42 protein-coding genes and 5 pseudogenes are annotated in these 42,230 nt (G+C 42.9%); 24 read left to right on the top strand and 23 right to left on the bottom strand.

What is annotated here, in order from left to right; translation table 11 throughout:
• The 5 genes from IM496_RS06265 to IM496_RS06245 all read left to right on the top strand — a co-directional run.
• On the top strand, positions 1-863 hold an 863-nt coding region (locus tag IM496_RS06265), incomplete at its 5' end, for a tetratricopeptide repeat protein (RefSeq protein WP_287661562.1).
• Positions 864-1,167: 304 nt separating this feature from the next.
• Entirely contained in the window at positions 1,168-1,407 is a 240-nt protein-coding gene (locus IM496_RS06260; RefSeq protein ID WP_002735146.1) for a hypothetical protein, read from the top strand.
• Between the two features lie 35 nt (positions 1,408-1,442).
• Positions 1,443-1,868 carry a type II toxin-antitoxin system VapC family toxin gene (locus IM496_RS06255; RefSeq protein WP_287661561.1) on the top strand — a complete coding sequence of 142 codons (426 nt, stop codon included), beginning with the start codon at positions 1,443-1,445 and terminating at the stop codon, positions 1,866-1,868.
• A gap of 2 nt (positions 1,869-1,870) precedes the next feature.
• Complete coding sequence (locus tag IM496_RS06250; RefSeq protein WP_002797173.1) at positions 1,871-2,086, top strand: tetratricopeptide repeat protein; 216 nt, start codon at positions 1,871-1,873, stop codon at positions 2,084-2,086.
• 272 nt (positions 2,087-2,358) lie between these two features.
• Positions 2,359-2,622 (top strand): type II toxin-antitoxin system Phd/YefM family antitoxin, encoded by a 264-nt coding sequence (locus tag IM496_RS06245; protein ID WP_002756068.1) that lies wholly within the window; start codon positions 2,359-2,361, stop codon positions 2,620-2,622.
• 274 nt (positions 2,623-2,896) lie between these two features.
• On the opposite strand, the gene IM496_RS06240 is transcribed toward IM496_RS06245, so the two are convergent.
• The 4 genes from IM496_RS06240 to IM496_RS06225 form a co-directional block, all read right to left on the bottom strand.
• On the bottom strand, positions 2,897-3,121 hold the full coding sequence (locus IM496_RS06240; protein ID WP_287661560.1) for a type II toxin-antitoxin system HicA family toxin: 225 nt from the start codon (positions 3,119-3,121) through the stop codon (positions 2,897-2,899).
• Positions 3,121-3,333 carry a type II toxin-antitoxin system HicB family antitoxin gene (locus tag IM496_RS06235; RefSeq protein WP_271954314.1) on the bottom strand — a complete coding sequence of 71 codons (213 nt, stop codon included), beginning with the start codon at positions 3,331-3,333 and terminating at the stop codon, positions 3,121-3,123. The genes IM496_RS06240 and IM496_RS06235 overlap by 1 nt, the downstream gene beginning before the upstream one ends.
• 337 nt (positions 3,334-3,670) lie before the next feature.
• On the bottom strand, positions 3,671-4,864 hold the full coding sequence (locus tag IM496_RS06230) for a Coenzyme F420 hydrogenase/dehydrogenase, beta subunit C-terminal domain (protein WP_287661558.1): 1,194 nt from the start codon (positions 4,862-4,864) through the stop codon (positions 3,671-3,673).
• Between the two features lie 115 nt (positions 4,865-4,979).
• Positions 4,980-5,897 carry a histone deacetylase family protein gene (locus tag IM496_RS06225; RefSeq protein WP_287661556.1) on the bottom strand — a complete coding sequence of 306 codons (918 nt, stop codon included), beginning with the start codon at positions 5,895-5,897 and terminating at the stop codon, positions 4,980-4,982.
• A 160-nt stretch (positions 5,898-6,057) separates the two neighbouring features.
• Here IM496_RS06225 and IM496_RS06220 point away from each other — a divergent pair, with 160 nt between their 5' ends.
• A complete protein-coding gene (locus IM496_RS06220; protein WP_287661555.1) occupies positions 6,058-6,927 on the top strand; it encodes an alpha/beta fold hydrolase in 870 nt (289 codons plus the stop codon).
• A 314-nt stretch (positions 6,928-7,241) separates the two neighbouring features.
• On the opposite strand, the gene IM496_RS06215 is transcribed toward IM496_RS06220, so the two are convergent.
• From IM496_RS06215 to ndhC, 3 genes are read right to left on the bottom strand one after another with little or no spacing between them, the layout of a single operon-like run.
• Positions 7,242-7,745: an NAD(P)H-quinone oxidoreductase subunit J gene (locus tag IM496_RS06215; RefSeq protein ID WP_002778330.1), complete on the bottom strand. Its 504-nt coding sequence runs from the start codon at positions 7,743-7,745 to the stop codon at positions 7,242-7,244.
• Positions 7,746-8,489 (bottom strand): photosynthetic/respiratory NAD(P)H-quinone oxidoreductase subunit K, encoded by a 744-nt coding sequence (ndhK, locus tag IM496_RS06210; RefSeq protein ID WP_287661554.1) that lies wholly within the window; start codon positions 8,487-8,489, stop codon positions 7,746-7,748.
• A 47-nt stretch (positions 8,490-8,536) separates the two neighbouring features.
• Positions 8,537-8,899 carry a photosynthetic/respiratory NAD(P)H-quinone oxidoreductase subunit C gene (gene ndhC / locus IM496_RS06205; RefSeq protein ID WP_002739390.1) on the bottom strand — a complete coding sequence of 121 codons (363 nt, stop codon included), beginning with the start codon at positions 8,897-8,899 and terminating at the stop codon, positions 8,537-8,539.
• 1,158 nt (positions 8,900-10,057) lie between these two features.
• On the opposite strand from ndhC, the gene IM496_RS06200 reads away from it, so the two are divergent.
• The 4 genes from IM496_RS06200 (at position 10,058) to IM496_RS06185 (ending at position 12,923) form a co-directional block, all read left to right on the top strand.
• Complete coding sequence (locus IM496_RS06200; protein WP_194014871.1) at positions 10,058-10,369, top strand: ferredoxin; 312 nt, start codon at positions 10,058-10,060, stop codon at positions 10,367-10,369.
• Between the two features lie 211 nt (positions 10,370-10,580).
• The gene (locus IM496_RS06195; RefSeq protein WP_104397748.1) at positions 10,581-11,282 is read left to right on the top strand and encodes an MBL fold metallo-hydrolase; all 702 of its coding nucleotides are present in this window, start codon (positions 10,581-10,583) and stop codon (positions 11,280-11,282) included.
• A gap of 22 nt (positions 11,283-11,304) precedes the next feature.
• Positions 11,305-11,850 (top strand): rhodanese-like domain-containing protein, encoded by a 546-nt coding sequence (locus tag IM496_RS06190; protein ID WP_194014873.1) that lies wholly within the window; start codon positions 11,305-11,307, stop codon positions 11,848-11,850.
• A gap of 194 nt (positions 11,851-12,044) precedes the next feature.
• On the top strand, positions 12,045-12,923 hold the full coding sequence (locus IM496_RS06185; RefSeq protein WP_194014875.1) for a sulfite exporter TauE/SafE family protein: 879 nt from the start codon (positions 12,045-12,047) through the stop codon (positions 12,921-12,923).
• Positions 12,924-13,076: 153 nt separating this feature from the next.
• Here IM496_RS06185 and hemC read toward each other — a convergent pair whose 3' ends face one another.
• Positions 13,077-14,036 carry a hydroxymethylbilane synthase gene (gene hemC, locus IM496_RS06180; protein WP_108937967.1) on the bottom strand — a complete coding sequence of 320 codons (960 nt, stop codon included), beginning with the start codon at positions 14,034-14,036 and terminating at the stop codon, positions 13,077-13,079.
• Positions 14,037-14,251: 215 nt separating this feature from the next.
• Here hemC and IM496_RS06175 point away from each other — a divergent pair.
• The 5 genes and pseudogenes from IM496_RS06175 (at position 14,252) to glyQ (ending at position 18,607) form a co-directional block, all read left to right on the top strand.
• Positions 14,252-14,528: pseudogene (locus tag IM496_RS06175) on the top strand (hypothetical protein).
• 33 nt (positions 14,529-14,561) lie between these two features.
• Positions 14,562-16,157 (top strand): SUMF1/EgtB/PvdO family nonheme iron enzyme, encoded by a 1,596-nt coding sequence (locus IM496_RS06170; RefSeq protein WP_287661553.1) that lies wholly within the window; start codon positions 14,562-14,564, stop codon positions 16,155-16,157.
• A gap of 232 nt (positions 16,158-16,389) precedes the next feature.
• Positions 16,390-16,485, top strand: a pseudogene (locus tag IM496_RS06165) (type II toxin-antitoxin system VapC family toxin); the annotation flags it as partial.
• 165 nt (positions 16,486-16,650) lie between these two features.
• Entirely contained in the window at positions 16,651-17,574 is a 924-nt protein-coding gene (locus tag IM496_RS06160) for a serine/threonine protein kinase (protein WP_287661552.1), read from the top strand.
• A 157-nt stretch (positions 17,575-17,731) separates the two neighbouring features.
• Positions 17,732-18,607: a glycine--tRNA ligase subunit alpha gene (glyQ, locus tag IM496_RS06155; protein WP_287661550.1), complete on the top strand. Its 876-nt coding sequence runs from the start codon at positions 17,732-17,734 to the stop codon at positions 18,605-18,607.
• Between the two features lie 219 nt (positions 18,608-18,826).
• On the opposite strand, the gene rpsJ is transcribed toward glyQ, so the two are convergent.
• The 5 genes from rpsJ to rpsL all read right to left on the bottom strand — a co-directional run bounded on the left by rpsJ (position 18,827) and on the right by rpsL (position 23,836).
• Positions 18,827-19,144 carry a 30S ribosomal protein S10 gene (rpsJ, locus tag IM496_RS06150; RefSeq protein ID WP_002800099.1) on the bottom strand — a complete coding sequence of 106 codons (318 nt, stop codon included), beginning with the start codon at positions 19,142-19,144 and terminating at the stop codon, positions 18,827-18,829.
• 90 nt (positions 19,145-19,234) lie between these two features.
• Complete coding sequence (tuf, locus tag IM496_RS06145; protein ID WP_194015059.1) at positions 19,235-20,464, bottom strand: elongation factor Tu; 1,230 nt, start codon at positions 20,462-20,464, stop codon at positions 19,235-19,237.
• Positions 20,465-20,617: 153 nt separating this feature from the next.
• A complete protein-coding gene (gene fusA / locus IM496_RS06140; protein ID WP_130756795.1) occupies positions 20,618-22,693 on the bottom strand; it encodes an elongation factor G in 2,076 nt (691 codons plus the stop codon).
• A gap of 132 nt (positions 22,694-22,825) precedes the next feature.
• Positions 22,826-23,296: a 30S ribosomal protein S7 gene (rpsG, locus tag IM496_RS06135; RefSeq protein WP_002758831.1), complete on the bottom strand. Its 471-nt coding sequence runs from the start codon at positions 23,294-23,296 to the stop codon at positions 22,826-22,828.
• Positions 23,297-23,452: 156 nt separating this feature from the next.
• Complete coding sequence (gene rpsL, locus IM496_RS06130; RefSeq protein ID WP_104398123.1) at positions 23,453-23,836, bottom strand: 30S ribosomal protein S12; 384 nt, start codon at positions 23,834-23,836, stop codon at positions 23,453-23,455.
• Between the two features lie 422 nt (positions 23,837-24,258).
• Here rpsL and IM496_RS06125 point away from each other — a divergent pair, with 422 nt between their 5' ends.
• The 3 genes from IM496_RS06125 to IM496_RS06115 all read left to right on the top strand — a co-directional run bounded on the left by IM496_RS06125 (position 24,259) and on the right by IM496_RS06115 (position 27,029).
• A complete protein-coding gene (locus IM496_RS06125) occupies positions 24,259-24,594 on the top strand; it encodes a type II toxin-antitoxin system RelE/ParE family toxin (protein WP_002800095.1) in 336 nt (111 codons plus the stop codon).
• Positions 24,587-25,744, top strand: coding sequence for a HigA family addiction module antitoxin (locus IM496_RS06120; RefSeq protein ID WP_287661548.1), 1,158 nt, complete (start codon positions 24,587-24,589; stop codon positions 25,742-25,744). Before IM496_RS06125 ends, IM496_RS06120 begins: the two co-directional genes overlap by 8 nt.
• A gap of 88 nt (positions 25,745-25,832) precedes the next feature.
• The gene (locus tag IM496_RS06115; protein WP_104398125.1) at positions 25,833-27,029 is read left to right on the top strand and encodes a DNA double-strand break repair nuclease NurA; all 1,197 of its coding nucleotides are present in this window, start codon (positions 25,833-25,835) and stop codon (positions 27,027-27,029) included.
• Positions 27,030-27,397: 368 nt separating this feature from the next.
• Here IM496_RS06115 and IM496_RS06110 read toward each other — a convergent pair whose 3' ends face one another.
• The 3 genes and pseudogenes from IM496_RS06110 to IM496_RS22625 form a co-directional block, all read right to left on the bottom strand.
• Complete coding sequence (locus IM496_RS06110) at positions 27,398-31,033, bottom strand: DUF7149 domain-containing protein (RefSeq protein WP_287661547.1); 3,636 nt, start codon at positions 31,031-31,033, stop codon at positions 27,398-27,400.
• Positions 31,034-31,343: 310 nt separating this feature from the next.
• A pseudogene (locus tag IM496_RS22630) lies at positions 31,344-31,442 on the bottom strand (type II restriction endonuclease); the annotation flags it as partial.
• 309 nt (positions 31,443-31,751) lie between these two features.
• Positions 31,752-31,850: pseudogene (locus tag IM496_RS22625) on the bottom strand (type II restriction endonuclease); the annotation flags it as partial.
• Between the two features lie 368 nt (positions 31,851-32,218).
• Between IM496_RS22625 and IM496_RS06105 the strand changes: the two are divergent.
• The 4 genes from IM496_RS06105 (at position 32,219) to fmt (ending at position 35,406) form a co-directional block, all read left to right on the top strand.
• The gene (locus IM496_RS06105) at positions 32,219-32,587 is read left to right on the top strand and encodes a ribbon-helix-helix domain-containing protein (RefSeq protein ID WP_002803329.1); all 369 of its coding nucleotides are present in this window, start codon (positions 32,219-32,221) and stop codon (positions 32,585-32,587) included.
• Complete coding sequence (locus tag IM496_RS06100; protein ID WP_287661546.1) at positions 32,584-33,003, top strand: putative toxin-antitoxin system toxin component, PIN family; 420 nt, start codon at positions 32,584-32,586, stop codon at positions 33,001-33,003. The genes IM496_RS06105 and IM496_RS06100 overlap by 4 nt, the downstream gene beginning before the upstream one ends.
• Positions 33,004-33,517: 514 nt before the next feature.
• Positions 33,518-34,312 (top strand): peptidoglycan editing factor PgeF, encoded by a 795-nt coding sequence (gene pgeF / locus IM496_RS06095; protein ID WP_194015069.1) that lies wholly within the window; start codon positions 33,518-33,520, stop codon positions 34,310-34,312.
• Positions 34,313-34,428: 116 nt separating this feature from the next.
• The gene (gene fmt / locus IM496_RS06090; protein ID WP_194015071.1) at positions 34,429-35,406 is read left to right on the top strand and encodes a methionyl-tRNA formyltransferase; all 978 of its coding nucleotides are present in this window, start codon (positions 34,429-34,431) and stop codon (positions 35,404-35,406) included.
• A gap of 29 nt (positions 35,407-35,435) precedes the next feature.
• Here the strand turns inward: fmt and IM496_RS06085 are convergent, their stop codons facing one another.
• Positions 35,436-35,816, bottom strand: coding sequence for a cyclic nucleotide-binding domain-containing protein (locus IM496_RS06085; RefSeq protein WP_194015073.1), 381 nt, complete (start codon positions 35,814-35,816; stop codon positions 35,436-35,438).
• A gap of 93 nt (positions 35,817-35,909) precedes the next feature.
• Between IM496_RS06085 and IM496_RS06080 the strand changes: the two are divergent.
• Positions 35,910-36,065 (top strand): annotated as a pseudogene (locus tag IM496_RS06080) (formyltransferase family protein); the annotation flags it as partial.
• 66 nt (positions 36,066-36,131) lie between these two features.
• Here the strand turns inward: IM496_RS06080 and IM496_RS06075 are convergent.
• On the bottom strand, positions 36,132-36,938 hold the full coding sequence (locus tag IM496_RS06075; RefSeq protein WP_194018232.1) for a TlyA family RNA methyltransferase: 807 nt from the start codon (positions 36,936-36,938) through the stop codon (positions 36,132-36,134).
• Positions 36,939-37,077: 139 nt separating this feature from the next.
• Between IM496_RS06075 and IM496_RS06070 the strand changes: the two genes are divergently transcribed.
• Complete coding sequence (locus tag IM496_RS06070) at positions 37,078-37,299, top strand: hypothetical protein (protein WP_002736250.1); 222 nt, start codon at positions 37,078-37,080, stop codon at positions 37,297-37,299.
• Positions 37,300-37,920: 621 nt separating this feature from the next.
• Here the strand turns inward: IM496_RS06070 and IM496_RS06065 are convergent.
• The 5 genes from IM496_RS06065 to IM496_RS06045 all read right to left on the bottom strand — a co-directional run bounded on the left by IM496_RS06065 (position 37,921) and on the right by IM496_RS06045 (position 41,927).
• Entirely contained in the window at positions 37,921-38,184 is a 264-nt protein-coding gene (locus tag IM496_RS06065; protein WP_002765551.1) for a DUF3146 family protein, read from the bottom strand.
• Between the two features lie 86 nt (positions 38,185-38,270).
• Entirely contained in the window at positions 38,271-39,260 is a 990-nt protein-coding gene (locus tag IM496_RS06060) for a DUF389 domain-containing protein (RefSeq protein WP_194018230.1), read from the bottom strand.
• Positions 39,261-39,401: 141 nt separating this feature from the next.
• Positions 39,402-39,632, bottom strand: coding sequence for a hypothetical protein (locus tag IM496_RS06055; protein ID WP_228009871.1), 231 nt, complete (start codon positions 39,630-39,632; stop codon positions 39,402-39,404).
• 366 nt (positions 39,633-39,998) lie between these two features.
• On the bottom strand, positions 39,999-40,556 hold the full coding sequence (locus tag IM496_RS06050) for a 50S ribosomal protein L25/general stress protein Ctc (protein ID WP_002781534.1): 558 nt from the start codon (positions 40,554-40,556) through the stop codon (positions 39,999-40,001).
• Positions 40,557-40,583: 27 nt separating this feature from the next.
• Positions 40,584-41,927: an adenylosuccinate synthase gene (locus IM496_RS06045; RefSeq protein WP_104395339.1), complete on the bottom strand. Its 1,344-nt coding sequence runs from the start codon at positions 41,925-41,927 to the stop codon at positions 40,584-40,586.
• Positions 41,928-42,230: the final 303 nt, after the last annotated feature.

The following is a 42,230-nucleotide window of genomic DNA, read 5'->3' as shown; positions in this document are numbered from 1 at the left end:
TCAACAATTTAGCACTATTGTACGATTCCCAAGGCAGGTACACAGAAGCGGAACCTCTCTATCTAGAAGCATTAGATTTGAGAAAACGACTCTTAGGAGACAATCATCCCGATGTGGCAACTTCCCTCAACAATTTAGCAGGATTGTACGATTCCCAAGGCAGGTACACAGAAGCAGAACCTCTCTATCTAGAAGCATTAGATTTGAGAAAACGACTCTTAGGAGACAATCATCCCGATGTGGCACAATCCCTCAACAATTTAGCATACTTGTACCAATCCCAAGGCAGGTACACAGAAGCGGAACCTCTCCTTCTAGAAGCGATTAAGATTGCTACCCAAGTATTAGGAGACAATCATCCCCATGTGGCAATTTGCCTCAACAATTTAGCAGGATTGTACGATTCCCAAGGCAGGTACACAGAAGCGGAACCTCTCTATCTAGAAGCATTAGATTTGAGAAAACGACTTTTAGGAGACAATCATCCCGATGTGGCACTTTCCCTCAACAATTTAGCAGGATTGTACGATTCTCAAGGCAGGTACACAGAAGCGGAACCTCTCCATCTAGAAGCATTAGATTTGAGAAAACGACTCTTAGGAGACAATCATCCCGATGTGGCAACTTCCCTCAACAATTTAGCAGCATTGTACCGTTCCCAAGGCAGGTACACAGAAGCGGAACCTCTCTATCTAGAAGCGATTAATATTTTCAGGGAAAGATTAGGGGAAAATCATCCCCATACCCAAACCGTTTATCAGAATTATCTGAGGATGTTATCCCAATTACCCGAAGCAGAATTAAGACAACGGTTTCCCGATGAGGTGGTGGAGATGTTGAAACCAAAACCCCCTCATCCCTGAAAACAGTCTTAACTGTGATTTATGGGATTATGGGATAGGCTATAATTGATCATTGATAAAGACTTGCCAAATACAACACAATCATAGTATTCACTCAATCATTCAAATCACAGCTTAGACTTATTATAGGAATCTTCCAGACTCTGTGCGATAAGCTTAACCTACAACATAATCGATCTTTGTGTCCTTTGTGCCTTTGTGGTTCCTTCCATTCCCTCGCCAGTAGGACTGTATCTTAGAATACATTTTACCCACCAAATCCAAGAGAGCCATAACTGATAACTGATTAGCAAGGAATAAAACCATGAACACTAAAGAGAGACTATTACAAGAGATTGAACAAGCACCAGATTCTTTAATAGAAGAAACTTTGAACTTCCTCCTTTCAGCACAAGCTAGTTATGCTAAATCTGAAAGTAATGTAGGGGAGGCAATATTAAAGCTTCTGGAAGAGATGCCATTAGACAATGACGACTTAGAAAAGTTGCCTATAGATCTTGCTAATCAACATGATCATTATCTTTATGGAGTTCCCAAATCCTAAGCAAAGCCGAAACTAAAGTTTATAGTATCATAGCAATGAAAACCATCTTTGCAGACACATTTTATTGGGTTGCTCTCATTAACAATCGTAATGATTGGCATGAGAAAGCTATAGAAATGACAAGGAAACTCCAGCAGGTAACAATAGTGACAACCGATGAAGTCTTTATTGAAGTTTTCAACAATCTATCTGCTTATGGAATGTCAGTTAGACGAAAAACCTTACAAGTTATTAGAGGCTTACAAAATAATCCCCAAATCTTAGTTATACCTCAAACTCATCAGACGTTCCAATCAGGATTAGATTTATATCAAAATCGTCCAGATAAAGATTACAGCTTAACAGATTGTATATCCATGCAAACAATGCGCCAAATGAATATAAATGAAATTCTTACCCACGATAAGCATTTTACACAAGAAGGATTTTTCATTTTATTTCAAAATATAGAGTTACATTAGAATTGAGACAACAACTACTAGGAGACAATCATCCCCATGTGGCAACTTCCCTCAACAATTTAGCACACTTGTACTACTCCCAAGTTAGGTACTCAGAAGCGGAACCTCTCTATCTAGAAGCGATTAATATTTTCAGAGAAGGATTAGGGGAAAATCATCCCCATACTCAAACGATTATGGAGAATATAAAACTATGTTGTCCCAACTCTGGCAAGTAGAATTAAGATAGAGTTTGAATGCTTTGGAAAAGAGGGTCTGTAGGCGCACGGATTTTCCATTATGAATATAGTATCATGTCAAGTCGCCTTTGTCAAGAGAAAATTTAACAACATCCAGAAAAACGTTATTGTAATTGACAGTGATTGAATTAATCACTGATGACTACAATGATGGATAATTATAGGAGGATGCTGTCTGGACTGTGATTAGGAGAGATTGTTAAATCCCTACAATAATTTTTATTATTTCATCATCAAAAAAAGGATTAATTATGATCAAAAAAATTAAAATCGCCGATGCTCAAACCGATTTACCCAGTCTCGTTAAATCGGTTACGGAAGATAACAAAATTTATGCCATTGAGAATCAGGAGGACTCTGTAATTTTGATTTCCCAAAAAAACTATGAAAGTTTACAAGAAACCATCGAATTACTCTCTATTCCCGATTTAAGAGAAAGCTTACAACTATCTCTACAGCAAATTAATGAAAATGAAACCTATTCTCTTGAGGAAGTGTTGGGAGACATTGATTAATGGTTTATGAAGTCAGCATACAACACAATCATAGTATTCATTCAATCATTCCAATCAAAGTTTAGACTGATGATGAACAGAAGTTAATCTATATTCATCGTGCTAAAACCCATTATGGCGAATAAACTAGACCTTGAAAATTCTTGAAAACTAGGGTCTGTAGGCGCACGGATTTTCCATTATATATATAGCATCATGTCAAGTCGCCTTTGTCAAGAGAAAATTTAACAACATCCAGAAAAACGGGGACATGAAGCTTAAATCAAGATGGGAATTACAGCAGACGAATAAATTCTTCTTGCGTCAGTTCAGCATCGCGTAAAATTTTTAGGAGTAATCCTTTCCCAACAGTTTTCCCCCGATGAGCTGGTACGGTGACAACTCTTCCATCTTCATGTTTTAAGCGCAGATGACTTCCTTTTTGTCGGATAGATTGAAACCCTATTCTCGTTAAAGCTTTGATAACTTCATCACCGGTTAATATCGGTAATTTTGGCATCAGATAGACACCTTTTCAATTCCAACAAACTTCGACACATCTTCCGGATTGTCATCTTCCAAGCAAAGTTCAATCACTTCCCTGATATTCTTCATCAATTCATCAATCGTTTCCCCTTGACTGTAACAACCCCGAAGTTGAGGAACTTCCCCAACATAATATCCATCCTCATCTCGTTCAATGACAACATAAAACTCTCTTTGATGGTTCATGGTTCTCAATCTTAAAAAAAATTATCGCTATCTAAGCTTTTATTGGCGATTATTGAGACTTGAAAATAGGGTCTGTAGGCGCAAGGATTTTCCATTATGAATATAGTATCCTGTCAAGTCGCCTTTGTCAAGAGAAAATTTAACAACATCCAGATTTAGTCGTAACGCATCACCTATCATCGACTATGATTGAATTAATCACTGATAACTGATAGCTGATAACTGATAACTGATAAGAGATTGTCGAAGAAGCAGAAGCATTCGGACGATAACCTATGGTTGAAACCGTAGATTTCCTATCCGAATGCTGGTCCCCTACTTTTTCAGCATACCCTAATTAATCGGGCAATTTATACTGTTCCACAATCTTTTTAGCATATTCAGGAACATGAGCCGCTAATTTTTCAGGATAATTACGTTTAACATAAAGGTAATTACGGGTAAAGTGAGAATCGATGGAAAAGCGAGCATATTCTAACCCTTTAGGCCCGATTTTTTCAATTACTACTCCCATCATTTTTGCCGCCCACATCGGCAAGGTTACACCTTTATCATAGGCAGGAATGCTATTTTGTACCGCCTGTTTTCTATCACCACTAGACATAACATCTTGGGTATCTAATTGATCTTTAACTAACTCTAACATTTCCTTGCCCGTATCATTACGAACGACAATCCATTGCCAGCCAAAAGGTGCGCCCATATAGCCCACAACTAAATCAGCAAGGGAGTTAACATAATCAAAACAAGTCATACAGGAAGGGGCAAAAACATCTTTTAATTTATTAGTCTTTAAGCCAAAAAAAGGAACCATTTCCATCGAGCCGTCTTCGTGTTTAAAGTGTACCCGAAAATCCTGCATAAATTCGTAGTGAACCACGGTTTCTGGGGAACGACTGGTAGTTTCTAGAAACTTTTGTAGTCCTGAGCGGGTGACATTATCGACGCAGGGAGTTCCTAAGACATATAATTTTTCCAAGCCTAATTTTTTTTCTACTGCTCTTAGGGCTTGAATTTGACAACCAACTCCGATAACTAATAACCGTTTCATGCCCGATTTTTCAATTTCTTCTAGCACTGATAAATTGGGAGAAAGAGTCGGTTTATTAACTTTAGCGGCGAGAATTTCTTCCGTGGTACGGGCGAGAATCGGCTGCGGTTGAAAGCGATCCTCGGCGGTATTCTGCACACAAACCACCCCTTCTACTAAACCACGATTGAGCATTTCACAGGCAATTGTACTGACGATTCCTGTCCATTGCGCCCCAGGGATAGCTTGTTTTTTCTTGGCAGCTATCATCTCTTGATGAACACCAAAATAGAGATCATTTTGCTGATTTAAGTCGCGACTTTTGCCGTGTGCTGCTGCTTCTAAATCGGCGATTTGTTGATTTAGAAAAGCACAAGCTTCTTTAACATAGTGAATATAATAAGTGTCACAAAGTCCGCACTCGCTACACAATTCTTTGGCAGGACGACGACTATTAGGCTTGAGGGCTTTGGCTTTTAGGTGTGGCGCAAGCGAGTTCATAATCTTAAAAGGCAACTAGGTCAAGGTTTTTTTTCTATCGATCGTTTACCTTACCGCATTCCATCACTTTGTTACCAATCTTTTTAAAGAAATGTAACGATTACCCGGAATAGGATCAGAGCAAAGCTTCTAAGGTGGCGACGACGGAAGCCGCTAAAGTTTCTAAATCATAACCACCTTCTAAGCCGAAAAGCAGCGGTTTATTGAGAGTTAAGAGGTATTTGGTTAAAATTCCATAATCCTGTGGGTGTAAACAAATTCCCGCCAGAGGATCCGCTTGATTGGCATCATATCCAGCACTAACAATCACTAAATCCGGTTGAAAATTTTTCAGAAAAGGTATGACTTGCCCCTCAAAATGTTCTTGATAATCTTTAATCGTACTTCCCGCCGATAAGGGAATATTCAAAACATTATTAAACTCACCTTTTTCTCGCGCTTCTCCCGTGCCGGGATAAAAGGGGAATTGATGGAGGGAACAATAGGCAATCTGGGGATGATTTTTGACTATATCCTGGGTGCCATTGCCGTGATGTACGTCCCAATCGAGAATCGCTACTTTTTGCACTCTTTTGTTTTCCAAAGCATAATAAGCGGCAATAGCAGCATTAGAAAACAGACAGAAACCCATGCCATAATTAGAAGTGGCATGATGTCCGGGGGGACGGGCTAAAATAAAGACAGGATCGCCAGTAGATAAAACTCGATCTACCCCATCTAACCAGCCACTAACCGCTAGTAACGCCACATCGTAACTACGCGCAGAAACGGGAGTATCGGCATCTAATCTTCCTCCGCCCTGTTGACAAATTCGCCGCAATCTATCAACATAATCTTGATTATGAACTTGTTTAATCAAAGGGATTACTTCGTCACGAATTTCGATCGGTGTGGGTAAATGCCATGTTAATTTTGACTGCCATTCTGTTTGTTTTAAAGCCTCGACAATTGCCGTTAAACGCGCCGCTTTTTCGGGATGGTAAATACCTGTATCGTGATCGAGAAATTCATCGGAATAGATAATCGAGATCATAATCAAATTACTGCTTAACTCGTTGATTTTTGAGCAACCCAATGGTTTTAATCTACCAGAAAAACAGGGGCTTGAGGAGCTATAGTGAAAAAACTTTACCGATCGGGCCACTTTGGCCTGATGATGCAATTATCTCTCCCTAAGGTGACAGGAAGCAAAAATGCTGACAAATTTTCAGAAATTTCAGCTAGAAGTTAATGGCATTACTATCAATGGTGTCAAAGGTGGGCGCGGTTTTCCGCTGCTTTTGCTCCATGGTTATCCCCAAACTCATCAAATGTGGCATAAAATCGCCCCCCGATTAGCGGCTAATTTTACGGTAATCGCCACGGATCTGCGCGGCTACGGGGATAGCGATAAACCCTTACCCCTAGAGGATTCTAGCAATTACTGCAAGCGAGTCATGGCCTTAGATCAGGTGTTGCTGATGGAAAAATTGGGTTATCAGGAGTTTTATCTGATCGGCCACGATCGAGGGGCGCGAGTTTCCCACCGTCTCGCCCTTGATTTTCCCGAAAAGGTCAAAAAACTCGTTTTACTCGATATAGCACCGACGCTGGCGATGTACGAGGCTACTGATCAAACTTTTGCCACTGCCTACTATCATTGGTTTTTCTTGATTCAGCCTTCCCCTTTTCCCGAAACCCTGATCGCTGCTAATCCCGATTATTATCTGCACCATTGCTTGCAAAGTTGGGGGCGAGATTTTAGCGCTTTTACAGAGGAAGCCTTGGGGGATTATCGGCGTTGTTTTCGAGATTTAAGGACGATAACCGCCACCTGTGCCGATTATCGGGCCGCCGCTACCATCGATTTAGAGCATGATCGTCAGGATTTAGACCGGAAAATTTCCTCTCCCCTCTTGGTTCTTTGGGGAAAAAAAGGTTTCATCGCACGTCAATACGATGTGATCGCTCTTTGGCAGCAGCGAGCTAATCAAGTGACAGGACAGGCGATCGCCAGTGGTCATTTTTTACCGGAAGAAGCAGCGGAAGAGACGGGACAGGCGATCGAGGATTTTCTCGGCTAAGTAATACTAAATCCAGTTATTAAAAACTGATTATTTATTCTCCGTTTTGCAGGAGTGCCTCTCCTGATAATAAGTAGCTGGTTATAATTAAATTGAAGATAGATTTTGTCTTTGATCCCCCCTGCCCCCTTGATAAGGGGGGTGCCGATAGGCGGGGGGATCCCCCCTTAATCCCCCCTTGATAAGGGGGGAACTGATCGTTTTTAATATCTACCTACTTATACTCAACGGATTTAGTATCAAAAAAAAATCGGGCTAGAAATAGCTTCCAACCCCATAGGATCCATAACCTAATTAGTGATTAAATTCTCGACTTAGTAAGCGTCCTGTAGTTCGTAGAATTCGGGAGAAACGTAATCTTTGCGTAGGGGCCAACCGACCCAATCTTCTGGCATTAAAATCCGTTTCAGGTGGGGATGTCCTTCATAAATAATGCCGAACATATCATAACTTTCTCGTTCTTGCCAGTCAGCGGCTTTCCAAATCCAGTAAACCGAGGCAACCCTGGGATTATCTCTAGGAAGAAAGACTTTTAAGCGCACTTCCACGGGACTATCGACATTATCGGTTACTTTGACCAGATGATAGAAACTAACTAATTCTTTACCCGGTCCCAAATCGTAAGCGCCCTGACATTGGAGATAATTAAAGCCATAAGCGAATAAAGCAGTGGCCAGAGGAATTAAAAAGTCTGGTTCTACTTTAATCAATTCCACACCACTATGGTCAGCTTCTAAAGCTTGATGATCAAAACCATTTTCGCTTAACCAAATCGAAGTGGGGCCAGCTTGCACAATAGCTGTGGTTTCTTCAGTCATTTAGATTTCTTCCTTTTGTTTCGTGGTCAAAAGAGCGGGAGGAACCGGCATACCAGTGGCTTCTAGTAACTCTTTCGGAGGTGCTTGACGGGTAGCCGATTGTAGATATTTACCCGTAAGAATCGGTTCCGTGGCCTGCATTTTGTGGGTGGTGCTGTAATAACGATTGGTTTGTTGGAGGACAGTCCCACGTTCTTGAAGAGATTCGTTAGCGACTTTTTTCCGCAGTTTAATAATTGCATCGATAATCGCTTCCGGACGGGGGGGACAACCGGGTATATAAACATCCACGGGGATAAGTTTATCTACCCCTCTGACTGCGGTGGTGGAGTCACTGCTGAACATTCCTCCCGTAATCGTACAGGCACCCATGGCGATAACGTATTTAGGTTCTGGCATTTCTTCGTACAGACGCACCAAAGCGGGGGCCATTTTCATGGTAACTGTACCGGCAGTGATGATTAAATCAGCTTGCCGGGGACTAGAACGGGGAACTAAACCAAAGCGATCGAAATCAAAACGGGAACCAATCAAGGCCGCGAACTCGATAAAACAGCAAGCTGTACCGTATAGCATCGGCCAAAGACTTGACAAACGCGCCCAGTTATACAGGTCATCAACGGTAGTGAGAATGACATTTTCCGATAAATCCTGGGTAACTTTGGTGCGTTCAATGGGATTGAGGATTTTTTCGCTTTGTTGTGCGATAATTTGCTTAAATTCGCTGGTAGGGTTGGGACTCATCGGGTTATCCTCTCATGAAAAGTCAAAAATAAGGAAAATTATGGCCGTTATGACCATTCTAAGGCTCCTTTCCGCCAAGCATAGACGAGAGCAACCACAAGGATAGCAATAAAGATCAATGCTTCTACAAAAGCTAATAGGCCCAATTGATTGAAAGCTACTGCCCAAGGGTAGAGAAAGACGGTTTCTACGTCAAAAACCACGAAAACGAGGGCAAACATATAATAACGAATGTTAAACTGAATCCAAGCACCGCCGATCGGTTCCATCCCCGATTCATAGGTGGTGCGTCTTTCCGGACCGCCACCACTAGGTCGCAGGACTTTGGAGGCCGTTAGGGATAGGATTGGTACTAAACTGCAAGCGAGCAGAAATCCTAGAAAATACTCGTAACCTTTGAGGACAAACACTGGGTTTTTTTTCTCCTTATTCGCTATCGACAGGGGAAGTTGTCGGCATCTCTATGGCTACTTATTATAGAGGCTTTAGCAACCCGTCTCCTTCTCAAAAGCAGCATTGAAGATGTTTATCGATAGCATTAGCTAATCATCGGGTTGAGCTTCGCTTCTGTCTCTGTTTTGCTCTTAACTCTGACGGGGTGACAAGGAAGCCTACAATCCCTATGAGAAGCGAAGTGTAGCTAAATATGGTAAAAAAGAAGTGGCTGCGATCAGCTGTTGACTATCTCAATGAGTACCAGAGTGGTAAGTTCGAGCATTTGTACTAAAATTTCTCCTAGGCAGTTCAAATTATGAGAAATGCTGTCCACCGAATTATAGTTTGTTTGTTAATGCACAGGCTCAAAGCAGCGATCGCTTAAGACAATATATCATTAAGTACCTAAGCAAAATTAATTACATATATCTAACCACCTCTTGCCTTTTGCCTATCCTAAGCAAGAAATTAATTTTGCACGACTACTTATGCAGTTACTAAAACTGACCCCCTAGAATTTTGCTAAATCTCTTAATAGCTTGTTTATGTCTTAAAATAAGACTGATTAGATCATAACGATGACAATTTAAATAGTGACGAGTATAATTTAAAATCCCCAGCCAGATTAACTTTTTTAGCTATAGCATCCCTAAATAAAATGTGAAAAGTTATCGTATTTTTTAAGGTTAGGAAAATTCAATAATTGAAATTTCCAACAAACTCGAACAGTCGTTTAACCACAGGAAAACTTTTCGCCATCCCCTAAAATCTGCTCAAAAGACCTGTTAACTGTAGCCAAATCATTTCTACTAGATTTTCTTCGGTTTGGTGCGTTCTCAGTTGTATGCTCACACTATTTGCGCTATTTCTCCGAATCAACCCTTTTTAAGGCATTAGGGAAGGATAGGCTATGCAGACTTTTATTTTATGAGACTAGGCTATTGTATCAACTTTTAATTAAACAGCTAATCTGCTAAAGTGATAAGTAAATATTATTTTAAGTTTATTTAAGGCTGTCATTACTAATGCTAAGTTGAGCCGGGTAAATTTTCGCGTAGTATCAGAAAGGAAACTCATTCGACCCGTTCAGTTTAAACGGCGAGAAAAGGGATTTTAAGACTGAGGAACAACCTATGGCAAAGGAAACAAAGACAACCACTTATAAAGTCACCCTGAAAACACCAGGTGGCGACCAGACAATTGATGTTCCCGATGATAAATATATTCTCGATATAGCGGAAGAAAAAAAATTAGATTTACCTTTTTCTTGTCGTGCTGGTGCTTGTTCTGCTTGCGCTGGTAAAATCCTATCCGGTAGCGTTGATCAATCCGATCAATCCTTCTTAGATGACGATCAAATTGAGGCCGGTTATGTCCTCACCTGTGTGGCCTATCCGACTTCTGACTGTGTGATCGTCACCCACAAAGAAGAAGATTTGTACTAATTTAACTCAATATTCGGGGGTTAGATACTCCAACAATACAACAATAATAGAGCGGGAACTGTAAGAGCGACAGTTCTCGCTTTATTTGTATTTTTGCCTCTTGACTCGACAGTGAGATACAGCCAAAAAATTAATCCTGCTAGAGGTTTCCTCCAAATTCATAATTATATGGTAGTATAGTTATAAAGTTATACAAAGGGAGTCAGAGATCATGCTATTCCGTCAGATGTTCGATCCCGAAACCAGCACTTATACTTATTTGATTGCCGATCCCGTCAGCAAGGAAGCGGTATTGGTGGATCCAGTCCTGGAACAGGTGGAAAGGGATGATCGGCAATTACGGGAGCTAGGATTAACGCTAAAATATTGTTTAGAAACCCATATTCACGCCGATCACGTCACAGGAACTGGAAAATTAAGGCAAATCACAGGCTGTCTGGGTATAGTTCCCGAAAATGCCCAAGTAGCCTGTGCTGATCGCCATCTGACGGATGGAGAGGAATTGTTAGTAGGAAATATCACCATCAAAGCGATCGCTACTCCCGGCCACACCGATAGTCATCTAGCCTATTTAGTCAATAACAGTCATATTTTGACAGGAGATGCCCTATTTATCCGGGGTTGTGGTCGTACCGACTTCCAAAGCGGCGATGCTGGTACTCTCTTTGATTCGGTCACGCAAAAACTTTTCACTCTCCCCGATAGTACCCTAGTTTATCCCGGCCACGACTATCGCGGTTTAACTGTCTCCACCATTGCCGAAGAAAAACAATACAATCCCCGTTTTGTCGGACGTAACCGCAGACAATTTATCGAGTTTATGAACAGTCTTAATTTACCAGATCCCAAAAAGATCATGGAGGCGGTTCCCGCTAACCAAGGCTGCGGTAATTTAGGAGTTGTTTTAGCTTAAAAATCTATTCAGGAGATTAACGATGACCCATACCACAAATCAAGCAAAATTACTAGAATTTGATGCCCATACTTTAAAAAACTTAATTGAGCGCGGAGAAGTTTGCTTAATTGATGTGCGAGAACCGGGGGAGTACGCCAGCGATCGCATTCCAGGGGCGAAATTAGTACCACTTTCCAGTTTTAACCCTAATTCGATCGCTTTTGACCCCAATCAAACCCTAGTTCTCTATTGTAATTCCGGCAGCAGATCCACTGTAGCGGCACAAAAACTGATTGCGGCAGGATTTAGCCAAGTTGCCCAGCTTAAAAACGGCTTAAATACTTGGAAAAGTGCGGGTTATGCCACCGAAAAAGACCAAAATGCGCCAATTAGCCTATTTCGTCAGGTGCAGATCGTTGCTGGTTCCTTAGTTGTCCTCGGAACAGTATTAGGAGCCTTTATCTCGCCTTGGTTCCTGATTTTAAGCGGTTTTGTCGGTTCCGGTCTAGTTTTTGCGGGGATTAGTAATACCTGTGCTTTAGCTATGCTTCTGGCTAAACTTCCCTACAATCAACCCCATCAGTAAGCAGTAATCAGTAATCAGTAACCAGTAAATAATAAAATATGATTTCCTGATAACTGATAACAAGAGAAGAATCTAAAACCTAAGATGTACTTAGTTTCTAGCCTTCTTTTTAGGTAGGAGAATTGTCAGATTCTTTACTTGGGGCCTGTTGCCTTCAGAAACTGATAACTGATAACTGATCACTGATAACTGAAATGACTTGGTTAATTGGACATTTATTAGCCGTTTGTACGGGGATTAGTCTGGGATTGCTGGGAGGAGGAGGTTCTGTACTAGCATTACCGATTCTAGTCTATGTGATGGGAGTACCGACCAAATCGGCGATCGCTATGACGCTTCTAGTCATCGGTAGTGTCAGTTTACTCGCCACGATTCCCCACTGGAAAAAAGGCAACATTAACTTAAAAACCGCTTTTATCTTCGGTTCTGCCACGATGGTAGGGGCTTTTTTGGGAGCAAGATTAGCCACATTACCCCTCGTGACTGCCACCTTCCAGATGCTCCTGTTTGCAACACTAATGGTAATAGCAGCAGCCTTTATGATTAGTAGATCAACACAGATAGATAATCCTGATTATAAGGCCCGCGATCGGCAAAAAGATCTGACTCTCTACCCCCAACCATTGTGCCGATATTGCTGGCTCTGGTTAATGAGCGAAGGAATCGCTGTGGGTGTCCTGACGGGATTAGTTGGGGTTGGGGGAGGCTTCGCTATCGTTCCCGCGCTGGTATTATTGGGCAAAATCCCCATGGTTCAAGCGATCGCCACTTCCCTGCTGATTATTTCCCTCAATTCTGTAGCCGGATTACTGGGCTATTTAGGTCATATTAGCGTCGATTGGCAGTTAACCCTATCCTTTGCTTTTGCGGCTGCTCTCGGTACTCTTATCGGTTCCTATCTGGGACAGTTTGTGTCCGCAAAACAGTTACAAAAAGGTTTTGGTTATTTTCTCTTAGCGATCGCAACTTTAGTTTTAATTCAAAATCGTCACATCCTGCACAATTTCCTGACTCCGAAAGGCCATTCTCTCATCCCGGCGGAAAAGACTATCAATCGAACTGAAGTCAATTAAATCTCGATACTGGGAGAATTGCTGCAATACTGATCAGCTGCTTGCCTATCCACATCACTTGTTAAAACTACATGGGAGAGGCACTGGAGCTTTTTGCTGTTTAAGACTGATAACTGATAACTTACCCACTGATAACTGATCACTGATGACTGATTATCGCCCCACTTCAGCGAAAATCTCGGCTAAAATCTCTCCAGCACCAGCGTCGCGCACTTTATGGGCTAAATCTCGTCCTAAGACTTCCCCATGGCTAGGATCACCGCTAACCGAGTCCTTAATCAGGCGCTTACCGTCGAGACTAGCCACCATACCCGTTAAAGTTAGGATACCATCCTCGATCGCCGTATTCACTCCGATGGGAACTTGACAACCCCCCTCCAACTCGCGTAAAAAAGCGCGTTCAGCATAGCATCTATCGCGACTAGGGGCGTGTTCCAACACTTTTAGGACTTCCAAAACCTCCGGATCAGCATCGCGGCATTCTATCCCTAAAGCCCCCTGTCCCACCGCATGGAGAGAAATTGCCGCCGGAATAACCTGATGAACTCGATCGCCTAATCCTAACCTTTCTAGTCCCGCTACTGCCAGAATAATCGCGTCGTATTCTCCCGCGTCCAGTTTTGCCAGACGGGTGTTGACATTGCCGCGCACATCTTTAAAAGTCAGATGGGGATAATGATAACGCAACTGGGCCAATCGCCGCAGGGAAGAAGTCCCCACCACTGCACCTTCCGGTAAAGTGTCTAATTGATAGTCTTGGTTTTGGCTATTTACCACCAAAGCATCGGCCGGATTAACTCTTTCCGTGACGCAACCCAAGATTAAGCCTTCGGGCAAATTAGTGGGCAGATCCTTGAGAGAATGGACGGCAAGATCGATCGATCTATCCAACATTCCCACTTCTAGTTCTTTGGTAAATAAACCCTTATCACCGATTTTCGCCAGGGCCACATCGAGAATTTTATCGCCTTGGGTGCTCATCGTCTCCACCTCAAACTGTCGATGGGGGTGGTGTTTACTCAATTCTGCCTGTACCCAATAGGTTTGTACTAGGGCTAACTGACTTTTACGCGAACCGATACGCAGGGAACGAGGAGGACTAGAAACGGACATATCTGAAGTAGGAATTTAACTAAACATCTATCGGACTGCTCGATCTAGACTATCCTGATCTCACCCCTGTTGAGTAATCACTTTCTAGGTTAGGCATAAATAGTTACATCTCTTAATATTTTTAGGCACATAGGGTGAGCATTATTCCCCACTGACAGCAAAGCTGAAAGCCTAGATTAAAATAGAGGGACAAACGTTGCAACAGGGTCTAACTAATGACATTACAACACCCTTGCTATAACAAAGAAAAATTTGTCCGACGTGGACACGAAATCTATCAGTCTCGGCTGCGTCAGCAGGTTGAGAAGGACAATCATGGGAAGATTGTAGCTATTGATATCAAAACAGGTGCTTTTGAATTAGCAAAAGATATCCTCACAGTTTCCAACTCAACTTTTAACCCGATTGACCGATGCTCAAATTTGGTTCGTTAGAATCGGACATCGAGCAGTCGATCGAGTCGGTTTGATTGGGGCGAATTTGCTGCAATGATTATAGGTAATTTTAAATCGTGGAGTTATTATTATGCTAGACCAAATGATGAAGATGTTGGAAGGGCAACAAATAGGTCCCTATCGTCTTAATAAGTTTCTCGGTGCGGGTGGTTTTGGGGGTGTATTTCATGCTAGTGAAATGGTCAGAAATACATTGGTTAAAGAAGTTGCTGTTAAAGTTATCCCCGAAAGTAGCGATGATAAATTAATTGAGTTAAAAAATGCCAGAAAGTTAGAACATTCTAATTTAATTAAGGCTTATTCAGTGGGGGAATGTACTTTTTTCAATACGGAGATGCTTTATTTAGTGATGGAATTGGCACAGGGTAGCCTAGAAAATCACATCGCCAAAGGCGGTTTGTCAGCGGATGAGATTAAAAATATTACTGCTCAAGTCGCCCAGGGTTTAAATTATCTTCATCGACAAAATAAAGTCCATCGAGATTTAAAACCGGGTAATATTCTCAAGGTTAATCAACAATACAAGTTAGCAGATTTTGGCTTAATTAGAACTTTAAATAATAAAAGCCACACTCAAACCGTCCACAATAGCGGTACAATTATTTATATGCCTCCCGAAGCCTTTAGGGGGGATATTTCATCAGCCTGGGATTTGTGGTCATTAGGTATTATGTTAATCGAAATGACGACTAATCAACTTCCCTATAAGTTTAATAATGATATTAACCAGTTAATGGCGAAGGTGATGAATTGTGATTTACAAATCCCCAGTTTACCGAAAGAGTTTAAACAGATTATTGAAGGGTGTTTGCAAAAAGATAGAAAACAAAGATGGACAGCACAACAGGTTTTAAATGCCTTACAACCTCTGGGATGGACTTCTCCCCCGTCACCTCCACCAGCACCGGCAGCAGTCAAAAAGCCTGTTTCACCAATACCCCTAATTGCTTCACCTACTCCATTTACCGAAAAAATATCCAACGGAGTCACACTGGAGATGGTGAGCTTACCAGCAGGTCAATTTCTCATGGGATCTGCTGACAGTGATTATGAAAAGCCTCCACACCAAGTTAAAGTCAACAGTTTTGCGATTGGCAAATATCCAGTGACTCAGGCACAATATGAAGCGGTAATGGGAACCAATCCCTCTGAGTTTCAAAACAATCCCCAAAATCCGGTAGAAAGGGTTAGTTGGAACAATGCTCAAGCCTTTTGTCAAAAATTGAGTCAAATAACAGGGAAAACCTATCGCCTACCGACGGAAGCGGAATGGGAATATGCCTGTCGTGCGGGGACTACTACTCGCTATTATTTTGGTGATGATGCTAGTCAGTTAGGAGATTACGCTTGGTATAGCGCAAATTCTCAGAGTAAAACTCATCCTGTGGGCCAGAAAAGGCCCAATGGTTGGGGACTGTATGACATGAGTGGCAATGTTTGGGAGTGGTGCGAGGACAATTGGCACGATAACTATATCGGAGCGCCAAGGGATGGCAGTGCTTGGATAAAAAATGGTAATGATAATCGTTCTCCATTGCGGGGCGGTTCCTGGGGCAGCAATCCTTATAACTGCCGTTCCGCGATTCGCAACAACCTCGCCCGCCGCGGCAACGGCGACGACTACGACGGTTTTCGGGTGGTGTGCGGTGCTGGGAGGACTCTATAACCCTTTTTCCCTTTTTTTCCCTTTTTACCCTCATTCCCTATTTTTCAATTTTTCTCTTTTTCCCGCCCTTAGGCGGGTCGATTTTTTTTTGAGATTTTCTAGGGTGCGTCCTGGGGAGCTTTTGCCTTTTTGGGAGCAGTCCTACAGGACGCGAGCCGATGAAGATGCAAGGTTGGGTTGACGACAATTAAATAGGGTATGATGGAGGTTGGATAGATTTTCTCCTATGGCCGTGAGCGAAAGCGTCTGTATTGAAACCAGTATCTTAGGCTACCTAACTGCTCGACCCCGCAGAGATATTATTGTGGCGGCTAATATTGAGATAAGCTGTCCTTGTGTTTAAACTGCTTGTTGAGATGAGACAAGAGGCGATGGTAAAGGGATTGGGGGAGATTCAGCTAATCTAAGGATAGGCGCTTAAAATGCGTCTTAGCCTATTATTTGTGTTAATCTCATCTTTAAATATCAAAACCCCAAATCGTCTAAGGAGACAATGGCCGCCAATTCTCGGAATAAATCGCCCGTTTTTCTCGGCTGTTCCGGCAGGATCGCTATTTTTTGCCTCTTGATGTTATTATCGGCGGCAATAGGCTGGTTAATTGGGAAACAGTGGGTTAAACACAGCAATCAACCCCAAACCATTAAACCCGTTTTTGCCACGGAGGAAAATAATTTTAATTCTGCCACAGATCCGGCATGGCAACGGAAAGCCGAGATGAGAAAGCGCCGTCTAGAGTTGGGAATTGATGGTCAGTTTTTTAAAAATCTCGTCAATGAATTGTTTAACCTCCGCTATGGGGATATCAAAGAGGAAAAACAGAAACAGGAACAAAGAGATATTTTAGCAGCAGAAATACTCGATCGCTTAGAACTTCTCGATTCTGGCACTAGAGAAGCATTAGGTAGCTACAACGAGCAACAACGAGAAAAATGGCGAGAACAAGTAAATCAGTTACGTTTAAGCGGTAGAGTCCTTAATTTACTTACTGATACTGCTTTTTTTCAGCTATTTCCCGAATTGACAGAAAGACCAAGTTTTGATATGAGTCTAGGTCAACTATGGAGTGGTTTGGCCTGGAATCAGTTACAATCTTTACAGTCTGGCCTATCTTACCAAGCGATCGAAAGTTTAGACGCGGGGGGAGAGGAAGTGATCGAGGCAATTCTCAGCGAGGGACAAGGAAAAGCCTATGCAATAAAATTGCGTTCCAGTGATCGGTTAGACTTAAATTTAGAGACGGAAGGCGAAGTTTTACTATCTTTCTACTCTCCCACGGGTAATATTACCCTTTTAGACAAGTCTAGCGATCGGCAATGGTCTGGTCAATTACCCGAAGAGGGATTTTATGAATTAGTTATTCTCCCCCAATCTTCTACCCCCGTTCACTTTCGCTTGCAGTTAAAAGTAAGTCAATGACTTTAACCGTCAGGAGACAGGAGACAGGAGACAGGAGACAGTCGGCAGCTTTTTTCTCCCCAACCCCCCATCTCCCCACACCCTACACCCTACACCCTACACCCCACACCCTACACCCCACTTCCCCAACCCCTAACCCGCTTTTTTACTTTTTCCCATGTCTCTAACTTTCCAAGCTGTTATCGCTAAATTAAATGAATTTTGGTCTGATCGCGGTTGTTTAGTTGCTCAACCCTATGATACCGAAAAAGGTGCGGGAACCATGAGTCCCCATACCTTTTTAAGGGCAATTGGTCCGGAACCTTGGGCCGTTGCCTATGTGGAACCCTGTCGTCGTCCTACGGATGGCCGTTATGGCGAAAATCCCAATCGTTTTCAGCATTACTATCAATATCAAGTCCTAATTAAACCCTCTCCCGATAATATTCAGGAAATCTATTTAGACTCCCTGCGGGTGTTAGGAATTAACCCGGAAGATCACGATATTCGCTTCGTGGAAGATAACTGGGAATCTCCCACCCTCGGCGCTTGGGGTGTGGGTTGGGAAGTGTGGTTAGATGGTATGGAAATCACCCAATTTACCTACTTTCAACAGTGTGGAGGTATCGATTGTCGTCCCGTGGCGATCGAAATTACCTACGGTTTAGAAAGATTAGCCATGTATCTGCAAGATGTGGAGGCAATTAATAAAATTCAATGGAATGAAAATATCCTCTACGGTGACATTTTTCTACAAAATGAAATCGAACAATGTACCTACAATTTTGAGGCTTCTAACCCTGAGTTATTATTTAGTTTATTCAGTTTATATGAACAGGAAGCTAAACAATTAATCGATCGCTCTCTGGTGATTCCCAGTCTAGATTATGTTCTTAAATGTTCCCATACTTTTAATTTACTCGATGCTAGAGGTGTGATTGCTGTAGCTGAAAGAACCCGTTATATCGGCAGAATTCGCAATTTAGCTCGACAGGTTGCTCAATTGTATTTACAGCAACGGGAAGCTTTAGGTTTTCCCCTACAAACGGTTTAGCGATCGGGGGCATCTCAATTTTGGCGATGCACCCTTAACAAGTGTACTGGCCTTCTTTTAATAACCTCTTTTTATGCTAAATCCTATCTAAAAGTTATGGGAGAGTGGGGAGAAAAAATCCCTAACTTGGGAGTTAATCAGACTATTAAAAAGGGATTTGGTATCACAAAGAGTTTCTAAGAAAAAAAGATGTTAGTGCTAACATCTTTTTGGCATTTTTTACAATTTAACTTCAATATCAACCCCGGCGGGTAAATCCAATTTCATCAAAGCATCGATTGTCTTAGAAGAGGGTTGGTAAATATCAATAATGCGGCGATGGGTGCGGGTTTCAAAATGTTCACGGGAGTCCTTATCAACGTGAGGGGAACGCAGGACACAATAAATCTTTCTTTTTGTCGGTAGGGGAATCGGTCCGATCGCCGTGGCGTTAGTTCTATTGGCAGTATCGACAATCTTCTCACAGGAAGTATCGAGTAGGCGGCGGTCAAAAGCTTTCAAACGAATGCGAATTTTCTGTTGTTGTAACGTAGCCATAATTTCACCTATTGCAATTGTCAAGGTACAAAATAAAGACAGTAACGGAGCAGCTTTTAAATTCACTGCCCCGTTAATTAGTAGATTAGCCTACTTGATAATTTTCGAGATAACGCCAGAACCGATGGTGCGACCACCTTCGCGAATAGCGAAGCGCATACCCTCTTCAATCGCGATCGGGTTGATCAGTTCCACGGTCATTTTGATCCGGTCTCCCGGCATGACCATTTCTACGCTGCTGCCATCATCGGCGGTGTAGTCTTGGATAGTGCCAGTTACGTCGGTTGTCCGCACATAAAACTGAGGACGATAGTTTTTAAAGAAAGGAGTGTGACGACCACCCTCTGCTTGAGTTAACACATACACCTCACCTTCAAACTGGGTGTGGGGTTTGATTGTATTCGGTTTAGCGATCACCATGCCGCGCTCGATATCGGTTTTTTGGATACCACGCAGGAGGATACCAGCGTTGTCACCAGCCATCCCTTGGTCAAGACTTTTCTTGAACATTTCGATCCCGGTGACGGTGGTGGCGCGGGTATCTCTGATCCCGACCAATTCCACGTTATCACCCACTTTCACAATACCGCGTTCGATCCGACCGGTAGCCACCGTCCCCCGACCAGTAATCGAGAATACGTCTTCTACCGCCATCAGGAAGGGTTTATCGATCGCCCGTTCGGGGGTAGGGATATAGCTATCTACCGCTTCCATCAATTCATAGATCGCATTTACCCACTCGTTATCACCTTTTTGGGCCTTGGGGTTTTCGGTCATGTAGTTGAGGGCTTCTTTAGCAGAACCGGCAATAATGGGGATTTCGTCGCCAGCAAAGTCGTAACTGCTGAGAAGTTCGCGCACTTCCAGTTCCACGAGTTCCAGTAACTCCTCATCGTCCACCATATCTTTTTTGTTGAGGAAGACCACCAGGTTAGGAACCCCCACCTGACGAGCCAGCAGGATATGTTCCCGGGTTTGGGGCATCGGGCCATCGGCGGCCGAGACCACGAGAATACCACCGTCCATCTGTGCCGCACCGGTGATCATGTTTTTTACATAGTCCGCGTGGCCGGGGCAGTCCACGTGTGCATAGTGGCGATCAGCGGTTTCGTACTCAACGTGAGCGGTGTTAATGGTGATCCCGCGGGCTTTTTCTTCGGGAGCGGCATCGATTTCATCGTATTTTTTAGCTTGGGCATTACCCAGAGCCGCTAGGGTCATAGTGATAGCGGCGGTGAGGGTAGTTTTGCCGTGGTCAACGTGACCGATCGTACCGATGTTAACGTGGGGTTTCGTCCGTTCAAATTTAGCGCGTGCCATTTACTTTCTGTTCCTTTGTTTTTTTTTCTTCTTCAGGTGGGTGAACATTAATCAGTCACCGGAGATCAGTTTTAAGTTAGCAGTTATTAGGGTTGACCGATCAAATTTAAATGATCGGTTTATTCCCACTGCTCACTGCTCACCGGTCACTGATTAGCCGTTCCCTTTACTTTTGGTGATAATCGCCTCGGCCACGTTGCGGGGGACTTCTTCGTAATGGCTAAATTCCATGGTGAAGATGCCCCGTCCTTGGGTTTTGGAGCGAATATCAGTGGCGTAACCAAACATTTCCGCTAGGGGAACTTTAGCGGACACTTTGGCGATGCCAGCCTCGGTTTCTTGACCTTCGATTTGTCCCCGACGGGAGTTAAGATCACCGATGACGTTACCGATGAAGTCTTCGGGTACTTCCACCTCGACCTTCATCATCGGTTCTAGGAGAACGGGGGTAGCTTTCATCACCGCTTCTTTGATCGCCATGGAACCGGCAATCTTAAAGGCCATCTCGGAGGAGTCCACATCGTGGAAAGAACCATCTACTAGGGTTGCTTTCAGGTCGATGACGGGATAACCCGCGACGATCCCCGATTCGCAAGCTTCTTTCATCCCCTGTTCTGACGGGTTGATGTATTCTTTGGGGATAGCACCACCGACAATTTTGGAGACGAAGACAAAGCCAGATCCCGGTTCACCCGGTTCGAGTTCGATGACGACGTGGCCGTACTGTCCTTTACCGCCACTTTGACGGATAAATTTACCCTCGGCCCGTACAGGTTTGCGGACGGTTTCCCGATAGGCAACTTGGGGAGCGCCCACAGTTGCTTCGACTTTGTACTCCCGCAGCATTCGATCGACGAGGATTTCCAAGTGCAGTTCTCCCATCCCGGCGATTACCGTTTGATTGGTTTCGGGATCAACTTTGACCCGGAAGGTGGGATCCTCATCGGAGAGAGCTTGCAGAGCTTTGCTGAGTTTCTCGATGTCCTGTTTGGTTTTCGGTTCCACCGCCACAGAGATCACCGGTTCGGGGATAAAGAGGGATTCTAGGATAACTGGGTTTTTCTCATCACAGAGGGTATCCCCGGTAATGGTGTTTTTCAGTCCGATCGCCGCCCCTAGATCACCGGCGCGCAGTTCATCCACTTCGATCCGTTCGTTGGATTTGAGGACGATCAGGCGAGCGATCCGTTCTTTGGTTCCTTTGGTGGAATTGTAGGCGTAGCTGCCTTTGGCTAGTACACCAGAATAGACCCGCAGGAAGGTTAAACGACCGAAGGGATCGGCCATGATTTTGAAGGCGAGAGCAGAGAAGGGAGCATCGTCCTTAGCTTCCCGGATTGCCTCGCTGCCATCGGGGAGAATCCCTTTAACGGCGGCTACTTCCGAGGGCGAGGGTAGGTAATCTACCACGGCATCGAGGAGCAGTTGTACCCCTTTGTTTTTGAAAGCCGAGCCGCAGAGGACGGGAACAATTGTACCAGCGATTGTCCCTTCCCTGAGACCGCGTTTGATTTCGGCTTCGGTGAGTTCTTCACCTTCTAGATATTTTTCTAGGAGTTCTTCATCGGCTTCCGCTACAGCCTCCACCAGCTGTACGCGGAATTCTTCGGCCTTTTTCAATAAGTCTTCGGGAATGTCGGTTTCTTCTATGTCTTTGCCCAGATCGTCCTTATATATATAGGCGCGCATCTTGACGAGATCGATGATCCCGCTCAGTTCGCTTTCTGCGCCGATCGGCATTTGGATGGGAACGGCGTTAGCTCTAAGGCGATCTCTTAATTGTTCGTAAACTTTGAAGAAGTTCGCTCCCGTTCTGTCCATCTTGTTGATAAAGGCAATCCGGGGTACTTTGTACCGATCGGCTTGTCTCCAGACGGTTTCCGATTGGGGTTGTACACCACCAACAGAGCAGAAAACCGCCACCACGCCATCGAGTACCCGCATGGAACGTTCCACTTCAATGGTGAAATCGACGTGGCCGGGGGTGTCAATGATGTTGATGCGATGATCTTGCCAACTGGTACTGATGGCGGCGGCGGTGATGGTGATTCCTCGCTCCCGTTCCTGTTCCATCCAGTCGGTAATTGCCGTTCCGTCGTGGACTTCGCCCAGTTTATGGGCGACTCCCGTGTAGAACAGGATTCTTTCTGTTGTCGTTGTTTTGCCCGCGTCTATGTGAGCGGCGATTCCGATGTTTCGCACTCTCTCTAGCGGGATAGTCCGTGCCACAGCAACCTCCTTGCTTTGCTTGCCAGTGATGGGATTTTGTTCTAGGATTTTTTACACTATTTACAATTCTATACTTTTCTTGACAGTTTTTTGGCGGCAGCGGTGTAGTCCACCGCCCTTAAAGTATCTTTCTTAGTAACGATAGTGGGCAAAGGCTTTGTTGGCCTCTGCCATCCGGTGGGTTTCTTCCCGTTTTTTGATTGTGCCGCCGGTTTCGTTAGCCGCATCCATGATCTCGTTGGCTAGTTTACCAGCCATGGTTTTGCCGCCTCTGGTTCTGGCATAATGGACTAACCAACGTAGCGCCAATGTACTACCGCGATTGCTGCGTACTTCCATCGGGACTTGATAGGTAGCGCCACCGACCCGGCGGGCTTTCACTTCCACTAGGGGAGTGGCGTTTTTAACGGCTTTTTCAAATACTTCTAGGGGTTCTTGACCGGTACGTTCGCCGACGGTTTTCAGGGCATCGTAAACGATATTAGCGGCTAGGGATTTTTTGCCCGATCGCATGATCCGGCGGATGGTCATGCTGACTAAACAGCTATTGTAAACGGGATCGGGGGGAATAGGACGTTTTTTGACGTTTTTACGGCGAGACATCGGAATATTCCTGAATTTTCTAGGTTAACTTTAACTTTTGCTTGACAGTCGGATGATTACAGCCCATCTCAAACCCTCTCCTGCGAGTTTTCAGTCTCTTGGGTTAACTTTGACCGACTCGGTGGGAGTATTTTTTTTGGTTAATCAATTTCCTGTTTATTTAGCGGCGGGTTTGGGGCGTTTGGTTCCGTACTTAGAGCGCGCCTTTTGACGGTTTTTCACCCCGGTGGCATCGAGGGTGCCGCGAATGATGTGATATCTGACTCCGGGTAGATCTTTGACCCGACCGCCCCGAATGAGGACTACCGAGTGTTCTTGCAGGTTATGACCGATGCCCGGGATGTAGGCTGTCACCTCAAATCCAGAGGTTAAACGTACCCTAGCCACTTTCCGTAGGGCTGAGTTGGGTTTTTTCGGTGTGGTGGTATATACTCTTGTACAAACTCCCCGACGTTGGGGGCATTGTTTGAGGGCGGGAGATTTGGTTTTTCTTTTCGCTTTGAATCTTTCGTCGCGTATTAATTGCTGAATGGTGGGCATGATAGGGCTGTATCTAAGGTTACTCTGAACTCCTATTACCGAAGGTCAAATCGTTGACAAAAGGTCATTATAGCAAATTGTTGCTGTTGTTGTCAAGTCGCTTATTGTGCTTTTCTCCGGTTTAGAGGTTAGAGATTGTCTTTTTCTTGGGCGGCTGCGGCACTCAATTCGGGCGTTATTAGGCGATAAAATTACAGCTTCGTTGTTTTGGCTTGATGGTGCGATTTTAGCGATAATTATCACCTGATTAATCGGCCAATGTCTGAAAAGCTGTCTCTAGCTAACCTCATTTTCAGAACTGGTGTCTAGACTATTAGCTCTTAACGATATATTTAGAGCGTTTGTACTGGATGCAACCCAGGTGTGCTGCCATAAAATATTGTTAACCTTTGAGGTTAACAATATTACAAGGGTCATCTACAATGGATATTGTATTTAAGGAAAAAAAATTTGAGAACGAATGCAATAGCCAAAGGTTACTGAAAAAACAGTATGGAGAGAAGATGGCTAAGAAAATCAGGCAAAGACTCGACGACTTAAAAGCAGTTATTGTCTTGGAGGAAATGCGATCGCTGCCGGGACGTTGTCACGAATTGTTACATAACCGTGCTGGACAACTATCTCTAGATTTAGTTCATCCTCTCAGACTAATTTTTGAGCCAGCTAATATACCGATTCCTCAAAAAGCAGACGGGGGAATTGATTGGAAGAAAGTAACCGCAGTCGTAATTATTGGCATAGATGACACCCATGACTAATACTATTGAGAACAGATATGCACCGGATTTTATTTCTCCACCGGGAGAAACCCTTGCCGAAATCCTAGAAGAAAGAAATATGTCTCAATCGGAACTCGCCCAACGCATGGGCAGACCAAAAAAGACTATCAATGAGATAATAAAAGGTAAAGCGGAGATTACTATCGATACCGCCTTACAGATACAGTTAGTGTTAGGAACTCCCGCCAGTTTCTGGATAGAGCGCGAAAGACTTTATCGGGAATATTTAGCGAGAAAAAATGAGAATCAAAGATTAAAAGGTTATTTAGGCTGGTTAAAACAAATTCCTTATCGCCAGATGACTGAATTAGGCTGGCTCAAGTTTGATGAGGATAAAATAGAGCAATTACGAGAGAGCTTGAATTTTTTTGCCGTTGTCTCCCCTGAGCAATGGGAGGAGATTTGGGGGATAAATTTATCGATTGATTTTAGAAAGTCTCAGGCATTTGATAGCGATCGAGGGGCAATAACAGCATGGTTACGTCAAGGAGAAATAGAAGCATCGAAAATTAATTGTGCTGATTACAACGAGTTGAAATTCAGAGATGCCTTGCGACAAATTCGTTCGTTAACTATTAAGTCTATCGAGGTATTTCAACCGCAAATGATCGAGCTTTGTGCGGCAGCGGGGGTTGCCTTAGCCTTTGTCCCTGAACTTCCGAAAACAAGGGTACACGGTGCTACCCGTTGGTTAGGTTCTCACAGAGCTTTAATTCAATTGAGCGATCGATACAAAACAAATGATCATTTTTGGTTTTCTTTTTTTCATGAAGCTGGTCATATTTTATTACATGGGAAACGAACTTTATTTTTAGAGGGGCAAGATATTCAAGATACAATTAAAGAAAAAGAGGCGGATGTTTTTGCGGCTAATTTCTTAATTGCTCCCAGAGATTGGCAGAGATTTATCGCCAATAATTCTCTGAATAGAAAAGCTATTAATCAATTTGCCGAACAACTAGGAATACACCCTGGTATTATTGTTGGTAGAATGCAACATGAGCAAATTATTTCTTATCAAAACTATAATGATCTTAAGGAGAAATATTGTCTAAATACGCAGAATTCCTTTTTGGTATTGACGAGCGACTCCCCAAAAGGAAAACTTCCTATCTCACCATTAAGATAACTGCTGTAAGCGGAGATTACTAAGGATAAATTTGGCAATAATTGACAAAATTGCGATAAAATCAAAAAAAGTCAGGGAAAGGATAGTTATGCTCGATCTTGCGAAATTAGCGGCAAAAATGCCGGGGATCAGTCAACATTTTCAACAGGAGGTGACAGCTAGTCGCGAGCGAGTGCAAAGGGCTAAAATTCTTTTAGAACAGGCTCAACAGCAACAGGAAAAACTGCTAGAACTCTATCATAACTGGCACGATCGCCTAATTTTCTCTGTCGCGCTACCGATCGAACCTCTCGACACCCGCGTTACTATCCTTCCCGCTCCCGAAAGTCATAGCGTTTTTGCCACGGATGGTTCCCAAATTGCCCCTTCTCACCACGAAATCGCCTACTGTTATCTAATTAATATCGGTAGGATCATGTTGCACTATGGTCAAAATTTACACCCGCTCCTCGATAGCATTCCCGAAGTCTATTACAAATCAGAAGACCTCTACATTTCTAAACAGTGGGGTATTCGCGTCGATGAGTGGATGAGTTATCGTCGGACGGTATTAGAAAGCCAAATGTTAGCAGAAATGGCTACTCGTTGGGTAAAACCCCCCGGGGCCCATTATGAACCAAATTTAGCCCTTGTGGATGGTTCTTTGATCTATTGGTTTATCGATAGTCTCCCCCCGGAAGCAAAAGATTTAATTTTGCCACCGATTTTTCAGTCTTGGGACGATTTGCGCTCGGCTAAAATCCCGCTTATAGGTTATATTAGTGCTTCTCGTAGCACGGAAAGCTTAAATTTCCTGCGTTTACAATCTTGTCCCCATGATACTCCCAATTGCTTGATCAATTGCGGTGATTTAGACCCAGAAAAAACCCCCTGTCGCGTTGTCGATCCTCTCCGGGATGCTTCTCTCTGGGGTTATTTATTGGAACCGGGGCAAAGAAGTCCTTTTTGGCGCAGTTCTTTGAAGATACTCGATCTTTATGGGGATGAACACCGCATTTACTTCTGTTATCTCCATGTGGGGACGGAAATCGCTAGGGTAGAGGTTCCTGCTTGGGTGGTGGAGGAGGGAGCATTACTCGATCGCTCTTTGAGTATTTTACTGGCCCAGGTGTTAAAAGGTTATGGTTATCCGATCGCCTTAGCGGAAGCGCACAATTTAGCGGTGATTAAAGGTGGCGATCGCTTGCGTTTTTTTGCCCTTTTGGAACAACAGATGATTAAAGTCGGTTTACAGGATGTGGGAACATCTTATAAGGAAGCGAGAAAGCGCAGTAGTATCGCTTAATTGAGGGGGCAGCAGATGGGGAGTGGTCACTGATAACTGATAACTGATAAGTAGCTGGTTATAATTAAATTAAAAATGGATTTTAGGTTCGATCCCCCCTGCCCCCCTTGATAAGGGGGGTGCCGATAGGCGGGGGGATCTGACAACTTTTAACGCCTACTTACTTAACTGAAGGGGGATGGGTTTTCCGACGGTGATTCTTCTTGACTGAAGGTGGAGGTGGTTCTTCTGTCACTGAGGTAAATTTTGCCAAACATTGTTCAATTTCTGCATCAATAGCCGCTATTTGTTGTTGATAAATTTCCTATGGATAATAACTATATGATGGCTATGCTTAAAGCCTTTTGTCAAGCCTAATTGAGATGCTCTTACCCCTCTATTATCCTGATTTCTTCCTCGCTTAATCCATACAATTCATATACTATTTTGTCAATCTCTTTTTCTAAGGCTGTTGTATCGGCGTTTGGATCGAATTTTTTAGTTTCAAGGATTTGATCTACAATAGAAATGAAAGGTTGCTGTTCTACTGTTCCGATTTTTTTGATTGGAAACTTCCTTAAATCCTCCAATATCAATTTTGGAAACATTTGTCTTACTGATTTTGCCGTATTCTTTATGAAGTAGTACGAAATTAGCTTGCTATTAAGCAATCCTAGAATATACTTTAAAGAAATTTCTAAATTTTCTTTTTCAAGAATTGCAATGTTACTCATATTAAATAGATAAATTTCTTCTGTATATGTTGCTATTATTGACTGAGGATGCTTGCGAGTGATCTCACGAATAATAATCTTTTTACCATTGAATAAATCAAAAGTTCTTGGCGATGCTAAGTTTTGACCATATCTTAAATATGTTCCTGACCACTTAATTAAATATTTATTAACGTCTTTTCCGTCAAGATATTTATGAGTATTATTATCAAATTTATAGTCGTAATCATAGATGCGCTCTTTTACATCATCAGAAGTTTGTTTGGGATTTCCTTTTCCTGATTCGTAAGCTTTCAAACCTGCTTTTATTAAAACTAATTCATCTAATTTTTCAGAATTAAGAGTTAGTTTTTGAATAAGATCGTCACTTCGTTTGTCAGAAAACACATTTAATTCAAAACCTTCATGTTGCAAAAAATCGGATTGTTGTTTTGTGTGTACTAATGTAAACTCATTATTCTTGTTCAAGAATATCTTGACTTTACTTGCTTCAGGGAATCTTTCTTTCTTGCTTGAAATTATTATAGTTTCAACATTTACTCCTTCAAAAGAATAACCCATTAAATTGATTATTTCATTTAGAGATGTTTGATTGAGCAAATATTTTCTTAAATTCTTTGCCGAACTTATCATTAACATTGAATTAGGAACAATAATAGTAAATTCTCCCTTGTTTTTTAAGATAGATATTGTCTTTTCTATAAAGAGAATAAACAAATTTACTTGATATTGAGAAGTTTTAAAATTATCTTTAAAATATCTTTTGATAATGTCATTAAAGTTTTCTCGCGCAAAAACATAAGGAGGATTGCCAATTACCACATCAAAACCGATAAAATTCCCCTTATCGTCTAGGACTTCGGGGAACTCGAAGCGCCATTCAAAAGCATTATGATAAATCTTACCGCTTTCAATCTCCTCTAGTTGCGGACGTAACTTATCAATCTCATTCCTTAACTGACTAATCTTCCTTTCCCGCGCTTTCTTTTCCTTGGGTGACTCCTCAAATAACAAAATTTGATTCTCTAGACTATATAAATCCGTTTCCAAACCCCGCAAGCGCTTTTTCAGAGGATTATCTCCCTGTAAAGTCTGACGAAAACTACTCTTAATCTCACTTATCAATCTCTCCATCTCACGCTTTTGCGATTTATCCTCCGCGTTGCGATAGACTCTCACCGCATCCTTATAACTCTCGATACTTAAACGACTTTTGCGGGAAAAGACTTGTAAATCATTGGATAACCCAAAGCGACTAATCAGAGAATTGCCAACCTTGATATTAATATCGATATTCGGTAACGTCTCTAACTCATTATCTGCTTTGTAGTAAGCATTCTTGAGTAACTCAATCCATAAACGCAGACGACAGATTTTCACCGAGTTGGGATTGATATCAACTCCAAAGAGACACCCCTCAATCAGACGCTGTTTTTCCTGAAATAAAGTCTCCTGTACTCGCTGACTTTCTCGGTTGCGGGGATTATATTCAAACAGATTACCGTCATCATCGGTGACGATTAACTCATCGTTCACCACCTCAACCCGATAATCCCTGAGAGTTTTACCCTCTTTATCCAATAAAATCTGTAACTCACTCTTAATCGCGATTATCTCGTTCAAAGCAGAAACAAGAAAATGTCCCGAACCCACCGCAGGATCACAAATTTTGAGACTATTGATAATAGCATTGGCTGCCGTTTTATCTTTGATGCGGTTATACACATCCTCGATTGTCTGACAATCCCATCCCTGACTCTGGTTAAATTTCTCTATCACTGCGCGTCGAATCGTTTCCCGACACATATACATAGTGATGAAACCGGGGGTGAAAAAGGAACCATCCTTATATCCGTTGATTTTCTCGAAGATTAATCCCAACACTGACGCATTGATAAGAGTCTTATTATCCTCCTGTATCGCTTCCCCACCTTCGCTGCTAAAATCGTAGGCATTGAGAAACTCGAATAGGTATGCTAAAGCGTTGATTTCTCCTGTTCGCTTTTTCCCCTGACTATCCTTTAAGACTGTTCCTGCAAAAATCTCTATATTCTCCGAACGCAGGTTACTGATAACTATGGTTGACTGTTCTAAGTCTGTCGGTTCAAATAGGGAACTGTTGAGATAGGGAACCTGAGTATAGATATTCTGGATGTCTTTGCTTCTTTCTGACTGTTTTTTTGCTAAGACGCTGAAAAATAACCGATTTAAGTCGTCATAGTCGGCAATTTTGCCTAAATTGAGAAATCCTAGGGATTTATCCCCCCGATGATACCTAATTATCTGCGCTTCTAATAGTTTGAGGAAGAGGATTCTATTTATCCAGGTTATCCCCAACTCTAAACCGATATTAAATAGTCTCTCCTCCTCCGTCTCCCCAAATTCTTCGGGATTGGGTAAACGAGAGATTTTATCTAAACTCTCCACTTGACTGATAGCGTTCTCTAGCAGCGAACCGGGTTGACGCGCTGCCGGTTGCAGACGTTGGATGAGTTTTTTTCCTCCCTCTTTTATCTCTGTCAATCCGATGATATGCAGCAGTTCACTATAAAAGTTTTTGTCGAGACTGTTGCTATCGTTCGCAAAGGGGAGTTTTAAGAGGTGTTCGGGAGAAAAGATTTTATAGAGACTGATGAGGTTATGTTCGTCTTCCCGGATGGTTTGGGAGTATTCCCGCAAGTCAAAATGGGTGTATGTCAGGGAATCGAGTATGGAGTTCAGGAAGGGTTCCCCTATCTGTTTGTAGAAGAAGTCGGTGGTTTTTCCCGTTAGTCTCCCCGTCTCAAAGTCATTAAACTGTCTGACAAGTTCCTGATTTTGTGCGAATAGTCTCTCGAAGATATTCCCATCGAAGATAAACCACTCATATATATTGGTAGCAATCAGGTGTTTTATCTCTAGGTTTTTCTCGGTTATTCTTTCCCGTAGGAAGTAGAGGAGTAATTCCTGTAATGCTTTACAGTTGAGTTTGTCTCTCCGCAGCATCTCGCTTTTATTGCTGGGTTTCTTCACTTCCAGTATTACCCCCACGGAATCCCGCGATTCTTTCCCATTATGGATGACTAAATCATTCCTTCCCTTGGTGTTGATGAAATGTTGAGGACTATAGTAGCTGTGTTTGAGAAAGTCTGCAAGCAGGTTTTTATGGAATTCCTCCGATTCTGTCTCGTTTATACTCCCCAAAAGTTGTTCTAGGTGGGTTTGAAACTTCTCCACCTGACTACGACTCGGTTTGACTCTCAGGAATGCTTTGTTTAATGCTTGTCGGGGAGAGAAATTTTCTGTCTTCATACCTTTATCCTCTTCCTATTCAACCCGGTTCTGGAGTCTATTTTTTTCTCTCTTATCTTTGCTCAAAAACTATATATATATTTGCGCACGGATTCCCATTATCTAAAAAGTCTAAAGCAAGTCTCGTCATTTGTCAAGGGTTTTTAGAAAAAAAATCGAGCCGATTTTATATCCATCAGCAGTCAGCTTTGGATTCTGTCTCGTTTATACTCCCTAAGAGTTGTAGTTAGTCCCGATGAAAAAATTTTCACCCCCACAGATGAAAGAGGTTTCTTTCCCTAAACCCTACACCCTACACCCACTTTCCAGTCAGGTGGGTTTGAAACTTCTCTACCTGACTAAGACTCGGTTTGACTCTCAGGAATGCTTTGTTTAATGCTTGTCGGGGAGAGAAATTTTCTGTCTTCATACCTTTATCCCTATTCCTACTCAACCCGATTTTTGAGTCTATTTTTTTCTCTCTTATCTTTGCTCAAAAACTATATATATATTTGCGCACGGATTCCCATTATCGAAAAAGTCTAAAGCAAGTCTCGTCATTTGTCAAGGGTTTTTAGAAAAAAAATCGAGCCGATTTTATATCCATCAGCAGTCAGCTTTGGATTCTGTCTCGTTTATACTTCCCACTTTCCAGTCAGTCCCGATGAAAAAATTTTCACCCCCACAGATGAAAGAGGTTTCTTTCCCTAAACCCTACACTCTACACCCACTTTCCAGTCAGGTGGGTTTGAAACTTCTCTACCTGACTACGACTCGGTTTGACTCTCAGAAATGCTTTGTTTAATGCTTGTCGGAGAGAGAAATTTTCTGTCTTCATACCTTTATCCTCTTCCTACTCAACCCGATTTTTCAGGCTATTTTTTTTTCTCTTATCTTTGCCCAAAAACTATATATATATTTGCGCACGGATTCCCATTATTTAAAAAGTGTAAAGCAAGTCTCGCCATTTGTCAAGGGTTTTTCTGAAAATTTCCCCACTTCCCCAGTTCCTGGAAGATTTTGAACATTTGCCCCCCGAACAGTTGCTGAGTGCTATTATGAAAAAGGATGCAAGAATCAGGTGGTTGATGGCTGAGATTAAGGGGGTTTTAAATCAGGATAAAGAAAATGTTGTTAGGCATCAGGGTCAGATTAAGGTTTCTGCTATATTCAAGCTTTATCTAATCTTCAAACTATTTGGTAATTATGATACAAATTACGTTAACCCCTGAACAGGAACAGTTTTTAGAAAGACAACTGAAAACTGGTAAATATAATACCCCTCAAGAGGTTATATCTAAAGCGTTTCAGCTATTAGAAGAACAGGAGGATGAAATTATATTACCCGATTATGTTAAAGGGACAGAATCCGCAAAAGCTTTATTAAAAGAAAAGATTAGGAAGTATCGAAAAGAACGGGAACAAAATAAGGACAAACCGATTGATCCTGAAAAAGTAAGGTTAGCAGAAGAATTTAAGCGTTTATGCCAAGAAACCCAAGCTTTACACGCTGATAATCCGTTAACCGATGAAGAAATTGCGGCGGAAATTGAAGCTTATCGGAGAGGAGAATGAGAGTTATTATTGATACAAATATCCTTATTTCTGCGGCGGTTGCTGATGGAAAACCAGAAAAGGTGATTAATTTTATTATTAGTCATGCTGATTATGATTGGATAGTATCACAGGAAATTTTAGATGAGTATAGAGAAGTTTTACAGCGAAAGAAGTTAAAACTACGTGATACCAAGAAAGCAGAATGGTTAACTTTAATTGAAAATAGCACAAAGTTAATAGAAGTTAATGTTAATGTTGACTTTACAAGGGATCCGAAAGATGCTAAGTTTATCGCTTTAGCAAGGGTTAGTGAGGCGGATTTTTTGATTACTGATGATCGGGATTTTGAGGAGATGATAGAATTAGAACAAACGGTTATTATTTCGGTTTCTTTGTTTTATGATTTGTTTATAGGTGAGGGTGAATATGAGTGAAAGTGGGGATTTAGAATAAGAAATCGTCATCAACGAGATGAAACAACTCAGAAAAAAAGCCATCCAAGAATTAGACGCACTGTTTCCCAGTATCCTAGATAAAACCTTCAAAGGAGAACTATAAATCCTCGATAATTGCCATAATCCCCTGATTAGAGGTATTTGGATAATATTATCCCCACATAACATTAAAATTAAATCTGCCCTTTCCTCAATCTGTCGCGAATCTCGAATAATGCTTTGTTTAATGCTTGTCCGGGAGAGAAATTTTCCGTCTTCATACCTTTATCCCTATCCCTAGCCAACCCAGTTTTGGAGGCTATTTTTTTCTCTCTTATCTTTGCCCAAAAACCCTATATATATTTGCGCACGGATTCCCATTATACAAAAAGTATAAAGCAAGTCTCGCCATTTGTCAAGGGTTTTGATAATAATCTTCCGGTTGCCTTTTAGCCAAGCTCAGAACTAGGATAGGAGAGAATAAGGTATTATTGCAGCCAGAGAGGCTTAGACTGTGACCAATGTAGCGATCGATGTCCGATTAACCGAGACTTCTCTGTGGCAATGGCAAACATGGCAAGGATTGCCCTATCTTACCTGTAATCTCCTAGAGGATTGGTCCCACGGCTTTTTTACCCGTCATTATTACCCCCAAACCCCGGAAGCTTTTACGGGTGCTTTAGGTGCAAATGTACCAGTTTATCGGGTCAAACAGGTACATGGCGATCGCCTATTAAATCCCCAAGGGATTACTAACCCAGAAATAGCCGAAGCGGATGGAATTATCACCGATGCTTCCGGTCAAGGGATTTGGGTGGCCAGTGCTGACTGTACGCCCGTACTAATAGGCGATCGCTCTACGGGTGTTGGGGTGGCGATTCATTCTGGATGGAGAGGGACAGCCAAGGGGATAGTTGCCAAAGCAGTTAAGCAGTTATTAAACTCAGGTAGTTGTTTAGATAACTTAGTCCTGGCCCTGGGGCCAGCAATTGCTGGGGAAGTGTATCAAGTAGATAGAGAAGTTGCCGCAGAAGTGGGTTTAAGTTTATTTCCTCAAGAAACCAATCCCGACCAAATTCTGGGGAATTTATTTAACCTCTCCCCTTCCCCCTTATTTGCTGACGAGGAAAAAGGAAAAGTTCGCTTGGACGTGCGAAGGGTGATTTATCATCAACTACAACAGTTAGGAATTAGGGATGAACAAATCGCGATCGCTCCTTTTTGTACCTATCAACAAGAAGAGCATTTTTTCTCCTATCGTCGGGAAAAAGCCAAAAAAATCCAATGGTCTGGCATAGTTAGTCGTTAATAACTCAGTGGACATTCTCACTCAAGAATTCGCCCTTTCTTTTCACTGATAACTGATAACTGATAACTGATAACTGATTACTGCACACTGATAACTGAAAAATACCCCCTTCTCCCATGCGTATTGTTTTTTTCGGAACCCCTACTTTTGCCGTTCCCACCCTAAAAAAATTATTAGCCAATCCCGATATAGAAATAATTGCCGTCGTTACCCAACCGGACAAGCGCCGGGGAAGGGGTAATCAATTAATCCCCTCACCGGTGAAACAAATAGCCATAGAACAGCAAATACCGGTTTTGCAGCCCAAAAGTGTGAAAAAAAATGCTAAAACCTTAAATTTTCTCAGACAATCGCGAGCGGATGCCTTTGTGGTGGTTGCCTACGGACAAATTCTCTCCCCAGAAATTCTAGAGATGCCGAGATTAGGCTGTATTAACGTTCATGGCTCAATTTTACCGAAATATCGGGGAGCAGCCCCCGTGCAGTGGTGCATCGCTAGGGGAGAAAAAGAAACCGGCATTACCACCATGTTAATGGATGCGGGCATGGATACCGGACCGATGTTACTGAAAGCCTACAGCCCGATCGCTCTTTTTGACAATGCCGAACAGGTGGGAGCAACCCTAGGGCAAATAGGGGCGGATTTGCTCCTAGAAACCCTCTCTAAGCTCGATCAAGCAGAAATTACCCCAATTCCTCAAAATAACGACGATGCCACCTATGCCCCTTTAATTGAGAAATCTGACTATCTAATCCCCTGGCAAGATTCGGGCCGGACAATTCACGATCGAGTCCGGGGTTTTTATCCTAATGCGCTAACCACTTTCCGGGGACAACCCCTAAAAGTGATGGCCACTATTCCCCTAGACGATCCTAGTCAACTGCCTCCAGAATTACAGACAAAAGACCTTTCTCATCTAAGCGGAGAAGTGGGATCGATCGTGGCTCTCTGGAAAAATTTCGGGCCAGTAGTGCAGACGGGAGCGGGTTTATTATTATTGAAAGAAGTGCAATTATCGGGTAAACCTCCGCGTTCTGGTGCGGATTTGGTCAATGGTTCCCGTTTAACTATCGGTGAGATTTTCGGTCAATAGTTTTCAGGGGATGGCTTTCTTTTGTTCCTCTATGCTTCACCGGTGAAGATTTTTTTTAACTTACGAAAGCGATCGGAATAACTTCTTAACACTTCCAGCGCAAACATGGGGGTTTCCTGCACGGCAAATAAAAACTGTGGTTGATTGAGATAGGCTAATTTACAATCAGTTTTGGCGATAGCTGTGGATTCTCTGAGTTTATCTGGGTGCAGGAGCGCTCCCGCTCCGAATACGTCCCCTTTTTCTAGAGTTTCTATCAATTGCCCCTTGACATACATCTCCACTTCTCCGCTAAGAATACCGTACATTAACTCGCCCTCCGTGCCATCGACAAAAATAACTTCACCAGCTGGAAAAGTGCGATCGGGATGATTTTCGAGAATTTTAATCGTTTCTACGGGACTTAACATGATTTAACAATAATTTTTTTGGGTTATCCCTCCCATTTTCCGATATATTGAACTCCCCGATCATCGTTTTTGTATGTAAGAATACATCTCCGGTGCATCGCTAGGGGAGAAAAAGAAACCGGCATTACCACCATGTTAATGGATGCGGGCATGGACACCGGACCGATGTTACTGAAAGCCTACAGCCCGATCGCTCTTTTTGACAATGCCGAACAGGTGGGAGCAACCCTAGGCCAAATGGGGGCGGACCACACCCCACACCCCACACCCCACACCCCACACCCCACACCCCACTTCCTTGAGAAAAAACCGGGGTTAAAACTGTTCGATCGCTGCTTGCGTGATTTCTGCGATCGCGGCTAAACTGGGACTAACTGGGCCGGTATCGGTGGACAACCAGAGAAGATACTCGACGTTACCCGCAGGTCCGGTAATGGGAGACCAAGTTAAACCCCGATAGAACCATCCTAGGGCTTCGGCGGCCTGTAAAACCTGAAAAATTGCCGATGCTTGGTCTTGGTAGTCGCGAACTACCCCTTTTTTGCCGACTTTTTCCCGTCCCACCTCGAATTGGGGTTTGACTAATAAAATCGCTTCTCGCGGTGGATTTAATAGCGTCCACAGGGTCGGTAGCACTTTGGTCAGAGAAATAAAAGACAGATCCATAACTGCTAAATCGGCGGGTTTTTCCTGTCCGTATAACTTTTCTGGGGTTAAATAGCGAAAATTAGTTCTTTCTAGTAAAATAACCCGTTCATGCTGCCGTAAACTCCACGCCACTTGTCCATAACCCACATCGACCCCATAAACCCGTTTTGCTCCTTTTTGCAAGAGACAATCGGTAAATCCCCCCGTGGAAATGCCACCATCTAAACAAATGCGATCGCTGACATCAATGGCAAACAATTCTAAGGCCTTGGCTAATTTTTCGCCCCCCCTTGACAAATAGGGCAGTTTCTGCTTAACCTCGATCGCCGCTTCTGGATCGATTTCTGTGGCCGGTTTATCGATGATTTGATGATTGACTTTCACCTCTCCAGCGCGAATTAATCGCTGTGCCTGTTGACGGGAATCACAGAAATTTTTGGCTACTAATAATAAATCTAATCTTTGTTTCGACAAGGAAGGCCTCCCAATAATCAGCGCCTAATTCTAAAAAATACCTTATTTTTCCCCAAGCAATCCCAGAAAGAAGATTATAAGTAAAGAAAGGGGTAAGCGAAACCCATCAGCTAAATTTTCGCTGCCATCACGATATTGTATGGATAAAGATACTCGATTCGCCATTTTAGTCATTGGCATTCCCTTTCTAGGACTAGCTTACTGTGGCTTGATTTTTGCCGTGATGATTTATTGGGTCTGGGCCCGGGAACATCCCGTGACCATGGCCACTTTTTTCGTCCTTGCTCCTTCTTTGATTTCTGGCTCTATTTGGCTGTTAGCTTCCTATAAAGCCCGTCAAAAGCAGCGTTTGGGGTTATAGATTGGTTAGACTGTCCCATCGGCCTCTAGAGAATAACTAGGGGTAATGTAGAGGCCGATGGCATTCGTCCAAGAAGAATCAATAGGATAAAAAATGACCGCTTACATTTAAAAACGTATGATTAAATTTTTATCATCGACTCTCCTGATTGCTGCGCAGTTAACAGCGACCGCGCCTAGTGCTGTCTCCCAACCTTACACACTGACAGGCTCGATCGAGGTTTGGGAAGGGTTGCGAGTGCTTACTTCTGTGCTTTCTGGTCAACGCTGGCAATACGGTAATCTTGGCGTTGTCAGATCAGAATATGAAAGATGCAATGCAATCCTTGCTATCAAAGTAATTTCAGTTCCAAGCTGATTCGGAGCATCTTTCAATTTGACAACGCCCAAAGGTGAGTATCTTGTCGAAAAATGTAGCGGGGGCATTCATCCGACATTTTAGGTAAAAATCTAGTATCTCGGCTAGGTTGTCCATAAACCGTCAATTTCTCTTGATCAATAGCCGGTTATCTTAATGATGAAGTACAAAGTTTTCCTTTTAGGGAATCTGTCATCGGAAGATGAGGCGAAATTAGGTTAAACTTCATCCTTAGGAGAAAACCTGTGATTTAATCCCCCATCTTTACAATTTTGATCGCACTGTAAATTCATAATCTCCTCCCGGTTCTAATTGATAATCGTAGCGTTCTAAAAACCGATTCAAGGGTTCAAAAATCAAAGCCCTACCTAGGGAAGGTTGTACTGATAACTTGCCTTGAAGAAAATGCCATTGAAAACGCCATTGATATTGTTCCGTCCGCACTTCCCCCTCTAATTTCCCCGTTTGCCAAGATTGCTTAATTATCCGCACATAAGCCGTGCTTTCTGGTCGATTGCCGCCACTCACCTGAACCCTACCTATAGATTAAATATCAAACATTAAGATAGCGAATTAATCCTTGTTTGTCATTACTTGAGCTAATTTTCCCGACTTTATTCTGGGGAAGTGACTTCATTAACCTTAGAAACCAAGACATTTAACTGAAAAGGTCGCCCCATTTCCTTAGTAATAAATTCTTCCAACAATTCTACCTGTCTGGGGGTGATGCTTTCGGCGGTTCTTACTACTAATCTCACCCGGGGAGGTTGCTTGAGCCAATTAATTGAAGATTCCAATAATTCTGCCCGTTGAAAAGTAATTGTTCGTTGTAATAAAGCTTTTTTGATCAGCCTTTCTAAGCGAGCTTGATTAGCCAGAGTTGCAAAACTTATTCCTAAGGGAATTAGCAAAACTGCTGTCAGGATAGAAGTCAAAATTAGAGCGTTACGCGCCCGATGAAAATTAGAATAACCTGCCAGCAAAAAGACCAACAAACAGGAGAGAGCAATGCCTAATAAATTGGTAATATATAACAGAGTTGCTCCCAAACTTAGGATCCAATTGCCTTGGGATAATCCTAAACCAATCGTGCAAACTGGCGGCATTAAAGCCACGGCAATCGCTGTTCCCGCTAAAGTACCTGAAATTTTCGGTTCTATTTTGGCATAACCACTGATTGCCCCCGCCGTAATTGCTACTCCTAAATCTAAAAGATTCGGTTGAGAACGAGCTTGAATTTCACTACCAAATTCAGAAATTCCGATCAATAATCCTAGGAACCAAGCTATCGCTAAAGCGATTATCGTACCGACCAAAATCGCCAAGGCTGATTTACGAATTAATCGCCAACTGCCAATTAAACCACCAAAAGCTAGACTACGAATCGGCAACATCAAAGGGGCAATAATCATCGCCCCAATAATCACGGCCGCACTATTGGCAACTAAGCCTAAAGTAGCGATCGTACAAGAACTAACTATCAAAGCTAGATAGGGAAAATCGAGGGACGCTTCTAACCATAAATCGCGCCACATAGCCCGCGATTGTTGCCAGGTCAAGGGTTTTCTTGAGAACCACGAGTGGGGCTGTTCTTTTCTGGTCATTGTGCTGAGGAAGATAAACTTTTCTTTTACTTATAGCTTTTTTTGTCTAATCAATGTATATTTGTATCATTTTCTTTAACTAATCTTACCATTTTTTTCTTGGCCTCGATCGATGAAACCTCATGACCAATTTGCTAAAAACTATCTGGAAGAATTATTATCAATCGAATCCGCCCGCGAGGACTTATTTAAGCGTTTTTGTGATCTAACTCCCCAGTAGATGGGAGCAGGGGAGAGGGGAGAAAAAAGCTGACACTGATAACTGATAACTGATAACTGATGACTGACTTCTAACCCAATGTGCGCCAAAGATAAACAAAAATTATCTATTGACTCCAAAAACTTGAGAATATTTAAATTAACATTTCGCAATATTTACAAATTCTTAAGAATTAATTGAGAAAGATTTTTATTTAACAACGATATTGCAATGGTTACAGCGATTTGATAGAATTTCAAAGTGGGTTATTCTGTGCTTTTTTGGATAGCAATGGTTGAAACCCTTGCTACACCTACAGGGTGATCTAATTAAGACGGGTAAATCGGTCAATTTCACCCACAACGATGATCTTTTTTTTGTGTAGTTTTATTGCAAAGAAAAAGTTTTTTTGACAAAAAGCACAAAGTATGCAGTAGTAGTTATGGCAGAGTGGGGGTTGGGGAAGTGGGGGAATTTCAACTAAAACCCTAAAACCCCAACACCCCAAAACCCTATCACCCGACCACCGATCACTGAATTTACCGTTTAGCGGCAACAATGGCAAAAACGGTGGTATGGGGATCATCTTTTAAAGTCACCCCTTCCGGCATTTTTAGATCACCCACGAGCAGGGATTGCCCCACACCGATGCCCGACACATCAAATTCGATCACTTCCGGGATATTATCGGCAATACAGGAGACATTAACTTCGTTAACGAACTGTTCGATTAAACCGCCCTGTTTGGTTCCGATCGCTTCTCCAATGGCTTTAATGGGAACGACGATATCGAGCTTACCGTGGGCAGATACCGAGAAGAAACTGAGGTGATAGAGATTTCTTTTCCAGGGATGAGATTGTACCTCTTGGATCAAAGCTTTTCCCGTCCAGGGCATTTCGGGAACATTCACATCCACCAGGGTATTATTCACCGAGGCCTTTTTAAGCAGGGTTAAGGCCGCTTTTTCTCCCACCACCAGAGAAACCGATTCCGTGCCGTTGTGGCCATAGAGAACCGCCGGGATTAAACCCTGACGACGTAGGGCCCTGGGGTTAATATTTTCGGGTCTTTTTTGACATTCAACGCTAACTTGCATAGTTGACTAATCCTCTTTCGCAATGATTTAAAATTCGTGATTATCCCAAGGTGAGCCATTTTCGTCCAAAAGAGCGCGTTTTGGCCCATGAATGGGGTCTTCAACGATAATAGTTTGGTCGCGACTAGCTCCTAGGGAGATAATAGCGATCGGTACTTCCATGATCGCCCCCAGGAATTTTAGATAATCGAGGGCTTGTTTGGGCAGGTCTTCCAGACTGCGACAATCGCTGGTGGGTTGTTGCCACCCCGGCATCGTTCGGTAAATCGGTTGACAACGGGCGAATTCCACCGCACTGCTGGGCAAATGGCGACAGGTTTTGCCGTCCAATTGGTAGGCCACACAGACTTTGATTTCCTCTAGGGTATCGAGAACATCTAATTTGGTGATCGCTAGACAGTCTAAACCATTGATTCGCACCGCGTAACGACCGATCACCGCATCAAACCAACCGCAGCGACGACGACGGCCGGTGGTAGTCCCGAATTCCGCCCCACGATCGCATAATAACTGCTCGATCTCCCCCTCTAATTCCGTGGGAAATGGCCCTTCCCCCACCCTAGTGGTGTAAGCTTTGGCCACACCGATCACTCGATCGATTACCGTCGGACCGATACCAGAACCCACACAAGCACCCCCAGCGATCGGATTGGAGGAGGTAACGTAGGGATAGGTTCCGTGATCGAGGTCGAGTAGGGTGCCTTGGGCCCCTTCAAAAAGAATATTCTTACGCTTGCGGATTGCTTCGTAGATTTTTAAGGAACTATCGACCACATGGGGACGCAATTTCTCGGCATATTCTAGATATTCCTCGATCACCGTCTTCGGATCTAAAGGCGGTAAGTTATATAACTTTTCTAAAATGACGTTTTTATAATTGATCGTCCATTCTAGTTTTTGCCGCAGATTCTCGGTATTGATCAAGTCGATGACTCGAATACCGATGCGCTCGGATTTGTCGGCATAGGTAGGGCCGATACCCCGTCCCGTGGTGCCGATTTTATATTTACCCCGTTTTTCCTCGGATGCTTGATCGAGCAGCCGATGATAGGGCATAGTGACATGAGCCGTTTGCGAGATATAGAGATTGTCGGTGGTAACATTGAGGGCGTGTAATTGCGCCATCTCTTTGAGTAACACCGAGGGATCTATGACTGTGCCTGAGCCGATTATACATTCCGTATCCGGGTAGAGAATCCCGGAGGGAATTAGATGGAGTTTGAACGTTTGATCATCGACGACGACGGTATGACCCGCATTTACGCCACCTTGAGAACGCACCACCACATCCGCCGATCGACTCAGCAGATCCGTGATTTTTCCTTTTCCTTCGTCGCCCCACTGAGCGCCGATTACAATAACGTTAGCCAAGGTATTTTAGTCTAGCTAAAGTTCACACAAACTCCTATTATCTCTCTTGGCCAATACAACTGTCAAGTTAAGTAGTCGTGCAAAATTAATTTCCTAGTGAAGATAGGCAAGAGGCAAGAGGCAAGAGGCAAGAGCGGGGTTAGATATGTGTAATTAATTTTGCTTAGCCTGCATTATTCATGAAGACTTTGGAAAATCCTCGAAAGCCTTGGCAAGAAGTTCATCTAGCGATCTGGCTGAAAAACAGTCTGTTTTTTGAGATGTCCTCACAATCAGGTTTTTGCCAGTTGGTGAATAATGCAG

Source organism: Microcystis sp. M049S2 (assembly GCF_020245625.1).
In the GTDB taxonomy this organism is placed as follows: domain Bacteria; phylum Cyanobacteriota; class Cyanobacteriia; order Cyanobacteriales; family Microcystaceae; genus Microcystis; species Microcystis ichthyoblabe_A.
The sequence above is the reverse complement of the archived record's forward strand: the minus strand, read 5'-3'. Positions and strand labels throughout refer to the sequence as shown.

What these genes read in the sequence shown, in the direction of transcription:
- IM496_RS06260 (WP_002735146.1), top strand. Translation starts at nt 1,168, where the DNA reads ATGAACACTAAAGAGAGACTATTACAAGAGATTGAACAAGCACCAGAT.
- IM496_RS06255 (WP_287661561.1), top strand. Translation starts at nt 1,443, where the DNA reads ATGAAAACCATCTTTGCAGACACATTTTATTGGGTTGCTCTCATTAAC.
- IM496_RS06245 (WP_002756068.1), top strand. Translation starts at nt 2,359, where the DNA reads ATGATCAAAAAAATTAAAATCGCCGATGCTCAAACCGATTTACCCAGT.
- IM496_RS06240 (WP_287661560.1), bottom strand. Translation starts at nt 3,121, where the DNA reads ATGCCAAAATTACCGATATTAACCGGTGATGAAGTTATCAAAGCTTTA.
- IM496_RS06235 (WP_271954314.1), bottom strand. Translation starts at nt 3,333, where the DNA reads ATGAACCATCAAAGAGAGTTTTATGTTGTCATTGAACGAGATGAGGAT.
- IM496_RS06230 (WP_287661558.1), bottom strand. Translation starts at nt 4,864, where the DNA reads ATGAACTCGCTTGCGCCACACCTAAAAGCCAAAGCCCTCAAGCCTAAT.
- IM496_RS06225 (WP_287661556.1), bottom strand. Translation starts at nt 5,897, where the DNA reads ATGATCTCGATTATCTATTCCGATGAATTTCTCGATCACGATACAGGT.
- IM496_RS06220 (WP_287661555.1), top strand. Translation starts at nt 6,058, where the DNA reads ATGCTGACAAATTTTCAGAAATTTCAGCTAGAAGTTAATGGCATTACT.
- IM496_RS06215 (WP_002778330.1), bottom strand. Translation starts at nt 7,745, where the DNA reads ATGACTGAAGAAACCACAGCTATTGTGCAAGCTGGCCCCACTTCGATT.
- ndhK (WP_287661554.1), bottom strand. Translation starts at nt 8,489, where the DNA reads ATGAGTCCCAACCCTACCAGCGAATTTAAGCAAATTATCGCACAACAA.
- IM496_RS06200 (WP_194014871.1), top strand. Translation starts at nt 10,058, where the DNA reads ATGGCAAAGGAAACAAAGACAACCACTTATAAAGTCACCCTGAAAACA.
- IM496_RS06195 (WP_104397748.1), top strand. Translation starts at nt 10,581, where the DNA reads ATGCTATTCCGTCAGATGTTCGATCCCGAAACCAGCACTTATACTTAT.
- IM496_RS06190 (WP_194014873.1), top strand. Translation starts at nt 11,305, where the DNA reads ATGACCCATACCACAAATCAAGCAAAATTACTAGAATTTGATGCCCAT.
- IM496_RS06185 (WP_194014875.1), top strand. Translation starts at nt 12,045, where the DNA reads ATGACTTGGTTAATTGGACATTTATTAGCCGTTTGTACGGGGATTAGT.
- hemC (WP_108937967.1), bottom strand. Translation starts at nt 14,036, where the DNA reads ATGTCCGTTTCTAGTCCTCCTCGTTCCCTGCGTATCGGTTCGCGTAAA.
- IM496_RS06170 (WP_287661553.1), top strand. Translation starts at nt 14,562, where the DNA reads ATGCTAGACCAAATGATGAAGATGTTGGAAGGGCAACAAATAGGTCCC.
- IM496_RS06160 (WP_287661552.1), top strand. Translation starts at nt 16,651, where the DNA reads ATGGCCGCCAATTCTCGGAATAAATCGCCCGTTTTTCTCGGCTGTTCC.
- glyQ (WP_287661550.1), top strand. Translation starts at nt 17,732, where the DNA reads ATGTCTCTAACTTTCCAAGCTGTTATCGCTAAATTAAATGAATTTTGG.
- rpsJ (WP_002800099.1), bottom strand. Translation starts at nt 19,144, where the DNA reads ATGGCTACGTTACAACAACAGAAAATTCGCATTCGTTTGAAAGCTTTT.
- tuf (WP_194015059.1), bottom strand. Translation starts at nt 20,464, where the DNA reads ATGGCACGCGCTAAATTTGAACGGACGAAACCCCACGTTAACATCGGT.
- rpsG (WP_002758831.1), bottom strand. Translation starts at nt 23,296, where the DNA reads ATGTCTCGCCGTAAAAACGTCAAAAAACGTCCTATTCCCCCCGATCCC.
- rpsL (WP_104398123.1), bottom strand. Translation starts at nt 23,836, where the DNA reads ATGCCCACCATTCAGCAATTAATACGCGACGAAAGATTCAAAGCGAAA.
- IM496_RS06125 (WP_002800095.1), top strand. Translation starts at nt 24,259, where the DNA reads ATGGATATTGTATTTAAGGAAAAAAAATTTGAGAACGAATGCAATAGC.
- IM496_RS06120 (WP_287661548.1), top strand. Translation starts at nt 24,587, where the DNA reads ATGACTAATACTATTGAGAACAGATATGCACCGGATTTTATTTCTCCA.
- IM496_RS06115 (WP_104398125.1), top strand. Translation starts at nt 25,833, where the DNA reads ATGCTCGATCTTGCGAAATTAGCGGCAAAAATGCCGGGGATCAGTCAA.
- IM496_RS06110 (WP_287661547.1), bottom strand. Translation starts at nt 31,033, where the DNA reads ATGAAGACAGAAAATTTCTCTCCCCGACAAGCATTAAACAAAGCATTC.
- IM496_RS06105 (WP_002803329.1), top strand. Translation starts at nt 32,219, where the DNA reads ATGATACAAATTACGTTAACCCCTGAACAGGAACAGTTTTTAGAAAGA.
- IM496_RS06100 (WP_287661546.1), top strand. Translation starts at nt 32,584, where the DNA reads ATGAGAGTTATTATTGATACAAATATCCTTATTTCTGCGGCGGTTGCT.
- fmt (WP_194015071.1), top strand. Translation starts at nt 34,429, where the DNA reads ATGCGTATTGTTTTTTTCGGAACCCCTACTTTTGCCGTTCCCACCCTA.
- IM496_RS06085 (WP_194015073.1), bottom strand. Translation starts at nt 35,816, where the DNA reads ATGTTAAGTCCCGTAGAAACGATTAAAATTCTCGAAAATCATCCCGAT.
- IM496_RS06070 (WP_002736250.1), top strand. Translation starts at nt 37,078, where the DNA reads ATGGATAAAGATACTCGATTCGCCATTTTAGTCATTGGCATTCCCTTT.
- IM496_RS06060 (WP_194018230.1), bottom strand. Translation starts at nt 39,260, where the DNA reads ATGACCAGAAAAGAACAGCCCCACTCGTGGTTCTCAAGAAAACCCTTG.
- IM496_RS06050 (WP_002781534.1), bottom strand. Translation starts at nt 40,556, where the DNA reads ATGCAAGTTAGCGTTGAATGTCAAAAAAGACCCGAAAATATTAACCCC.